This window comes from Novosphingobium clariflavum (genome assembly GCF_026420865.1).
Taxonomy (GTDB): domain Bacteria; phylum Pseudomonadota; class Alphaproteobacteria; order Sphingomonadales; family Sphingomonadaceae; genus Novosphingobium; species Novosphingobium clariflavum.
On record NZ_JAPCWC010000025.1, the window covers coordinates 1 to 53,240 of the forward strand.

Below are 53,240 nucleotides of genomic sequence, written 5' to 3' on the forward strand. Positions count from 1 at the left end.
GCTTAGGGGATGACAGATTTAGGTCAGAAGGGGTTGGAAGAAGAAGAAAAAAGAAGTCCTGGGGCCCTTCGACAAGCTCAGAGAATCCCCCAGACCCGCAGAATGTCTTCGTCACGCCCTGCCCAGCCGTACCGCGCTCCTTGCGGCGCAGCCAATTAGAGTGTTTTCTAATCAGGTGGAAACAACTGATGACTCGGAAAACGCGTAAAACCAAAATCTTAGGCCGCGTGGACAAATTCAGCGGGGAGCGGAGCGACCGAGTGGGGAGGGAAGCGGAAGCGGAAGCGGAAGCGGAAGCGGACGCTGCCCCAACCACCCCGCTCATGCTGAGCTTGTCGAAGCATGGGAGACGCGGTGCCCTGCCTCGCGGGCCTTCGACAAGCTCAGGCTGAGCGGGTGGAGATGTCTGCTTAGGGTGGTTAGCTGCCGCTGTGCTTTACCGGCCAGAACTTGCCTAAAAGCAACAAGGCGACAATCATGCCCCCGGTCCCAGCGATAGTTTGAACCGTAAGATCGTCCAAACGCTCCCAGCCAAGCTCCTGCGCATAATGGTGAACTACCATCCGCAGTATGAACATGACGGCGATAGCTACAATCAATCGCCAATGGCGGCTAAGTATGGTCATGCTAAAAATAATGCATGCTTCTCTCAATGTCCGCAACGGCGCGTAAACGGCCGCTCGAATTTGTCCACGCCGCCTAGAGCAGTTGATCCGATGCAATCGGATCGGCAACTGCTCTAGTCTCCCGACGCAGCAATGGGTGCCGAACGGATAGCGCCAGGCACCACGGAGACGGTAATGGGGGTGCAGGGGGACGAAGTTTATCCCGAGCTTCGCCAAGGGGCTCCCCTGCTTGCTCCCTTGTTCTTCCAAAAGAAAACGGCTCCCCGGCACAAGCCGGAGAGCCGTTTCTCGGTGATCCTTTCGGCCCCGCCTTACTGGCAGGCAAGGCACTCGTCGTAGTCGGTCGTCTCGCCGATCTCGAACTTGGGCGCTTCGGGCGTATTGTCCGCCTCGACGCCGCCCGAGCCTGCGAAGCCCGCGCGCTGCACCGACTTCGAGCGCAGGTAGTAGAGCGACTTGATGCCCTTCTCCCAGGCCTGGAAGTGCAGCATCATGAGGTCCCACTTGTCCACGTCCGCCGGGATGAACAGGTTCAGCGACTGGGCCTGATCGATATAGGGCGTGCGGTCCGCCGCGAATTCGAGCAGCCAGCGCTGGTCGATTTCGAAGCTGGTCTTGAAGATCGCCTTTTCCTCGGGGCTGAGGAAGTCGAGCTGCTGGACCGAGCCGCCGTGTTCGAGGATCGAGTTCCACACGTTGGTGGAATCCTTCGACTTCGAGGCCAGCAGCTTTTCGAGGTAGGGGTTCTTCACCACGAAGCTGCCCGAGAGCGTCTTGTGGGTGTAGATGTTGGCAGGGATCGGCTCGATGCAGGCCGAAGTGCCGCCGCAGATGATCGAGATCGACGCGGTCGGCGCGATCGCCATCTTGCAGCTGAAGCGCTGCATCACGCCCATGTCGGCCGCGTCCGGGCAGGCGCCGCGTTCTTGCGCCAGCAGCAGCGAGGCTTCGTCCGCCTTGGCGGCGATGTGCTGGAACATCTGCATGTTCAGCGCCTTGGCCATCGCGCTCTCGAAGGCGATGCCGCGCTTCTGGAGGTACGAGTGGAAGCCCATGACGCCCATGCCGACCGAGCGTTCGCGCTCGGCGGAGTAGCGGGCGCGGGCCATCTCGTCGGGAGCGCGGTCGATGTAGTCCTGCAGGACGTTGTCGAGGAAGCGCAGCACGTCTTCGATGAAGCGCTTTTCGCCCTTCCACTCTTCCCAGGTCTCGATGTTGAGCGAGGAGAGGCAGCAGACGGCGGTGCGGTCGTTACCAAGGTGGTCGCGGCCGGTCGGCAGGGTGATTTCCGAGCACAGGTTCGAGGTCGAGACCTTGAGACCGAGATCGCGGTGATGCTTGGGCATCGTGCGGTTCACGGTGTCGGAGAACACGAAGTAGGGTTCACCCGTGCGCAGGCGGGTTTCGACCAGCTTCTGGAACAGCGAGCGGGCGTGCACGGTGCCGCGCACCGAACCGTCCTTGGGGCTGCGCAGATCGAAGTCGGTGCCGTCGCGAACGGCTTCCATGAACTCGTCGGTCAGCAGCACGCCGTGGTGCAGGTTGAGCGCCTTGCGGTTGAAGTCGCCCGTGGTGTTGCGGATCTCGAGGAATTCCTCGATCTCGGGGTGCGAGACGTCGAGGTAGCAGGCCGCCGAACCACGGCGCAGCGAGCCCTGCGAGATCGCCAGGGTGAGCGAATCCATCACGCGCACGAAGGGAATGATGCCGCTGGTCTTGCCGTTGAGGCCGACCGGCTCACCGATGCCGCGCACGTTGCCCCAGTACGTGCCGATGCCGCCGCCGCGCGAGGCGAGCCAGACGTTCTCGGTCCAGGTGGCGAGAATGCCGTCGAGGCTGTCGTCCACCGAGTTCAGGTAGCACGAGATGGGCAGGCCCCGGCCGGTGCCGCCGTTCGAGAGAACGGGGGTGGCGGGCATGAACCACAGCTTGGAGATGTAGTCGTAGATGCGCTGGGCGTGCTCCTGGTCGTCCGCATAGGCGTCGGCGACGCGGGCGAACAGGTCCTGGTACTTCTCGCCGGGCAGCAGGTAACGATCGTCGAGCGTTTCCTTGCCGAAATCGGTCAGCAGGTCGTTGCGCGAATCGTCGGTGACGATGGTGAAGCGGCGATCGTGGATCGTCTTGGAATCGCTGACGCGCGGCTTTGCGGCAGCGCCGGCCGAGGCGGCGGCGGCAACAGCCGCCAGGGCATCAACGACCAGTGCGTCCGAAGCGGTATCGGTCTTGTCCATCGCGATTGCCGGGCCCACGCCCGCCTCCTTTTCCTGCTTCGCCCCGGTTGCCTTGGCGGGTGCCTTGGGAGCCTTCGCAGGCGCCTTCGAAGGCTCGGGTCGGTTCAATTCGAAGCCAGGCATCTCGACCTGACCATCCATAACATCGGAGCTGTTCACTTCAGCGTCGCTTCCGTTCCTGAAATCCACATTAGCCCCCGTTGCTGTCTGCGGCGTCATCGAAGCGCCACAAGGCGCCTTCACAACTTGGCGTCGAGGCCGACCGGACCATCCGCGCGAGTCGCCGGGATCGAGGGATCGACCCGGCGGGCACGGACGGCGCAAGAAGAGAACAAAATTCCCTGACCGACCCAGGCACCTTGCTCGAGAAGCCTGACATCCCGCCCGGAATCGTTCCCGCCGTGCCCCCACGAGCCGAAAACGACAATGCCTAGGTTTAGATGCCCCGCGACCGACGCGCCACAACCCATAGTGCCTTTTCTGCTTTCCAACGCAAGTGGGGGTCATCCCCGCGAACGGCAAGCGCAGGGGAGGGGTTTACACGCAGATAGCTGGCGCGACGCGCGGGAACTGCGTCATCGGGCATTTGCGCAAGGGGCAATTTCACCCCCGATCACAAAAATTTTTCCACATAAAACGGCGACGAAGCGAATCGCGTTTGCGGCGAAACGAGTCCCCCCGAGCGGCAGCTTTTGCCGCCTGTCTAGAGACTTGATCGCAGTTTTCCCCGTGCCTGCCATCACCGGCCGCTCGGTTCGTCGCAAAGCCGTGACATTGCGAATCCCAAGCTCCGCGCGCTGCCTTCGCCGAGTCCGGTCCGCGCTTGGCCGAAGCCCCCTTGCAACTTCCATTCAGGCGGACACTTCTACCCTCACCATCCCGCCCGCTATTGCGGCCAAGCTTCAAGGACATTCGATTTCATGATCAACCTGATCGGCGCCATCATCAGCGGTCTCGTCATCGGCGTGCTGGCGCGCTGGCTCTATCCCGGCTTCGTCGACATGAGCTGGGTCGCGACGATCCTGCTCGGCATCGGCGGTTCGTTTGCCGCTGGGCTCATCACCACGCGCGGCGAGGCCGGTTTCCAGCGCGCGGGCTGCCTGGCCTCGGTACTGGGCGCGATGGCGCTGATCTTCATCGGTCGCGCGCTGCATATCGGCATGTGACGCCGCCCCGGGCAGGGTACGATCGAGGGTGCGCATGCCCCTCCCCTGCCCTCCCTGCCTCTTACGCCCCGGGTGGCATCAGGGCACCAGCACGGTGTCCTGCGGCGCCGCTTCGGTCGCCGGATAGTCGAGCGTGAAGTGCAGGCCCCGGCTCTCGTGCCGGTGCAGCGCCGAACGCACGATGAGTTCAGCGGTCTGGAGCAGGTTGCGCAGTTCGATCAGGTCGGTCGAGACGCGGAAGTGGCGGTAATATTCCTCCACTTCCCCGTTCAGCATCTGGATGCGGTGCATCGCGCGTTCCAGCCGCTTGGTGGTGCGCACGATGCCCACGTAGTTCCACATGAAGCGGCGGATCTCGGTCCAGTTCTGCTTGATGACCACTTCCTCGTCGGAATCGGTCACCCGGCTCTCGTCCCACTGGCGCACCGGCGGCGGCGCGTCGAAGGCGTCCCAGTGATCGAGGATATGCGCAGCGCAAGCCTCGCCGAACACGAAGCACTCGAGCAGCGAGTTCGAGGCCAGGCGATTGGCGCCGTGCAGCCCGCTCTCGGTGCACTCGCCCGCCGCATAGAGACCGGGCAGGTCGGTCTTGCCGTCAAGGTCGATGAGGATGCCGCCGCAGGTATAGTGCTGCGCGGGCACCACCGGGATCGGTTCCTTCGTCATGTCGATGCCCAGCCCCAGCAGCTTCTCGTGGATGTTCGGGAAGTGCTCCTTCACGAAGGCCTCGGGCTGGTGGCTGATGTCGAGATGGACATAGTCGAGACCGTAACGCTTGATCTGGTCGTCGATGGCCCGCGCGACGACGTCGCGCGGGGCCAGTTCGGCCCGCTCGTCATAGTCGGGCATGAAGCGGTGTCCGGTTACCGGGTGCCTCAGTTGTCCGCCCTCGCCGCGCACCGCCTCGGTGATGAGGAAATTCTTGACCTCGAGATTGTAGAGGCAGGTCGGGTGGAACTGCATCATCTCCATGTTGGAGACACGCGCGCCGGCACGCCAGGCCATGGCGATGCCGTCGCCGGTCGCCCCGCGCGGCGCGGTCGAGAACTGGTAGACGCGGCCGGCGCCGCCCGTCGCCAGGATCGTCGCACGCGCGGTATGGGCCGTGACCCGGCCGGTCTGCTCGTCGAGCGCGTAGACGCCCCAGACCCGGCCCGAGCCCGAATAACGCTCCTCATGCCGCCCGGTGATGAGGTCGATGCACGACTGGCCCGGCAGCAAGGTGATGTTGGGATTGTCCTCGGCCGCCTTGAGCAGCGCGCTCTGCACCGCCCAGCCGGTGGCATCGGCGACATGGACGATGCGGCGATGCGAATGGCCGCCCTCGCGGGTGAGGTGCAGTTCGTCGCCCTCGGTGTTGAACGGCACCCCCAGTTCGACCAGGCGCTCGATCGCCAGCGGTGCGCGCTCGATCACGAACTCCACGGTCTCGAGCCGGTTGAGCCCGGCCCCGGCGATCATCGTGTCGCTGACATGCTCCTCGAACGTGTCCCCGGCGTCGAGCACCGCGGCAATGCCGCCCTGGGCCCAGGCGGTGGACCCCCCGGTCAGCCCGCCCTTGGCAAGGACCAGCACCTTGAGGTTCTCGGCCAGCGCAAGCGCCGCGGTCAGGCCGGCAGCGCCGGAACCGACCACGATGACGTCAAAAGCGGAAGCGGGGGCAGGATTCGTCGACATCCGGGCTCCATGCCGAGACTATCGCCAAGGCGCAATATTTAGCTTTGCACCTTTGCTTGCCTCGCAATCATGTTGCAGCGCAGCGATCCTTGCGATAAACAACCACCCAATCACAAAGACATAACGCTCCCCATTCCGCCTCACGGTCGCGCCGTACGAAGCACTTCGAAACTGCTTCGGGAATCATTTTAACGGAGCGTGTCGTGATGTCCTCGTTTTCCAGGCAATCCTTCCGGTCGATATTCTGCGCCTTCAACCGGCATGAACCGCGGCGCGGCGCGGTGCGATGGGACGGCGTGAACTATGTCGCGGCCTGCAACGGCTGCGGCAAGGACATCCGCCGTCACGGCCCGAAGCAGTGGCGGGAAGACCCGGCGGAAACCGCCCAGCTGGCGGACTGAAACCTCGAAAGACCTGCGTTCGGCCGGTGCGACGGCCGAATCGCCCATGGTCTCAGAACGACCTCACCCGGCCATCCCGATCAGGCGGCCCGATCAGGCAGAGCGGGTATCGCTCGTCAGGCTGACAAAGACATCCTCCAGATCCGCCTCGCGCGTCGTCACGTCGACGATGGCAAACCCCTGCGCCTGCACCGCCGAGAGAATCTCGCCCGCGTTGGCCCGGTCCTTGTCGTAGGTGATCTGCAGTTCGCGCTCGCCGGACTTTTCGCACTTCACGAAGCCGGGGTGGCTCGGCAACTCGGTCATCTCGCGGTCGAGGGTGAGGACCAGGATCTTCTCGCGCGCCATGCCGACGAGTTCGCGGGTCGGCTTGTTGGCGATCAGTTCGCCGTGGTTGATGATGGCGATGCGGTCGCACAGTTCCTCGGCTTCCTCGAGGTAGTGCGTGGTCAGCACGATCGTCGCGCCTTCGCGGTTGAGTTCGGTGACGAGTTCCCAGAGCTGGCGGCGCAGTTCGACGTCGACGCCCGCGGTCGGCTCGTCCAGCACCAGCACCGGCGGCTGGTGGACCAGCGCCTTGGCGATCAGCAGGCGGCGCTTCATGCCGCCGGACAGCGTACGGGCATAGGCGTCGCGCTTGTCGGAGAGGTGGACGGCGCGCAGCAGGTCCTCGCTGCGGCGCAGGGTCTTGGCGATGCCGTAGAGGCCGGCCTGGTTCTCCAGCACCTCGAAAGGCGTGAAGAACGGGTCGAAGACGATTTCCTGCGGCACGATGCCGATCGAGCGCTTGGCATTGCGCTGGTCGCGGTCGATGTCGAAGCCCCAGATGTCGATCGAGCCGGAGGTCTTGCGGACCAGGCCCGCCATGATGTTGATCAGCGTCGACTTGCCCGCGCCGTTGGGGCCGAGCAGCCCGAAGATGCCGCCTTCCGGCACGTCGAACGACACGCCCTTCAGCGCCAGCTTGCCTTCCCCGCTGCCCGCAGGGGCGTAACGCTTCTTGAGGTCGCGGATCGAGATGGCGGCGCTTGCAGAGCTGGTCATGCGCCGCATGTGGGACAGGATCGCCTGCCAGTAAAGGGCGCGCAGGCCCGTTGCGGCAACATTTGCGCGATCGGTGTCCGCCCCGCCCGCGCCATACGATCCATCATGCTTCACAAATCCAGGCGCGGGCATCGCGCCCATCCGGAACAGGGCCCGGAATAGGGCCCGGAATCAGGAGAGGAATCAGGCCCGCGACCAGACCTCGTCGCCGCGGCTGTCGTAGACCGCCCGGCTCGCCTCGATCGACACGCGGTTGGTGACGGCCCAGGCGCCCAGCGCCTTGACCGGCTCCGCCAGCGAGCGGCCAAGTCCGCTCAGCGCATACTCGACCCGCACCGGAACGCTGGCGTGGACCGTACGCAGCACCAGCCCGTCGCGCTCCAGCGCCCGCAGCGTCCGTGACAGCATCTGCTGCGAAATGCCGTCGATCCCGCGCTTCAACTCGTTGAAATGGCGGTTATCCTCCAGCAGAGTCATGACCACCAGCATCGACCATTTGTCGCCGACCCGCGCCAGAATATCGCCGACCATGCGGCAACTGCGGGCGGAATGGACGACTTCGGCGGCGGGCGCCTGCTCCGGTGCATCAATGCGCTCAAGGGTAGTCATCTTCACGTTACCTGGTCCTGAAAAAATGCGCTCTTGGCGGGCGTCGCAGTGCAACATAGCTATGGGCAGTCATTTTTCTAGACCGGCACTTTTCCAGACCACCTGTTCCCAACTGAAGGCACTCCCCCCATGAAGCTTCTCCACCTCGATTCCAGCATCCTCGGCGAAAACTCGGTGAGCCGCGCCGTTTCCGCCGCCATCGTCGGCAACCTGACCAAGGCCGATCCTTCGCTCGAAGTCAGCTATCACGACCTCGCCGCCGAAGCCCTGCCGCACCTCACGCTCGACGTTCTGGGCAATCCGGACGGTACGCCCGAACTGGCCGAATTCCTCGCCGCCGACGTGATCGTGATCGGCGCGGGCATGTACAACTTCACCATTCCCAGCCAGCTCAAGGCCTGGCTGGACCGCGTGCTGGTGGCCGGCAAGACCTTCCAGTACACCGCCGAAGGTCCGAAGGGCCTGGCCGGCGGCAAGAAGGTCTACGTCGCCCTGTCGCGCGGCGGCTACTACGGTGAAGGCCAGCCCGGCGCCGCCGTCGAGCATGCCGAAAGCTACCTGCGCGCGGTGCTCGGCTTCATCGGCATCACCGATCCGGTCTTCGTGCTGGCCGAAGGCATCGCCATCGGGCCGGAAGTCCGCGAGAAGGCCCTGGCCGACGCGCTTGCCGAAGCCGGCGCGCTGACGGTTCCCGCCTGATATTGCGCGGGACGATACCGGGCGCGCGCATTTCGCCGCGCGCCCGGATCATTTGCCCGCTGGAAATTCTTCCAGAGCCTTGGTAATCGGCGCAACCATGAGCACGCAGCCCGAAACCGTCTACACCGATTCCCACCGCGTTTCCTGCGACGGGGCCACCGACATCCGCTCGAACGGCACCTACAAGGCTGCCGCGCTCGGCCACCCGCGGGTGTGGCTGGAGATCGACGAGAAGGGCTATGTCGACTGCGGTTATTGCGATCGCCACTTCGTCCTCAAGGGCGGCCCGGCCGACCAGCAGGCGGCCTGATCGCCCTCATTCGGTCCTCATCGGCCCGATCATTCTGAAATTCCAGCACCTTTCCGCGCCCGCCGCTTGACGGGCACGGTCGGATTCGTCCACGCCTGCCCGCCTCTTATGCGACAGAGCCGAAAGGGGGCAGGGTGGACAAACGTTCCGATGGGCAAGAGCCTGAAACGGCAGGGCAAAGCGCCAACAGGCGCCGCCTGACTGCCATCGCAATCGCCCTTGGCGTTAGCCTTGCCGTCTACATGCTGGCCCGCGCGACTCGCTCCGATGTCGTGACGTTCTCGTTCCTGCTGGTACTTCCCGCCGCCGTGGGTGCCCTCGCGGCCTATCTCGGCGATCCGCAAGGAACCCGCCCACGGCGCTTCTACTTCACCACCCCGTGCTGGATCATGCTCGGCGTGGTGGTCCTGTCGGTGATCGTGCTGCGCGAAGGCACAATCTGCGTCCTCATGCTGGCCCCGCTCTGGGCGCCGCTGATGCTCGCCGGTTCGCTCCTGACCTATTTCCTGCGCAAGAAGCTGCGCGACAAGGCCCGCCATGGCCGCGCCTACGGCCTTGGCCTGCTCGCCCTGCCGCTGCTGGCGATGCAGATCGAACCGGCCATCCCGCTGCCCATCCAGACAGCGACCGTCACGCGCTCGGCCGTGATCGATGCCAGCCCAGATCACCTCTGGCCACTGCTCAAAGGCATTCCCGACGTGCAACCCGGCGAAGGTCGCTGGAACCTGACGCAAGATCTCGTCGGCGTTCCCCGCCCGCTCGGCGCCCGGCTCGTCGGCCAGGGCCTTGGTGCCACCCGGCTCGCGCGCTGGCAGCATGACGTCGCCTTCCGCGAAGTGATCGACACCTGGCAGCCCGGCCGCCGAATCGGCTGGCGTTTCGTATTCGACGACATGAGCCACTGGCACTACACCGACCGTCACCTGCTACCCGCCAGCACCTACCTGCGCATCGAAAGCGGCGGCTATCGCATCGATCCAATCGCACCGGGCCGCAGCCGGGTGACGCTGCACACCACCTATCGCATGCGCACGCCGGTCAATGGTTATGCCGCCCTTTGGGGCGAACAGTTCCTTGGCGATCTGGAAGAAAACCTGCTGGCACTGATCTCCCAGCGTGCTGGCGAGAAACGATGACCTTCCGCTCGCATCCGGCAAGCCCTATATCCCCGCCATGACCAGCCCCGATCCGCGCTCGCTCCTCTATCGCCAGCTTTCGCCCGAAGAGGCCCAGGCGCTTGCCCGCGAGACCTTGCAGCGCTGCGAGGACGGCGAACTCTACATGCAGTTCATCGCCACCGAGGCCTTCGGCTTCGACGACGGGCGCCTCAAAACCGCCGACTATTCGCGCGATGCCGGTTTCGGCCTGCGCGGCGTGACCGGCGAGATGACCGGCTTTGCCCATGCCAACGAGATTTCCGCCGCCGCCATCCGCCGCGCGGGCGAGACGCTGCAACTGCTCGATCCTGCCACCGGCAGCCGCCCGGCGCCGCCGCTGCGCAGCAACCGCCATCTCTACACCGATGCGTCCCCGCTCGACCTCGTTCCCTTCGAGGACAAGGTACGCCTGCTGGAGCAGATCGACGCTGCCGCCCGCGCCCGCGACCCGCGCGTCTCGCAAGTCAGCGCCAGCCTGACCGGGCAGTGGTCGGTGGTCGAGATCGTCCGCCCCGATGGCTTCATCGCCACCGATGTGCGCCCGCTGGTGCGGCTCTCGGTCTCGATCGTGGCCGAAAGCAACGGACGGCGCGAAACCGGCTCGTTCGGCATGGGTGGGCGCTATCTCTACGACACCCTGTTCGATCCCGCGAACTGGAACCGCGCCATCGATACCGCGCTGGATCAGGCGCTGGTGAACCTCGAAAGCGTCGATGCGCCCGCCGGCGAGTTGGCCGTGCTGCTCGCCCCCGGCTGGCCCGGCGTGATCCTGCACGAGGCGGTGGGCCACGGCCTCGAAGGCGATTTCAACCGCAAGGGCACGTCCGCCTTTTCCGGCCGCATCGGCGAGCGCGTGGCCGCCCCCGGCGTGACCGTGATCGACGACGGTTCGATCAGTGACCGGCGCGGTTCGCTCTCGATCGACGACGAGGGCACGCCGACGCAGGAAACCGTGCTGATCGAGGACGGCGTGCTCAAGGGCTACATGCAGGACCGCATGAACGCGCGGCTGATGGGCGTGCAGTCGACCGGCAACGGCCGGCGCGAGAACTACGCCTATGCCCCGCAGGTCCGCATGACCAACACCTTCATGAAGGCGGGCAACGACGATCCCGCCGAGCTGCTCGCGCGCATGAAGAAGGGCATCTTCGTGAAGTCGATGGGCGGCGGCCAGGTCGATATCGTCTCGGGCAAGTTCGTGTTCTCGTGCAACGAGGCCTACAAGGTCGAGAACGGCAAGCTCGGCGCCCCGATCAAGGGCGCGACGCTGATCGGCGATGGCCCCACCGTGCTGACCCGCGTGACCGGCATCGGCAACGACCTCGAACTCGATCGCGGCGTCGGCGTCTGCGGCAAGGGCGGGCAGAGCGTTCCGGCCGGCGTCGGCCAGCCCACCCTGCTGATCGACGGCATCACGGTGGGCGGCACGGCCTGATCGCGGGAGGGACGACGGAACGCCCCCTGCGCACGATCGCCCGCAATGGTCATTGCCGGTTCAGGCGCTGCGTGGCACTGTAAATGCAGGGCGGGTTTTTGTGGAAGGTAAGACAATGGCGTACAAACATGTCTTCGCTGCCGCGCTCGTCACGGTCAGCCTCATTGCAGCCCCGGCGGCGTTCGCCGCCAAGAAGAAACTGACCGGCGAGGAGCAGCTTGCCAAGCTGCTGGAAGGCCGCGAGGCGGGCAAGCCGGTGACCTGCATCCAGCTCAGCCAGGCCGACAATACCGTGATCGTCGACAAGACCGCGCTGGTCTACCGCGTCGGCGGCACGCTTTACGTCAACCGCCCGACCAACGCCGACCGGCTCGACGACGACGACATCCTCGTCACCAAGACCTTCTCGAGCCAGCTCTGCCGCCTCGATACGGTCCAGCTCCACGACCGCACCAGCCGGATGTGGAGCGGGTTCGTCGGCCTGCAGGACTTCGTGCCCTATACCCGCGTGAAGAAGACCGCGTCGGCCAACTGATCGCTGCCGAGCGGACTGACGGCGGAAACGGCTGGCCCCTAGGCGTCCAGCCGTTTCCCCAGCGTCACCACGTCCTGCCGGGCATAACCCAGGGCCGCGTAGAACCCCAGCGCGGCCTCGTTGTCGCCCCGCACCATGAGCTGGATCTTGGGGCTGCCCTGCGCGACCAGCCAGTCTTCGCCGGCCCCCATCAGCATGCGGGCGATCCCCGTGCCCCGCCGCTCTTCCCTGACGCCGAGATAGTAGACCCAGCCGCGATGGCCGTCGAAACCGACCATCGCGGTTCCGACCACGCCGCCTTCTTCCCGCGCCAGCAGGATCACGCTGTGCCCTCCCCGGCTGGCCCCTCCCCCGCAGGCAAGTTCGAAATCCGCGCGTGGATCGTTCCACGGCCGGGTGAGCCCCACCGCCTGCCAGAGCGCAACGACATCCTCGCGGTCGGCAGCCTCGGCAACGACGATTTGAACAGCCATGCATCCACCTCCGGCAAAACGACAGGCCGGGCAGGTTTGCCGCAAGGTCCGGCAAAATCAATCGAATAGAGCCCTTTCCCAGGCCCCGTCGGGGCACTGGAGCGTTTTCCGATCTGATTGAATCAGATCGGGCTCTCCAGAGTCTTTGTTTTCCGCGTTTTTCCGAGTCACTGCGTGTTCCACTCCGTTCGAAAAACGCTCTAGGCGATCTCCATCTGGCCAAGCCGGACCGTCTCGGCGCCCGCCATCCGCCCCAGGTTCCAGTTGCTGCCGAGGATCATCTCGATGCGGTCGTTCAGCAGCTCGACGACAAGCTGATCGGGCGAGCAGACCAGCGTGCGCCCGCCGACCTCGATGCTGATGGCCGCAGGCAACGGCGAAACGCTCGACATCGGCCGCGATCTCGGCGTTCCGGTAACCGCCTACGCCACCCCGCATGGCACCATCGAAGGCGACGTCGCTCATGTCTCGCTGGACTTCGACTGACAGCGCCGGAACCAGTTCGAGAACGCCAGCCCCAAACAGAAAAAAGCCCGCATCTCTGCGAGCTTAGTTCCGATTTCGTGCTACTGGTTGCCAGTCGGTGCCAGACGCCAAATCATTCCCACTCAATTATCGATCGCATAATCTAACCATTTGAAAAGAGAAGCAAAAAAATATTTTCAAAAACCGTTATACCGTCAGAACCGCCGACGCCAAGCTAGTGCTTATGAAAATATTGGGTTTTTTAGGCTCGATGGCCAGTCGCAAATTTCGCCATCTATCGCCGATGACGGTTGCCGGACCAAATTCGGGTCTGGGGCGGCGAAAGTGCTCGCAACAATCCCATCATACCGATCCGCAACCGAATTTTCCATCGGCATCGAAAGGTTCGGGCTTTGACACCTCTCCATATTGCGTCTCAGAAGCATAGTGCCGCTTCGATACCGATCGTCGGCGGACATCTTCCAAACCAAACTCATCATATCTGACACGTTATCAGTCGCTATCGGTCAAATTTGATTATGCGGCCATCGCAATTTCAGTTTCGGCATTTGCGAAGGCTGGCTCATAGTCACGCGCCAGCGCACCTGACACGCCGACCTGACGCAGAGCCTCGCGCCATCCTTCCGATATGCGGCGAACCGTGTCGCGAACCATCCGTCTTGCCTCCTCGGGAGGAAGTTCGAAAAACTCACAAGCCTCGAGTGCAAGCGATATGGAGCGGTCGTGCGCACCGCCCTCCAAAATCGCCGTCTCAAGATGGGGATTTCGATCTGGAGCTGGGTTCACGTCGAACACCGGAGATAACCGCCATTGCCCGCCTCCCACATAGAGGAAGCCGTGGTTTTTCAGGTGGTCATCCTTGTTGGATACAAGGATCGTGAAAATTAGGCGCAGGAAAAGCTCGCGGAAATCGGCTTTGGGATCGGCGCCATAGGCCCGGATAAAATCGACGATCTCGGTATAAGAGCCCAGCTCCGTCCCGGTCTTCCCAAGGGCCGTGCGCGCCGAGATATAGGGAATCCGGGAACTGCCTCGCCGGTCGAACCGCTGGATCAGCGCGACCGGAAAGGGAGTGTCGGCGAGTTCAAGCCTGGCCGTAGGCGTGCGAATGCCGCAAGCTTGGGCTAGCCGAAGCGTCGCGACCTCGACCCGTTCGATCGGCTGCTGATCGTGAACCGAGGTGAATTTGGCCAACCAGAGCGTATCGCCGTCCTGGACATTGGCCTTGGGCCGGGCGCCGCCTGAACCGCCCGCGCCCGCCAATGCCTGCATCTCTTCGGCAGAGATCTCCTTACCCTGCTCATAGGCGCGGGCAATGGCCGTTATCGCTTCCAGCTCGACGAGGCGGGGCACGGCGTCACCCGCTTTACCGCGGATGATCTCTCCATCGTCGCCTTGAAATCGCAGTGCGCCCTGACGACAGGCGTCGTCGGACAGCGTCAGATACTCAAACTCGCTCAGACCATTGCCATAGGCACGTTCGAGAAGGCGCCGTCCCCAACTGTCCGGCGCGGCATCGGCGAAGACGCCCGCCAGTGCATCACGCATGTTCCCTGGCTGCCCCGACGTATGAAAAGGGCCGCCTTCTAGGGGAAGATCCGGCTGCACGGCAAAGGCGCGGGGATTTTCTATCCAGGCAGCGTCATAGGCAAAGGTCGAGAACTGCCGCGGCCCCGCTGCTGTGAAACGCAGCTGACCGACGGGCGCACGACTGTCGCCAAGAACAACCTGGGCAACGAACTCCGCCATCAGAACGACGCTCCGTCAGGATCGACCACGTCATCGAGCGCGCGCGTCGGCTCCGACTTGGCCTTTTGCTTTCTGACCCTGGTCGCGAAAGACTTGCCTCGTTGCGGCAGGCGCTCGCTAGAAAGCGCAAGCCCCAGATCATCCTTGCGGACATCGATCAGATCGGCCAGCCGTTCGACAAGCCCAAGAACGACCAGCACATCCGCAAGCGTCCCAATAGCAACGCCAGGGTCGCCCTTTTCGAGCCGCGCGATAGAACTGGCCGATGTTCCGGAGCGCAGGGCCAGGTCCGCAACCGCAATACTGCGCCGTAGCCGCGCATTTCGAATGTCCTGGCCAAGCCTTTCGAGGGCTGGTCTGACCTTTGGAGAGCCCATGACAATGCCCCATATCTGATAAATTACGGAGTAATGTTTGTCATATTTGATGAGTTATGTCAAGGATGCGGTGGCCGCGTGGACGCCGAATAACCGGAAACAGGCCTCACTCTTCGCCCAGTAGGAGGCAAAATCTGACTCGTGCCTGGCCAACCTCGGCTGGCCTCAGGATGATGGCGAGGACTATTCCTTCCGCCCCTGCGGGCTTTTTCCGGCATCCAAAAACATCGGAAAGAAGCTGCGCTGGGTCTTCACCTTGATGATGTCATTGACGCCGATCGTATTCGCTTTGCGTCTCTCGCCACCGGCTGGCGTGATCACCTCAAGATCGGGGTTCTCGATGATCGCGGCATGGACGTCATCGGCATGCGCCGGCGTGACGTTGTAGATGCTCTCATAGAACTCCATCACCGACATGGCATCGCCAGCTTCAGTCACGAGACGGGGGACGTCATCAAGAAGCTGGGTCTTGGCCGAGGCACGGCCATTGTCATCGAAGAGATAGAGCATCCCCTCATCATGGCGCGGGTCATAGGACAACATGTTGAGGCCCGATCGGCCGAAATGAGCCTGAAGGCTGGCATTGTCGTGGAGGATATTGTTGTAGACTTGCCGTGCCCGATAAGCGTTGGCGAAGTGGATCAACCAATAGCGCCAACCGCCAGGGTTGTTGATCGAGAACGGACTCACATAGGGCGCGCAAAGCCGGAAAGCGTCGAAGACGATCTTCTCTGCGGTTCCGAGCCAATCCTTCTGGCTCATCAACCCGTCCAGTGCCTGGACATCGCCGCTGGCGAGACCGAGATGATCGAGTTGCGCACGCAGGCGCTCCGGCTGGTCTTTCTGGAGGAACGCCAGCAAGGAACTGATGACGAAGGTGTAGAAGATCTCGGCCGCAGGATACGAGTGCATGATGTCGAGAATCGTATTCCGCTCGACATGGCTGTGGCCGCACTGATCCAGGTTGAAGATCACGCTGCGATAGCGTCCTTGCTCCAGGAAGCGCTTGATCTTGGGATAAGCGGTTTCGAAAAACTCGTTGAGATACTCGACGCGCAGATGGAGCTTCGGGCAGGTCGCGACGATGTCGGCCTGGAGCGGCGCCACATGCGTTTTTAGAAGTTCGATCGCATCACGGCTGGCATCGTTGAAGACCAGCAGGCACTCGACCTCGATCGCGTTCAAGCCCTGTGCCGCGCGATGCGTGTTCACGGCCTCGGTGGCTCGCTTCAACTCTTCGATGAAGATCAACGGAGAACCCGATGTCCCGCACTGGTAGCGGCCGCCCCCGGCGAAGCCATCGACAATGGCCAGCCGAAAACGTTCCTGCTGCGGCAGCTTGCAGCGAACGGTCAGGTAATCGAAGACATATTCACGGAGAATCTTGTGTTTGCGCCGCGAATGCTCCTCAAGCTTTGCGCCGTCAGCCCACTCGTATCGCTTCTCAACCATAGCATCCCCCCAAGCCTATCTGACGATCACGCGGACGCTTGCGCCGCCGTGGGCATTTCATCCCAGGTCTGACCGCGATATTCGCGGCCGTTCGCCTTTTTCGATCGCTTCTTGTTGTCTTTGCCCCAGGTCCCCCACTGCTTGAAGAAGAAGGCTGTGCCAGCCGACAGGCACTGGATATAAATCTCGTCGATCCATTCCTCCCGGATGGGACGGGCGGACTTCCCGCTTTCCCCGCCCACGATAGCCCAATGGATGCCGCGCAGGTCGACGGTCCCCACAGACCCGATCAAAGGTTCGAACGATATGAAACGGATCGCGGCCGGCGCAGCACGAAGGGCATCGATCCGGTCCACCACGTCCCCGTCTTCGATACTCGTGCCGAGCCAGACGTTCGGCAGCACCTCTCCGATCTTGGTGGCGACCAGTTCCGCCATGCGCTCAGGCCGTTTCGTCAGGATCTGATAATTATGGCGTGGCGTCTCACGCATCACCTTCCAGACATCGAGAATGAAGGCGTCCGTGACCTGCTCGTGAAACAGGTCGCTCATCGAATTGACGAAAATCTTGCGCGACTTGCGCCAGCCATAAGGAATCGCAAGCGCATCCCGGTCCTCACGCACAACGCCGTTCCAGACCGTCCTCTGCCCGCTCTTGCGGGTCAGACCGGCATATTTCTGGATGTGCATGGCCTCAAGGCGCTTAGCCATCTCCATGGCATAGCAATGGGTGCAGCCGGCGGTGATGATCGAGCAGCCGGCAACGGGGTTCCATGTGGCGTCAGTCCATTCGATTTGGGTTTCAGCCATTGCGCCCTCCCGAGCGGTCATTGATCTGCTTTGGTATCATTTCGTCATTTCTCTGGTTTCATACGCGACCTTGCCCACGCTCCTGGCAAGCCAGGTAGGCAGCTGCGGCGCAGCGGCGACCAGTTCGCCAAACACGCCGGGCGGCATCTTGCGCTTCAACGCCGTGAGCGCGGCTTCAGCCTTATCAGGGCCGAGCCAGGCCAGCGCCCTCACAACCTCCCCCGCCGGACGGTTGGCCAGGGCCAATTGCCAGCGCGGGGCATGCCGCAATTCCACGACCTGCTTGCCGAGATTCATCTTCCGGCTGCGCCCAGAGGTCAGATAGACCGAACGAACCGGCACCTGCGTTGTCAGGCCAAGCGCGTTTGCGGCCGCCGCACCGTTCGAGACAATGGTCTCGCCACGCTGGCTGGCAAGGGCCTCCACGGCCTGTTCCACCGACGGCGCTCGCGTCCCAAACCGACTGACGACGGGGCGGAGATAGACACCGCGCCCAGCCCGGATGAGTTGTTCGCGCTCGGCCAGACGCGACAAGGCTTGGTCCACCGCTGCGCGATTGCCGAGATGGAGCAGCCCCTTAGCGGACACAGAAGCGCCCTCGGGCAAACCCGCCATATGCGACAGAATCTGTTCGGTCAGCCGTGTCATCGTCATTCTTCTGTCAGTAATATACGCAGTTTTCTGACAGTTCTCAAGGAAACACATCCGGGACGGAAAGCTGGGACAAAGGGGGAAAGCCTTCCCCTGCGGTCGAGCCTTGGGTCTCGCCCGACCGCTTCTGCGGGGATATCCCCCAGGCTGTGCTAAAACCCACGGATCAGGCAAGCCTGTCCGGCGATCCTGAAGCCGTTTCACGGACAAATGGTGTTGGCCGGGAGCGACCAACGCCCGAAATTAGCCGGCCGTCCGTTGAAAACCGGGGTACAGCCGGGAAGCGGAGTGGCGGATCTAAAGCGCCGGCTTTGGAATGGCCGCCGTTTCTGGAGTCGGCTTCCTGCCGTGCATGAACGCCTGAACCATGAACCATGCGAACGCAAAGACACCGAATGCGAACACGATGTCGCCGGGCACCCTTGCCCAGACCAGCGCCTGCATGATCGGGCTATGGATAAACTCCGCCGAGCGCGCATAGGCATAGCCGTGCTCGATGCTGGCGTAGGTCTGCAGGATGCCCTGCGGGAGCAGCGACAGGAACGTCATCATGCCAAGGCCGATATTGAGCGACCAGAAGGAAATCCTGATCCATTTCTGGTTCCACCGCGTGACGTCGGTCAGTCCACGCATGCAATAGAGCGTCAGGCCAAGGCCGAGCATGCCATAGACGCCGAACAGCGCGGCGTGGCCATGGTTGGCCGTCGTGTTCAGCCCCTGCATATAATAGAGCGCGATCGGCGGGTTGATGAGGAAGCCGAACAGCCCGGCGCCGACCAGATTCCAGAACAGGACGGCGGCGAAAAACATGAACGGCCAGTGGTAGATTCGTTCCCACTCGGCCTCATGCTCGACCTTGTGGCGCGTATAGGCCTCGAAGCCGACCACCAGCAACGGCACCACTTCCAGCGCCGAGATCATCGCGCCGACCGCAATCACCGACGTCGGCGTCCCACTGAAATACAGGTGATGGAAGGTCCCGAGCACCCCGCCGAACAGGAAGATGATCGTCGCGAACAGCACCATCACGGTGGCGGTGGAGGTTCGCAGGATCCCCATCTGCACGAACAGCAGCGAGATGATGGCGGTCGCGAAGACCTCGAAAATGCCTTCCACCCACAGGTGCACAACCCACCAGCGCCAATATTCCATGATGGCGATGTTCGTATGCTGGCCCCACATCAGCCCGGCGCCATACAGCAGCCCGATGGCGAGCGCCGACACCAGCACGAGATAGATGAGAGACTTGCCGCCCTCCCGGCGCAGCACGGGCCGGAGTGCGCGCACCACCAATGCCACCCACAGGAACAGGCCGATCAGGAGGTAGATCTGCCAGAAACGGCCTAGGTCGACATACTCATAGCCCTGGTGCCCGAACCAGAAATTCGCCGTCAGGTTGGTGAAGAAGCGATGGACCGCCGCCCATTGCCCGGCGAACGAGCCGATGACGATGACCAGAAGGCTGACGAACAGAAAGTTGACGCCGAGCCGCTGGAATTTGGGGTCGCGTCCCCCGAGCATCGGCGCGACATAGAGCCCGGTCGCCAGCCACGCCGTGGCGATCCACAGCACCGCGAGCTGCGTGTGCCATGTGCGGGTGATCGTGTAGGGAAGATATTCGGCGAAGGGCAGGCCGTAGAGCCCTTGCCCCTCGACCGCATAATGGGCGGTGACGATGCCGAGCAGCACCTGCGTCACGAAGAGCGCGCAGACGACCCAGAAATATTTCGCCGTGGCCCGCATCGACGGCGTGATGACCGCCTGCCCCAGTAGGTCGGAGGTCGCCATGCCATCCTCGGGCAGGATGTCGCCGCGCCAGACGTCAAACTGCTTGGCATAATAAGCGATCAGCGCCCCGGCTGCGGCAAGCAGCAGGATGACAGACGCAAGGCTCCACAACAATGTACCGGTGGTCGGGCTGTTGCCCACCAGGGGTTCGTGCGGCCAGTTGCTGGTATAGGTAATGGTCTGGCCCGGACGGTTCGTGGTCGCGCCCCATGCCGTCCAGAAATAAAAGGCGGCAAGCTGCCGGGCTTCCGCTTCCGACAGCTCGCCATAGACCGGAAAGGCATAGTCGCGGCGGAGCTGGAGCGAGGCGGGGTCGCCGCCATCGTACAGGCTGACGAAGTGCTGCTGCACCTGCCTGATCGCGCGCGCGCGCGCGTCGCTGACCGTTATGACGCCGGATGCGGGGTCATAGGTGTTCCTGCGCATTTCCTCCTGCAGCGCGGCCTTTCGCATCGCCTCCGCTTGCGTCGCGGATACCCCCTCAGGTACCGGCGAAGTCGATAGGGCGAGCAATGCCTCCGCCTCCCGGTGCAGCCAATCGGCGCTCCAGTCGGGCGCCAGATAGCTGCCATGGCCCCAGATCGAGCCCTGTTGCATGCCGCCGATCGACTGCCAGATATTCTGCCCGGCCTCGATGTCGGAGCGCGTGAACAAGGTTTCGCCTGAGGCCGATTTCACCGCTTCGGGAATGGGCGGCGCCTGCTGGTAGATCTGCTGACCGAGCAGCAGCAGGATGCCGAACATGACCACCATGCCGACCGACAGGATGATCCAGAGCCGATTGATGCTGAATGTCGTTTGATAGCTCTTCATGCCCCAAATCCCCTCCGGTCAGAACAGTCCGTGGCTGCCGCCTACCGCGCCGAAAATTGTTATGACGCTGACAACAAGTAATAACTGATGCAGCCGTATCATTCGAGCGAAATCCGCCTCTGGTGACTGTGTATTGGCGAGGCGGCGATGAAGATGCAACGGCTCGATCACGAACAACATCAGCGCAAACACGGTCCAGAGTGCGACCATCAGGTGCATCCACCAGAACCGGGCGTCGAGGAAGCGGCTCCACAAATCGGCGCGCGCCACCAGCCACAGGCCGCTTGCGCCGGCAAGCAACACCCACAGGCGCGCCTGCCAGGCAAAGCGCGCCTCCATCTGCTGAAAACGGCGCAGGCGGTCCTGAGGCAGTTCCGTTGTCCTCAGCGTCGGCATCAGCACCCGGGTGACGAAGCCGACGCCGCCTATCCAGAACAGGACCGCGATGACATGCACCGCGCGAGCAAGGGCGAAGTCATCCACGGCCGGCGTCTTCGCCAAGGAACGGGCGTTCCCGGTAGAACTCGACCTGCATCGTCATGGGGCCGAGCGGAACGACATGATGGGTTGCTTGCGGCGGGATGATCGCGGGCCTGTCGGGCGTCACAAGCTGCTCGCTCGGCGGATCGACGAAAATGAGCCGCACTTCGCCGTCCAGCACCCGCAGCAATCCCCAGGTGCCCGCCTTGGTGCGATGATCGTTGCGTAGGGCATCAGGCAGGCTTTGCTCATCGAAGATCGGCGAGGCGCCATAGGGGGCGGGCGTCATGACGAGGCCCTCGCGGAAATGGCCGCCAGGCCGCCGCGGTCGATCTTGATGCCGGTCAGCAAGCTCTCGCCAATGCGCAGTGCCGCTTCGCGAAACCGATCCGCGACCGCGGCGTTCTGCGCGATCCGGTCAAGCGTCTGGTTCCAGAGCGACTGCCAGCGCGCGAAATGCGCCTCATCGAGCCCGCCGATCGCGATGTGCTTGCGCATCGGATTGCCGCTGAAGCGCCCGGATTCGAGCATGACCGAGGCCCAGAAATCCTTCATCCGCGCCAGATGATGCGGCCAGTCGCCGATCCGTTCCGCAAAGATCGGGCCGAGCATGTCGTCCTGGCGGACGGTGCTGTAGAACCGCTCCACGAGTTGCGAGATGAAAGCATCATCGATTCCGCAGGCGAGCGCGTCCGCCATCTTGCGCGCCCGCGCCTGCTCGGCATGGTTCGACGTCATTGCCTGCCTCGACTCGATTAAGATGTATTCCTATGCATGGTTTACGCGCGTTGGCGGATAAAACCAATATATGATATGCATCTTTTATGAGATTGTCCGTCCAGACCGACTATGCCCTTCGCACACTGATGTTCCTGGCCGTGAAGGACGGCCATCATTCGATCGCCGAGATCGCACACGCTTATGGCATCTCGAAGAACCATCTGATGAAGGTGGCGCAGCGACTGGCTGCGGAAGGATTTGTCGAGGGCGTGCGCGGTCGGAGCGGCGGCCTCAAGCTGGCGCGGCCCGCCAATGCCCTGAACGTTGGTTCGATCATGCGCGCCATGGAAGACACCGGGACCTTCGTGGAATGCTTCGACGCGGCGACCAACAGCTGCGTCGTGACGCCCGCATGCGGCTTGCGCCATGCCTTGGCAGGCGCGCTGGAAGCTTTCGCGCGACACCTCGATCAGTTCACCATCGCCGATCTCGTACCGGATTCCAAAAGCTACGGGTGGCAGCTCGATGCGCAAGCGGCCACTGCTTCGACGTAACGGAGAACCCGGCGATTCTGACCTCATCCTTCTCGGAAGCCCGCAACATCTGTAATGAGTTATTACGCCACCTAGCGCAGATGTTCAAAGCCAAGAACAAGCTTTTACTCATGAACCTGTCAGTGTAGAATCCAATTATCTTCCCATCCTCCACGCCGGGGTGTGCATGAGTTTTATTGAGGGACTCGCACGAGACCAGGTCAGCCTGCTTCCTCCTTGTGTTGATGACTATGTTTCCCCGGACGCATTGGTCCGAGTCGTCGATGCTTTTGTTACCAGCTTGAACTTGGCAGAGCTTGGCTTCGGTCGTGCTATCGCTGCGGTCACCGGCCGCCCTGGATACCATCCAGGCGATATGCTCCGGCTGTACATCTGGGGCTACCTCAACCAGGTACGGTCCTCACGCCAATTGGAACGAGCGTGTGTCCGCGACCTCGAAGCGCTTTGGCTAATGCGCCGGCTCGCCCCGGATTACCGAACGATCGCCTCCTTTCGTCATGACAATCCGGAAGCCATTGTCGGCGCCAGCGCTGCATTCATCCAGTTCTGCCGCGAAACCGGCTTGATCAGCGGTCGATTGGTCGCGCTGGACGGGACGAAGATGCGCGCGGTCGCGAGCCCAAAGAACATCGCTGGCGCCGACCGGCTGGCCCGTGACGTTGCGCACACCGAAAAGGAGATCGCCTACTACCTTGAACGGCTCGACATCATAGATGAGGCAGTGGCCCAGGGGTTCGACGATCAGCCCAAACATCGGGAGGCGTTCACCACTGCGATCGAGACCCTCGGGCGCCGCAAGGACAGGCTCGTGCGCCGGCAGGACATCCTGAAGGATCGCGACGAGACGGCTTTGGTCTTTGGCGAGTCCGACGCGCGGCCGATGGGCTATGGACGTTCTCCCAAGACACCCTGCTACAACATGCAAAGCGTGGTCGATGTAGATAGCGGCCTGATCATACATCACGACGTGACCAACGAGGCAAACGACAGCCAGCTCCTGCATCCAATGTCGATGGCGACGATGGAGGTGCTTGAGGTTAACGAGCTCAAAGTCCTGGCCGACGGCGGTTACTCCAACGCCCAGGCGGTCGCGCAATGCGAGCGCGACCATATTGAGGTCGCGGCGCCGATCAAACGCGGCGCCATGAGCACCGATTTTTTCCGGCCAGCGCAGTTCGTGTATGATGAGGGGACCGACACAATCCGGTGCCCCGCCGGCAAGACGTTGAGACCATCCGGCAAACATACCCGCAACCGTGCGATCCGATATAGAACGTCCGCATGCAAAGACTGTCGGCTGAAGAGCCGATGCACGTGGGGCGCCCAACGGACCATCCATCGGTTGTTCGACCAGGCGGCGCTGGATCGTATGGAGGCCAGAATCTACGCGGATCCGAGCTTGATGGTGACCCGCCGATGTACTGTAGAGCACCCCTTCGGCACGATTAAACGGATGTCCGGCGGCGGAAGGTTCCTCACGCGAGGTCTCAGAGCGGTAAAGGCCGAAGCGGCTCTCTCGATTGTCGCCTTCAACATCCTCCATGCAGTAAATGCCTTCGGTGTCGAGCGACTGACGCCAGCGGGGTGAGACGCGCGTCGCGGTGCTGGTGGCGGCGGATTAGACGAATGAGTTTTTGCACAGCCTGCCCCGCAACGCCCCCCATAGAGTGAGAGTGCGGACGGGTTTCCCGTGACGGGTTGAGGGCTGGAGAGGAGGTCTCCGGCGCCCGTCGCGGAGAACCGCGATGTTTAGGAAAAACCACGGCGCCCGCGCCAATTCAGGCCGGGCGAGCCTTTATGACGACATCACCGACAAGATCATCGCCGAGCTTGAGGCGGGCCGTGCGCCCTGGGTCCAGCCATGGGGATCGGCCGCAGCCAAGGCGCCGCTCGCCATGCCCCGCAACGCTGCGACCGGACGGCACTATTCCGGCATCAACGTGCTCATCCTCTGGGGGGCGGTGATCCAGCACGGCTTCCCCGGCCAGAGTTGGCTCACCTTCCGCCAGGCACTGTCGCTGGGCGGCAATGTCCGCAAGGGTGAGCATGGCACGATCGTCGTCTATGCCGACCGCTTCACGCCGGAGGACGAGAAGCGCCGCGCTCGCGAGACCGGCGAGGATGCCGCTGCAATTCCATTCCTCAAACGCTTCACCGTCTTCAACGCCGCGCAATGCGACGGCCTGCCGGACGACATCGCCGCCATCGCTCCACCGCCGCCGCCTGACCTCATCGAGCCGCGCGTCGAGGCTCTGATCGAAGCGACGGGCATCGATTTCCGCATCGGCGGCGATCGCGCCTTCTATGTGCCGGCGCACGACTATGTGCAGGTGCCGCCGCCGCAGGCCTATTTCGAGCCGATAAACTGGCACCGCACGGCCCTGCACGAACTCGGGCACGCCAGCGGCCACGCCTCCCGGCTCGGCCGCGATCTGACCGGCGGTTTCGGCACGAAGAAATACGCCTTCGAGGAGTTGGTGGCCGAGATCAACGCGGCCTTCTGCTGCGCGTCTCTCGGCATCGTACCGACCGTCCGCCATGCCGACTATATCGGCGCCTGGCTGGAGGTGCTGCGCGAGGACGATCGCGCCATCGTCCGCGCCGCCTCCCAGGCGAGCAAGGCCGCCGATTGGCTGCTCGGCTTCCTGCCCGACGCCGATCTCGGCCCGGACGACACCATGGCCGGCGACGAACGGCAGGCGGCGTGATCGAATATGAATACCGGAAAGGCGGGAAAGCAGGTCTCCGGCTTCACGCCTTTCCGCTTCTGCGGCGCTGCCCTTCTTAGAGTGAGAGGGCGGCGCTTCGCTTCGTGACGGGTTGGAGGTCGAGAGAGAGTCTCCCGGCCGCCCGTCGCGGAGTAACGAACATGGCGAGTGCCATCCAGAAGATCACCCTGTCGTCGGCGCGCGACATCCCCTTCAACAAGCTGGTGCTGAGCCAGTCCAACGTCCGCCGCGTCAAGGCCGGCGTCTCGATCGAGGAAATGGCCGAGTCCATCGCCCGGCGCGGCCTCATCCAGAGCCTCCATGTCCGTCCCGTCCTCGACGCCGATGGCGCGGAGATCGGAATGTTCGAAGTGCCTGCTGGCGGTCGCCGCTATCGCGCACTCGAACTGCTCGTGAAGCAGAAGCGTTTGGCCAAGACGGCGACGGTGCCCTGCGTCATCGGCGACGCCAACAGCGACATCCTCGTCGACGAAGTATCGCTGGTCGAGAACATGGAACGCGCACCGCTCCATCCGCTCGACCAGTTCCGCGCCTTTCAGGCCATGCGCGACAAGGGCATGACCGAGGAGGCCATCGCCGCTGCCTTCTTCGTCAACGTCACCGTGGTGAAGCAGCGCCTGCGCCTCACCTCCGTCTCGCCGACCCTGCTCGAAATCTATGCCGATGACGGCATGACGCTCGAACAGCTCATGGCCTTCACTGTCAGCCCCGACCATGCCCGTCAGGAGCAGGTCTGGGATGCGATCAAGGATAGCTGGCAGAAGGAGCCCTATCAGATCCGGCGGATGCTGACCGAGACCGTGGTACGCGCCTCGGACAAACGGGCCATTTTCGTCGGTGTCGATACCTACGAGGCCTCAGGCGGCATCGTGCTGCGCGATCTCTTCCAGTCCGACGACGGCGGTTGGCTGCAAGACCCCGTCCTGCTCGACCGTATGGTGGCGGAGAAGCTGAAAGCCACCGCCGATCAGATCGCCGAAGAAGGCTGGAAGTGGATCGAGGTCGCGGTGAGCTTCCCCTATGGCCACGACCACGGCTTGCGTGAGCTTTCCGGCACCACGGTCGATCTGACCAACGAGGAGCGTGCGACCCGCGAAGCGCTGCGCGAGGAATATGACCGGATCGAAGCGGAATATTCCGAGGCCGACGAGCTGCCCGACGCGATCGATCAACGTCTCGGCGAGATCGAGCGGACCCTGGAGGCCTTCGAGAACCGTTCGGTCAGCTACGATCAAGCCGACATCGCAATCGCCGGCGCCTTCGTCAGCCTCGACGCCGACGGCTCGCTGTCGATCGACCGCGGTTATGTCCGCGCCGAGGATGAGCCCCAGGCCGAGCCCGATGGCGAGGCTTCCGACGGCGACCAGCCCGATACGCCGGCCGTCCAACGCGCGGTCATCACCATCGGCGGCAAGCCCGTCGAGCCCGAGGATGATGAGGAAGACGGCATCAAGCCGTTGCCCGAGCGTCTCGTGATCGAGCTGACCGCCCATCGCACCCTGGCGCTGCGCAACGCGCTGGCGGAACATCCGCACGTCGCCATGACCATGTTGCTGCACAAGCTTCTGAGCGACATCTTCATCCACACCAACCCGTCCGGTTGCCTCGAGGCCAATGTCCGCCACATCTTCTTCTCGGCCCAGTCCGAGGAATTGAAGGACAGCCCATCGGCGCAGGCGGTCAACGATCGCCACGAACGCTGGGGGGATCACATCCCCGCTGACGATCAGGCGCTCTGGGCCTGGCTGACCGATCTCGATGACGGCACGCGCATGGAGCTTCTGGCGCTTTGCGTCAGCTACGGCGTCAATGCGCTGTTCGAGCGTCCGAACCCCTATTCCGGCTCGGGCGTCAGCCAGCATGGCCTCGACGTGCGTCTGGCGCAGGCCGACCGGCTCGCACGGGCTACGGGCATGAACATGGTGACTGCAGGCTGGAAGCCCACGGTCAGCAACTATCTCGGCCGCGTGACCAAGCCCCGCATTCTCGAGGCCGTCCGCGAAGGCGCCGGCGAGCGGGCCGCGCAGCTCATCGACCACATGAAGAAGGGCGACATGGCCAAGGAAGCCGAACGCCTTCTGACCGACAGCGGCTGGCTGCCCGAACCGCTGCGCCTGGCGTCCATCGATGGCGATCAGGCCGATACCGGCGAAGACACCGCCTTGCCGGACTTCCTCACCGAGGACGGCGAGGACGAAGACACCGATGAGGATGAAGTCCAGCACGCCGTCGCCGCCGAATAGCGCGGATCGCGCGGGGCGGCGCCGTTCGTCCCGCGCATCTCACCCCGATCTTCCACACCGCCCGGTCCCACGGCTGGCAGCCTGAACGGCTGTGCCGCGCGGGCCGGGCATTCTCGTTTCAGGAGCCTGTCATGGCCGACTATTTCACCCATTTCTCGTGCCTGCTCGATGTCGGCACGCCCGAGAACGCCGCCCGCGCGCTCGACCTTTACAACCGCCTCTCCGAGGCTGGCGCATCGGAGGAACCGCCTTCCGAGGGCTTCCTCCTGTCGATCCAGCCCGAGCATGGCGGCACGCAGCTCTGGATGCGCGACGACGTCACTGGCGATCCCGAGCGCCTTATCCAGTTTGTGAAGCGCTGCGCCGCAGAATTCCGCCTGAGCGGCCGCTGGGGTTTCCAATATGCCAACACCTGCTCGAAGCCCCGGCTCGACGGCTTCGGGGGCGGCGCGCATGTTCTCGATCTCGCCAGCGGGGAGACCGTGGACTGGATCTACACCGATGGCTGGCTCGACCAGACCCTCTCCGACGAGGGAGGCCCGCTATGAGCATCCCGTCCTATGCCCAGAGCAATTTTCAGACGCTGCTGCGCGCTGCCGGTGACGGCAACCTTGCGCTCATGGAATGCCTCGATGCCGTGACCGGCGCCCCGCGTTACGTCATCTACGCGGTGGGACGAGACGATGGTGATTTCGTCTTCACGCCCTTCGGCCACCTCGCCGACGGCAATCCCTATGACGCCTACCTGCCGCCCGACCCCGGCGATCCTGGCGGCTTCATCCATCCGGGCATGCCCGGAGAAGCGTCATGATGGACATCGATGCCATCTTCGCCGCCGATTCCGAGCGTCCGCCCGCCGAGCGGTCTCTCCCTTGGCTGGAAACCAGAGACGGGATCACCGTCGTCGTGGAGCCCAAGCCCCATTGGGCCAGCGACATGCGGGCCTTCCGGGCCGGGGCTTGCGAATATTGCGCCTATACCGATTGGACCGCGAACGGCGCGCGCGCCCGGTTCTTCGGGCACATCGACACCAGCGGCGATGACCTGATCCGCAAGGCGCGCAGGCTCGTCGCCCGCGAGATCACCGACGGACACTGGGCCTGACCTCTCAAAGCGCCTCTGCCGTTCGGTCGAGGTGCTTTTTTCATGTCGGCAGCGACGTGTTCGAGAGTGAGAGGGCCGCCGGGACGGGTTTGAGTCCGCGCGGTCGAGAGAGAGCGCCGTCCGGGCTTCCCGTTCCCGCTCTCCCGAGGTTCCGATCCATGAACATCATGTCCCCCGTGGCCGGTCCGGCTGCGCCCGTTGCCCGCGCGTCCGCCATCATCGCCGTCGCCCATCAGCTTCTCACCCTGCTCGAACGCGGCCAGCGGATCGACAACGCCAATCTCCGCATCGCCATGGAAACGGCTTTCGAGGCCTCCGACACGAGTGGCGCTTGGGACTGGAAGACGGCCTACGAAGCCTGTGAAGGCGCGACCGTCCTGTTCCTGCGCAAATACGGACGTGCGCTTTTCCGTAAAGCCGGCACTCCGACTGCACGGCTTTCCGCGCTGTCGAAAATCACCGGCCTTCTGCCGACGCACACCCTTCGCTCCGAGGAAGCCCAGGCGCTTCAGCAATTCTCGACGCCGGTCCCGCTCGGCCTCGCCGCGATCGCGGCCGCCGCGATCACACCGCACGACATTGTGCTGGAGCCGTCGGCAGGCACGGGTCTTCTCGCCATCCTCGCCGAGATCAGCGGCGGCTCGCTGCTCCTCAACGAACTGGCGGAAACCCGCGCCGATCTGCTTGGCCAGCTCTTTCCAGCCCTTGTCGCTACGCGGTTCGACGCCGCCCAGATCGACGACCACCTTCCAGCGTGCGCCGTCCCTTCCGTCATCGTGATGAACCCGCCCTTCTCGGTGATGGCGAACGTCTCCGGTCGGGTCGCCGATGCCGCTGCGCGTCATGTTGCTTCGGCCCTGGCGCGGCTTGCCGATGGCGGGCGTCTGGTGACGATCACCGGCGCAAACTTCGGCCCCGAGCAACCGGCCTGGCGCGACACCTTCGCCCGGCTTCAGGAGCGTAGCCGCGTCGTCTTCACCGCGGCGATCCACGGCTCAGTCTATGCCAAGCATGGCACGAGCATCGAAACGCGGCTCACCGTCATCGACAAGCTGCCGGCCGAAGACACGGCCACGTTCCCTGGGTCCGCCGGCGTTGCGCCCGACGTCGCTACGCTGCTCGCATGGATCGAAGCGCAGATTCCACCGCGCCTGCCGGTCACACTGCCCGACATCGCGCCGCCCGTGTCGGGCTCGGCGCCCCGCACCGTGCGGGGTTATCTCGCACGCACCGCCACTGAGCGTCCGGCCACATGCTCGACCATGGACCCGCAGGGCGTTGAACTCGCCTACGACACGATGGACTGGACGCCGCCGGAAGGCACCCACCTCACGGACGCGATCTATGAAGAATACGGATTGCAGTCGATCCGTATTGCCAGTTCTCAGGCGCACCCCACCAAGCTCGTGCAGTCGGCGGCCATGGCGAGCGTTGCACCGCCCAAGCCCGCCTATCGGCCGATGCTGCCCGCGAACATCACCGATCTCCTGTCGGACGCCCAGCTCGAAACCGTCATCTATGCCGGCGAAGCCCATTCGGACTTCCTCGCCGGCTCCTGGATCGTCGATGCGACCTGCGATCTCGTACAGGCGGCCAAGCCCGATGCCGAAAACGCCGTGCGCTTCCGGCGCGGCTTCATGCTCGGCGACGGCACCGGGGCCGGCAAAGGCCGTCAATCTGCCGGCATCATCCTCGACAACTGGCTGCGCGGTCGCCGCAAGGCGGTCTGGATCTCCAAATCCGACAAGCTGATCGAGGACGCGCAGCGCGATTGGTCCGCGCTCGGCATGGAGCGTCTGCTGGTCACGCCGCTGTCGCGCTTCCCGCAAGGGCGGCCGATCACGCTGTCGGAAGGCGTCCTGTTTGCAACCTATGCCACGCTACGGTCCGACGACCGTGGTGAGAAGGTTTCCCGTGTCCGGCAGATCGTCGAATGGTTGGGCTCCGATTTTGATGGAGTGATCATTTTCGACGAAAGCCACGCCATGGCCAATGCCGCAGGCGGCAAGGGAGAACGCGGCGACGTTGCCGCCTCACAGCAGGGACGCGCGGGACTTCGGCTTCAGCACGCCCTGGCCAACGCGCGCGTCGTCTATGTGTCGGCTACCGGCGCGACCACCGTCCACAATCTCGCCTATGCCCAGCGGCTCGGCTTGTGGGGCGGTGAGGATTTCCCCTTCACCACCCGCGCCGAATTTGTCGAGGCGATCGAGGACGGCGGTGTCGCGGCCATGGAAGTGCTCGCCCGCGACCTGCGTGCGCTGGGCCTCTATACCGCCCGATCGCTCTCCTACGATGGCGTCGAATATGAGCTGATCGAGCACGCCCTGACCGACGAGCAGCGGCGTATCTACGATGCCTACGCCAGCGCCTTCGCCGTCATCCACAATCATCTCGACGCCGCGATGCAGGCGGCCAACATCACCGGCAGCCCAGATAGCGAGGGAGCCACACTGAACCGCCAGGCCAAGTCCGCCGCCCGCTCGGCCTTCGAGTCCGCCAAGCAGCGTTTCTTCGGCCATCTGCTCACGTCGATGAAAACGCCCACGCTGATCCGGTCCATCGAACGTGACCTGAATGACGGCCACGCCGCTGTCGTCCAGATCGTCTCGACCGGCGAAGCGCTGATGGAGCGCCGGCTGGCGGAAGTCCCAACCGAGGAATGGAACGATATTCGCGTCGACATCACGCCGCGCGAATATGTTCTGGACTATCTGGCCCATTCCTTTCCGGTCCAGCTCTACGAGCCGTTCACGGATGGCGAGGGCAATCTGTCCTCGCGCCCGGTCTATCGCGATGGCCACCCTGTCGAGAGCCGCGAAGCTGTCGCACGCCGTGACGAGTTGATCGAACGCCTTGCGTCTTTACCTCCCGTTCCGGGGGCGCTCGATCAGATTGTGCAGCGCTTCGGCACAGATATGGTCTCCGAGGTGACGGGGCGCTCCCGGCGCATCGTCCGCAACGGCGAGCGCTTCGCTGTCGAAAACCGCGCTCCATCCGCCAACCTTGCCGAGACGGCTGCGTTCATGGACGACCTGAAGCGCATTCTCGTGTTCAGCGACGCCGGCGGCACCGGCCGCAGCTATCACGCCGAACTGTCAGCGAAGAACCAGCGTCTGCGCGTGCATTATCTGCTCGAACCCGGGTGGAAGGCGGACGCCGCCATCCAGGGTCTGGGTCGCACCAACCGCACCAACCAGGCGCAGCCGCCGCTGTTCCGCCCGATCGCCACGAACGTCAAAGCCGAGAAACGCTTCCTGTCCACGATCGCACGCCGGCTCGATACGCTGGGCGCGATCACGCGCGGTCAGCGCCAGACCGGCGGCCAGGGCCTGTTCCGGCCCGAGGACAATCTGGAATCCAGCTACGCCCGCGATGCGCTGCGGCAGCTCTATCTCCTGATCGTACGCGGCAAGGTCGAGGGCTGCTCGCTGGGTCGCTTCGAGTCCGCAACCGGCCTGAAATTGACCGATGACAACGGCATCAAGGACGAGTTGCCGCCGATCACCACGTTCCTCAACCGCCTGCTGGCGCTGACCATCGAGCTTCAGGGCATCCTCTTCACCGCCTTCGAGCAATTGCTCGACGCCAAGGTGGCCGGAGCCATCGCCAGCGGCGTTTATGATGTCGGGCTGGAAACACTGACGGCGGAGAGTTTCGTCGTCGCTGAGCGCACGACCATCTACACCCATCCGGCAACGGGCGCGCAGACGCGGCTGCTCACCATCACCGAGCGCCGCCGAAATCAGCCAACCACACTCGATACCGCGCTCGACTGGCTCGACGATCCGCATGCCCGGCTGCTCATCAACGCGCGTTCAGGACGCGCTGCTGTCCAGGTGCCAGCGCCGTCCATCATGCTCGACGACGGCGAGATCGAACGTCGCGTCCGCCTGATCCGGCCGATGGAACAGCACCACGCAAGCCTCGCCATGATGGAAGACAGCCATTGGGAGGAAGCCGCTCGCGACAGCTTTGCAGCGGTCTGGCAACGTGAAGTCGCCGAAGTGCCGGCCTATACCGATGGCGCCATCCACATGGTCAGCGGTTTGCTTTTGCCGGTGTGGAAGCGCCTGCCGAACGAGTCGACGCGCGTCTATCGGCTCCAGACCGACGATGGCGAACGCATCATCGGGCGGCGGGTTTCGCCCGCCTGGGCCATGAATGCCGCCGCGACGGGAACGGCCAACCTCAGCAGCGATGATGCCTACGCCGCTCTGGTGGATGGTCGCACCATCCTCGACCTGGCCAGCGGGCTCCACCTTCGCCGCGCGCGCGTCATGGGCGCGAACCGGATCGAACTGTCCGGCTTCACCGACACCATGCGGGATCGCCTGCGCGCCTATGGCCTCTTCAGCGAGATCATCTCGTGGAAGCTGCGCTTCTTCGTTCCGGTCGATGCCTCTGGTCCCGCCATCATCGGCAAGCTGCTCGCCACCTATCCGGTCGAGCGGATTAGCGAGCGTGAGGCAGCGTGATGGCTCGGCAGGACGCTTCTGAACTGGCACACAGTCTCGGCCGACAGGCCGAGGCGGTCTGCCGCCACTATCTCTCCAACGGCCACCGGCAGGGCAATTACTGGCAGGTTGGCGATGCTCGTAATGCCGCAGGCCGCTCCATGTTCGTGCGCCTGCGCGATACACCGAAGGGACCAGCGGGCAAATGGACGGACGCCGCCACCGGCGAACATGGCGACCTTCTCGACATCATCCGGGAATCGCTCGGCCTCATCGACTTCGCAGACGTTGCTCAAGAGGCGCGCACCTTCCTCAGCCTGCCGCACCCCGAACCGGAGCCGGCATCACGCCGCGGACTGGCACCGGCGCCATCGGGGTCGCCCGAGGCCGCACGTCGCCTCATCGCCATGACGCAGCCGATTACCGGGACCATTGTGCAGACCTATCTGCGCGGACGCGGCATTACGCTTTTGCATGGAACCGGAAACCTGCGGTTCCACCCCCGCTGTTACTACAAGCCCGACGATGGCCCGACCGAGACCTGGCCCGCCATGATCGCCACCGTCACCGACCTCGCTGGCAAGATCACCGGCGCGCACCGCACCTGGCTTGCGCCTGACGGCTCCGACAAAGCCCCCATCGGCACACCGCGCAAGGCGATGGGCGATCTCCTCGGCAATGCCGTCCGCATCGGTGCACCCGGCAGCGTAATGGCGGCAGGCGAAGGTATCGAGACCATGCTGTCGCTCCGGCAGGTCCTGCCCGATATGGCGATGGCGCCGGCGCTCTCGGCAGCACATCTGGCCGCCATCCTGTTCCCGGCGACTTTGCGGCGGCTCTATATCGTCCGAGACGACGATCCGGCCGGTGACGGCGCGCGGGACATACTGATCGAACGGGCGAACGCCGAGGGAATCGAGGCCATTCCATTGTCGCCAGCATTCGGGGACTTCAACGAGGATCTGCGGCGGCTCGGTATCAATGCGCTTCGGGCAGGCGTTCGAGTGCAGCTCGCTCCGGAGGACGTCGCACGCTTCATGGCCCTGGCCGCTTAGCCGGAAGGGGCTGACAGGTGGCGCGCAGCCGCCATGCCCGCAACGATGCGCCAGTGACGGCAAGAGGAACGCGCCTCGGCCTTCGAGAGGGCGATCGGCCATCAGCCGGGCCGGATCGGCAATAGCTGCGGCCGACGATTTTCCGGCGACCCTTCGGGTCTTTCCATCGCGAAACAAAATCGCCGGCCTTCGCCATCCTCCGCTGACGCTTCGGCCCTTCGGCTCACGCTCTCAGGGTGCAGGTCCGTCCCGCCCGACGGCTTCGTCGCCATGAAGGCCGCGATGGTCGCGGTCCTTGCCGACGGAGCATCCCATGAGCGAGCACGACGACTACGAACCGCACCACGAGTCATCCCCGACCGACCATCTGATCCAGGATTTGCAGCTCCACGGCTACCGCCCCTCCGAGGACGAGTTGGACCAGCGCCCGCCACCGCAAGACCGCATCATCGAAGGCGCCGTCGCCGACATCTTCGACGCCCTGGTCGCCACGATCACCGACACCAGCCTCGACTTCGATCTCCCCGATCTCCTCTGGTCTACCGTCAATATGTTCCACCGTGCAGTGGACCGCATCGAACAGAAGCTCGACGACAACGAGCAGGCGCAAAGGCAGCTTCAGCGCGAACAGGATGGCTCCGAGGTGAAGTCCCTTCAGCTCGAGCGCCTCATCGACATCGGCATGAACCTGATCGACCGCCGCGACGGCATGGAAACCTTCCGCGAAGCCGCCGCTGGACGCTACCTCGTCGCCACCGGCTCACCCTGGTCGCAACGCACCGGATCACGGGTCAACCATCGCCAACTCACAGCGTCGCTGATCGACAGCCGGGATTTCCTCGCCGCCAGGAGGCGCGCGGAAACCGAGGTGCTCGTTCCCACCGGGCCGAAGATCGCCTTCTCGGGCGGCGACACCGCCGACCACAAGCAGATCTGGGCCAAGCTCGATCAGATCCGCGCCAAGCACCCCGACATGGTGCTGCTGCACGGCGGCTCGCCGAAAGGCGCCGAAAAGATCGCCTCTCGCTGGGCCGATAGCCGCAAGGTGCCGCAGGTCGCCTTCAAGCCCGACTGGACCAAGCACGCCAAGGCCGCACCGTTCAAACGCAATGACCAGATGCTCAGTATCGTGCCGATCGGGGTCGTGATCTTCCCCGGCACAGGCATTCAGGACAACCTGGCCGACAAGGCCCGCAAGATGGGCATCCCGGTCTATCGCTTCGGCTCGGGCGGCGCGTAGGCGCCGCCGGTATCCTTCACCTTGAAAAACGATAGCAACTTCCATATTATGCTATCATCGCTATCATCGCTATCATCGCTATCAATTTTGCAGGAGACGCTATCATGCCAGCCGTCACGATCCGGAACCTGTCCGACGCGACGCACCGCGCACTCAAGGTGCGCGCCGCGCAGCACGGCCGCAGTGCCGAGGCCGAGATGCGCGACATCCTCGAAGCGGCTGTTCGCCCCGACACCCGCCTGCGGCTTGGCACGGCGCTCGCAGAACGCAGCCGCAGGCTCGGCCTGACCAATGAGGACATCGACGCCCTCGACCAATCACGCGACAAGACGCCCGCCAAGCCGATGAGCTTCGAATGATCCTCCTCGACACCAATGTCATGTCGGAGGGGATGAAGCCCGCGCCCGACGACGCCGTGCGGGCCTGGCTCGACGAGCAGGCGGCGGAAACGCTCTTTCTCTCCAGCGTCACCATCGCCGAGCTGATGTTCGGCATCGGCGCGCTTCCCGACGGCAAGCGCAAGGATCGGCTCGCCGAAGCTCTGGAGGGGGTGATGGAACTGTTCGCACACCGCGTCCTCCCATTCGATGTCGATGCTGCGCGCCGCTACGCGGATCTCGCCGTCAAAGCCCGAGCGGCCGGGAAAGGCTTCCCTACTCCCGACGGCTATATCGCGGCGATCGCAGCCGCCAAGGGTTTTGCCGTCGCCACCCGCGACAGCAGCGCATTCGACGCCGCGAATGTCACGGTCATCGATCCCTGGAAGGCCGGGCGCTGACATCCGGCCACCGGCAGCGCAGGTGAGGCCGGGCGATCCGGCAGCAACAGTCCTCGCGGCAGGCAGACAACCCGGTCTCCTGATCGGACGACCACCCCCGCTTCAAGACGCTGATCCTTGGGTTCAGCCGATGGCCTGACGCCATCAACCCGTAAAGGGTCGGACTACGCATGGCGTGCCGCCGCTCCGGCTTCGCCTGCACGGTGATTGCGGCCACCGGCCGAACTCTTCGGGCGCCTGTCAGCGGGGGATGGACCTCCGCTCAAACAGGAGCCGGGTCGATGTCCTTCCAAACCGCTCACGCCTTCGCCTTCAGCCTCGCTACCACCCTGATGGCCGCCATCATCATCTATCGCGCCGGCGACGGTACGCTCTCCGTCACTCCGGCGTCGGAATATGACGGCGCTGACGACGCCATCGTCGGTGAAATCGACCCCTTCGCCTCATGAGGCGAACCGGGTCGCGCAATCGGTGGACGCTTCACGCTTCGGTTCCCCCGGCGGCTCGAATTCTGCTAATCTCGCATGTGCGCCGTGGTGGTGGTGGTGGCGCGTCCGTCTGACATTCGACGAAAGACACCACCATGATCTTCATCGGCATTCTCCTCAGCATCGCCGCCATCGGCTTCCTCTGCTGGCTCCTTTTCACGCTTGCGGTGTTCGCTCTCCCGTTCATCGCGGGCGTGACTGCCGGCACATGGGCCTATGGCACCGGCGCGGGCTGGCTCGGCGCGATTGTCGTCGGCTTTGTTGCCGCCGGCCTGACCTTCGGCATCGGCCAATTCCTGCTCGCCACCGTCCGTCCGACCTGGCCACGCCTGCTCATCGCCGCAGCGTTCGTCGCCCCGGCCATCGTCGCCGGATTCCATGCCACCCATGGCATCGTGAAACACACCATGCCATCGGAGACATGGCAGACCGTGTTCTCGGTCATCGGAGCGATCGCGGTCGGCATCGTCGCCTTCGTGCGCATCACTGGAATGGCGGCCTCCGACCCATCTGCCGGGCATGTGTCCCACGCCTAAACCCGCAGCGCCCATCGCGGCGGGATCCAGCGGCACATGCCTTTGTCCTCCACGCCATCTGGTCGCCCGATGGGGAAGCGGCGACGCGAAGCACCCGCTGCCCCCACCTGTCACGGAACGATGGAGCGCGTCGGGGCGGCAACGACATCGTGGCCGGCAACCCCTCAGCGTCGAGGCGTTCCGTCAGAGCTGGCGGAATGGCGAAATTCGCAGCGCAGGCCTGTTCGAGGGAGGTCTACGCCTGTGATCGCCGGTCGGCCTTCCCGGGCCAATGCGAAGGTCGCCGCCGTCTCCGCCGTCGATCCGTCCAGCACCCGCGTCAAAACGTCCTCTTCAATGGCCTGATCTGGCCGAAGGACGGCTTTGCCTCGAGCGCCTAAGCCACAACGGCTGGCCCCGACTTTCTTCCCCTGCCGGCTGCGCCGTCATTCCTCGCGAAACAACAAAGTCGCGCCTGCGCCATCCTCCGCTTTGCTGCGGTCGCAAGCGATGTGTCGTCGCTCGCCTTCGTCCGGTCGATCGCCATCGAGGCCGCAATGGTGCGGGCTCGAAACGGAAAACGGAGACTTACAATGGCGACCATCGGCACCTTCAAGAAGACCGGCTCGAACGAATTCGGCGGCGAAATCGTCACCCTCAGCGTCCAGGCCAAAGGCGTGCGCATCGTCCCCGACCTGCGCGCCAGCGGCGAGAACGCCCCCAGCCACCGGGTCCTGGTCGGCCGCGCCGAGATCGGCGCCGCCTGGTCCAAGCGCTCCAACGAGGGCCGCGACTATCTGGGCCTCAAGCTCGACGATCCGAGCTTCAACGCTCCGATCTACGCCAACCTCTTCGATGACGAGGACGGCGAAGGTTACTCGCTGATCTGGTCCCGCCCCAACGGCCGCCGCGCAGACTGAGGCGGCTTCACGAGGCCCCGGCCGAAAGGTCGGGGCCGCCTTCCTGCTCAAATCGCCCCTAATCGCAGATTGCGTGCCCCAAATAGTCGGATCACACCGAAGGCGCGCCCTCCGGCTTTACTGCCGAAATCAGCACGCAGTACCTTCGTTTCACTGACGACAACGGCGCGATTGCCCGAATCACCAAATCGGCGTCAGCGCAACATGGCCCTCCGGCAACGTCTTTGAGCTGGCTGAAGCGGGCTAATACGACTAAAATAGCCGTAGTTCTGGAGCGCGCGCCAGTCGCGATGGGAGGTGATCATGCATGATCACCGCCCGACAATCACGGGCCGCACGCGCGTTGCTGGGTTGGACGCAGGAGACGCTCGCTGACAAGGCCCGCATATCGCTGACCGCGCTCAAGCGCCTCGAATCCGAAAGCGGGCTCGATGTGTACGAGACGACGCGCGATCAGGCACGCAGGGCCTTGGAAGCTGCCGGCATCGTCTTCCTGTCGACCGACCGAGGGCAAGGAGTGCTGCTGGTCGATGATCGCGGAAACAAGCCGAACCGATCTACAGGCTTACGCTGACCTGTGGGCAGCCAGGCTCCACGTCATTCGCACTGTCTCCATTTCGGATCAAACTTGGATCATAGACAGGCACCGCATATTCGCCGAGTCTACACCATGACCGCACCATTCCAGGACCTCGCGCCGTCGGGGCAAGATCTCACCGATTACGACAGGTCGCACGCCAAACTTTACATGCGCTTGCTGGATGCGGCCGCAGACGGCGCGCATTGGGAAGAGGCCGTGCGGGTGCTGTTCGACCTCGATCCCGACCGTGAACCCGAACGCTGCCGACGCATTCATGACAGCCATCTCGAACGCGCCCGCTGGATGACACACACCGGCTATCGGCACCTCCTGCGCCCCGCTCACCGCTGAGAGGTTTACAAACCTGCGTGATGCCGTTTCGACATCACGCAATGCCCTCGTCCGGGCTTCCAAGAGCCTCGTCGCGCCGAGAAAAATCACACGCTCGACTTACGCGCACCACGCGGGAGAGTTGATGCGATGAGGCCCGATACATCGAACTGGCGAGACGACCGCAGCTACGATTTCCTCGATACACTGCCGATCGAAGGTCTCGCGTGGGAATGCCTTCGCAGATACCGACCTTATCAGGACGAATACGCCGGTCTGGTCGAGGTCGGCGCCGAGACGCAGCCGCTGCCTGATGACAGGCAGCGGCGCTGGGGGTTGCGATTTCCCCGCGAGACCAGGTCGTTCTGCCCTACAGCAACAGGTGGTGTGGTCGCCGCAGAGCAATCCCGCCGTCCTCTTTCTGACAGCGCGGCCGAACTTTCTGCCGTCCAGCTCAAACAGCCTAGCCGGCAGGTTCGCTGCGGGACATGATGGCCCCGAAGGAGCATATGCCGGTCTTCCCGAGCATGACCTCCAGCTTCTCTTCCTGCCCGGCACATCCCCACACAACCAGCTTGCGGCGGTCATCCCCATCGATGACGACATCCTCGATCGCATTGATGCGCTGACACGCCTCTCACGCGCCTGGCTCCAACGTCCGCCATTGCGCGACACGCGCATGACCACCGAGCAGCGTCGCCGCTTTCGCCTCAAACTTCGTGCTGCCGACGGTCGCATGAACGGCGCGACCTATCGCGACATCGCCATCGCAATCTATGGCGCGGCGCGGATCGATACAGACCCCTGGAAGACCTCGCCGCTGCGTGATGCCGTGATCGCATTCGCCGAAGCCGGGTCGGCCCTCATCAATGGCGGTTATCTGCACCTGCTTCGGCATCGTCGACGCACCTAGCCCGCGCCAACGACAGGGGTGGGAATTTAGCCATCCCAAGTCCCCCATCCATCCCGCCGAAGGTTCTCCGCCACCGTTGTCGCTGTCAGCCGCTGATCGTCAGCGGCCCCCAGCAACCCCACGGAGGCCCGCCCAATGCGACCCGATACCGCCGCGCTCCCGCCACGCTACCTGCGGACCAAGGAAGCCGCCGAGTTTCTTAGCCTGTCCGCGCGCACCCTGGAAAAACATCGCACCTACGGCACGGGTCCGGCCTATCACAAACTCGGCGGGCGCGTCGTCTATTCGGTCGACGATCTGGAAACCTGGGCCGAGCGCGGCACCGTAACCTCGACGTCCGATCCGCGCGGCTCCGTGCTTCCCGCCAAGCGCCAGACGCTACCGACCGGCCAGATCGCCGGCCGATACGCACGCTGATCGTGGCCGGTCCCTTTCATGGTGGTGCGTCGTCGTGACACTTCGGAGCGTGGGCAGCTCGACCTGTTTCGCGCGCTTCCCGGCGACTTCGCGCCACGAGATGCGCAGGATCTCATGGCCTATCCCTTCTTCTCCCTCTCGAAATCGCACCGCATAGCGCCGATCGACTTTTCGGCGGGCGGCGTCTCCATCCGGGTCGAAGCCGTCCCCGATCATGGCATGGCTACAATCTGGGACGCCGACATCCTGATCTGGGCTGCGAGCCAGATCGTCGAGGCCCGGGACGCGGGCCTGCGCACGTCGCGTCTGATGGCGGCGACACCCTATGAGATCCTCACCTATGTCGGTCGCGGCACATCCATGCGCGATTATCAGCGGCTCAAGGCCGCGCTCGATCGGCTGCAATCGACCACCATCTCGACGTCGATCCGCCAGCCCGCCGAAGGCCGCCGTCACCGCTTCTCGTGGATAAACGAGTGGCAGGAGCGCACGGATCGCCAAGGACGACCGGATGGCATCGAGCTGATCGTCCCCGACTGGTTCTACAAGGCCGTCCTCGATGACGCGCTCATCCTCACCATCGATCCGGCCTATTTCGATCTCACCGGCGGCCTCGATCGCTGGCTCTACCGCATCGTGCGCAAACACGGCGGCCGTCAGCGCGGCGGCTGGCGTTTCGACCTACGCCACCTCCACCTCAAATCCGGCAGCCTGTCGCCGTTCAAGCGCTTCGCCTTCGAACTGCGCGACATCGTGCGGCGCCAACCACTGCCCGGCTACGTCCTGTCGCTCGAAGCGGAAATCGGCGGGCGCACGCTGCTGGCTTTCGAGCCACTGGCCGCCTGTGGGAAACCTGTGGACGGCCTCGTGCTATCGGGAACCCGACCTATCGTGCCATCGGGAACCCGAGGCTCGTGCCATCAGGAACCCAGTCCGGCCTTAACGTCTGGAAATCGTGGGCGGATTCGCGCCCTTAACTTAGAGTCTAACCAAGAATCTAACTTTGAAGAGCGCGCGCGCGATGTGGAAAACCTCATCCGCGCAGCCGCAGCGAGCCTCCGCGCCGCCGGCAGATCACCGCTCAAGGGTGCTCCAGCTGTTCAGACGAGCCGGAAAGAGAGCGAACGGGCTTCCCCCGATCAGCTTCCGCTCCTCGATCGGCCTGGAGGTGCGCGATGATCGTCGCGTTCCTCAACCAGAAAGGCGGTGTCGGCAAGACGACGCTGGCGCTCAACCTTGCCGGCGAACTCGCCGGGCGCGGTCAGCGCGTCACCCTGATCGACGCGGACCCACAGGGCTCGGCTCTCGACTGGTCTGAGCAGCGCAGCCGTGAGGGCCTGCCGCGCCGGTTCGGCGTCGTCGGCCTGGCGCGCGACACGCTCCACCGCGAAGCGCCGGAGCTGGCCCGCGATGTCGACCACGTCGTCATCGACGGCCCGCCGCGTGTCGCAGCCCTCATGCGCTCGGCGCTGCTCGCCGCCGATCTCGTGCTGATCCCGGTACAGCCGTCGCCGCTCGACGGCTGGGCATCGGCCGAGATGTTGGCGCTGCTCCACGAAGCCCGCGTCTATCGCCCGGAACTGGTCGCCCGGTTCGTGCTCAATCGCTGCGGTGCGCGCACCGTCCTGGCCCGCGAGACCGCCGAAACCCTGGCCGATCACGATCCACCGTTGCTCGCCACCACCATCGGCCAACGCATCGCCTTCGCCGCCGCCGCGCAGACCGGCCGCCTGGTCGCCGAACTCGACGATGCGACATCGGCCGCGCGCGAGATCGCGGCGTTCGCCGACGAACTCTTGCGTCTGCGGATCGACGGGGGCGCACAATGAACGAACGATCCCCCCGTCGTGGCTTCGCATCGCGCCCCGCCGATCCCGACCAATGGATCAAGGCTGCGGACAACGCACCACGCGCCGCTGACGTTGCCGCGTTCACCGCCAGGCTCACCATCGATGTGACGCCCGAACTGCGCGGCCGGATCAAGATCGCCGCGTTCGGGCGCGGCGTCACCGTCGCTGACATGCTGCGCGAGCTGCTCGCGCGTGAATTCCCCTCGACACCAGGAGACCCTACATGACCGGCACTGCGGCTCCCCGCATGCGCGGCGGCCCGCTGCCGTCAGCGCTCCCCCATGGCAGCATGACCCACGTCGAACTGACGTGGATCGAGAAGAAGATCGAATACTGGATCAGGTTCGGCCGTGAGGCGCATGAACAGATCCTCGACCGCCGCCGGCGTGTCATCTCCTTCCGCCCGAACACCGTATTCGCATTCGTGCGATGGGCGGCCAACGATTTCGGCACGATCGTCTCGCGCATCGACATCGTGCGCGCGGTCGAGCCCGGAGAGCCCTACCAGACGCTGCCTTTCGTCCGGCCGGGCGGTGAAATCCTGCTCAGGATCGACGGATGGCAGAAGGTCGAAGACGTGCTGCGCCACGTCGATGCCATCGAAGCGATCGGCATCGAGGCGGACACCGTTTCGCCGGAACACTGGCGGCACGTTCACAACCGGATGGCGGCTGGACATCAGCCGCGTACCTATACGCTCGACCAGCATCGCGCCTTCCTCCTGCGCCGGAGGACACAGTCGTGACGCGCGCCGGTCTCTTCCTCGTCATGGCTCTCGCGACCACGGGCATCAGCTATCCGGCGCTCACCCCGATGCCGATCAAGCTCCTGTGGAACGCATCGGCGAGCGCCCCCATCGGCTTCTACACGATCGACGTCGACGGCCCGTTCGACGTCACCGATCTCGTTGCCGTCGATGCGCCCGAGCCGCTCGCGACCTTCATGGCCGAACGCGGCTATCTTCCCAAAGGCGTCCCGCTGCTGAAGCGCATTCTCGGCGTTTCCGGGCAGACCGTTTGCCGCTCGAACCTCTCCGTCACGATCGACGGCCTCGAGATGGGCGATGCGCTGCCGCGTGATCGCGCGGGACGCGACCTGCCGATCTGGCAGGGCTGCCGCCGCATCCCGAGCGGCGCAGTCTTTCTGATGAACTGGCAGGTCCGCGACAGCCTGGACGGTCGCTACTTCGGCCTGACATCCACCGGCCAGATCATCGGCCGCGCCGTCCCCTTGTGGACCGACGAGGACGAAACGGGCCGCTTCGAATGGCGCGCACCGACGCGATGACACCTCGCTGTCGGCGGGAGCGGCGCCCACCGATGGCTTTCCCAACGCCGCCGCAAAGGAAGTCATCATGCCTCAGATTGGTCAATTCACGCACCAGGACACGGGCTTCGCCGGCAAGGTGGAGACATTCACGCTCTTCCGCGATGTCGTCATTGTGCCCGCAGAACCCTCCGATGCCGAGAACGCGCCGGATTACCGCGTTCACGCCAGCGACGATGGTAAAGCCGAAGCCGGTCCGGAAATCGGCGCGGGCTGGAAACGCACCGGCGAGCGCGCGGGCGAATACGTTGCCGTACTGATCGACGACCCTGCGCTGCCGCAGCCGATCCGCGCCAATCTGTTCCGCGACGATGACGCCGGGAATGCCTGGTCGCTGCACTGGTCGCGCCCGCGCGACCGCGCCGGGAAGGACTGACCGATGTCCGGTCCCCGTCCAACGATGAGCCATCGTGATGCGCGCGGGCGGCATCACGTCGTCCAGCGCATGGCCTTCCTTCTCCTTTCCGGCCTGGCCCTCGCAGCAGGCGCAACGGACGCCGCTCCTGCCCAGTCCGTGTCGGCTGCGCGCACGGTCGCTGGCGATCCGCACGCCGCCTTCGTCACCGAAGCCTCGCAGCGGTTCGGCATTCCCGAACACTGGATCGTCGCCGTCAAACGCGCCGAAAGCGCCGGAGATGTGCGCGCCATATCGTCGGCCGGCGCGCTGGGGTTGATGCAGGTCATGCCCGATACCTGGGCCGCGCTTCGGATTCGCTATGGGCTCGGGCGTGACCCCTACGACCCGCGCGACAACATCCTCGCAGGCGCTGCTTACCTGCGCGAAATGTTCGACCGCTATCGCACGATCCCCGCAATGCTCGGCGCCTACAATGCGGGGCCTGGCCGCTACGACGAATACGTCCAGACCGGCCGCGCCCTGCCCGCCGAAACGCGGGCCTACATCGCGCTGCTGGCTCCGCAGCTAGGCGCACCATTGCCGTCGAGCGCGCCATCGGTTGCGCCGCCACCGCCGCCGGATTGGCGGGAAGCGCCGCTCTTCGTCGTGCGTTCCGCCGACGCTCGTTCGGCAACATCGACATCGGAAAGCGCGCGGTCGAACGACAACCGCACCTCCGTCGCGGCGCGCGTTCCCGATACCGCCGAAGACTCGAACGCCCCTATCGTGGTCGCTCGCTCTGACGGTGGAGCGCCCCGATGAGCTGCGGAAGTAGCTTTCGCACTCTGTCGCATTCCGGCGTGACATGGAGGGCACAAGGGGGAGAGGCAGGCACAACAACCGCACGATGGCAGGATAAAAGGCCGCACATTGCGCGTCGGTCGGGCGGTTGTATTTGCAGGATATTTTGGCGCGCTCCGCACATTGCCGTGCCCATCGGCAATGTGCGCCTGACGCCCAACTACCTGTATCAACGCGATTTTTCGCACATTTCGGGCTCGCGTCATGGCCGATGACCACGAGTTTCGTGTTCGCCCTGGGCGCATCCGATCGACCCGCGCGCAGTCAGCTCGGCCCTTCATCGCGCAGGCGCTGGCGGCGGCGAAGAAGGCGGGCGGCGGCGTCTCGCGCTCCGGGCGCGTCGTTGCCGCCAATCGCTCGCGCTTCGGCCGCGGCCAGCGCGCCAGCATCCAGGCGAACCGCCTCATCACCGCGCGCACGCGCGGCGCTGTCATCAAGGCCCGCGTCGTGCGGCACTCCGGCCGCACCGCGCCGCTCGGCACGCATCTCGACTATCTCCGCCGCGACGGCGTGACCCGTGATGGAGAAAAGGCCCGGTTGTTCGGGCCGGGAACGGAGGAAGCTGATGGCCGCGCCTTCGCCGGGCGATGCGAGGACGATCGCCACCATTTCCGCTTCATCGTTTCACCGGACGACGCCGTGGAGATGTCGGACCTCAAGTCCTTCACCCGCGATCTTGTCGGCCAGATGGAAAAGGATCTGGACACGCGGCTCGATTGGGTCGCGGTCGATCACTGGAACACCGAGCATCCTCACGTCCATCTGATCGTGCGCGGCGTCCGCGACGACGGCCAGGACCTCGTGATCTCGCGCGACTACATCAAGGAGGGCATGCGCGATCGCGCGCGTGACCTCATCACACAGGAGCTTGGCCCGCGCACGGATCTCGATATTCGCCGCACGCTCGAACGCCAGATCGGGGCGGAGCGCTGGACGCAGCTTGATCGGCAGCTTGTCCGCGACGCTGGAAAGACCGGCGTCATCGATGTCGCTCCGGAGGTCGGCCGCCAGCCCGACGCCTACGCCGTCGAGAAGGTGGGCCGCCTGCGCAAACTCGCAGCCCTCGGCCTCGCCAGTGAAGTCGGACCGGGCCAGTGGATGATCGACGATCAGGCTGAGGTGACGCTGCGCCAGCTCGGCGAACGCGGCGACATCATCAAGCGCATGCACCGCGCACTCACCGAACGCGGTATCGACCGCGGCTCGGGCAACTACGTACTGGCTGGGGAAAGCCTCGATGTGCCGGTCATCGGCCGTCTGGTCGAGCGCGGCCTCGATGACGAGCTGAAGGGAACGGCCTACGCCGTGGTCGACGGCGTCGATGGCCGGACCCACCACATCCGCTTGCCGCATCTCGATGCGGCGGGGGACAGCGCGCCAGGCTCGATCGTCGAGCTGCGCACCTATGAAGATGCGAGAGGCGAACGCCGCGTCGCGCTCGCCGTCCGCTCCGATCTCGATCTCCAGCATCAGGTGAACGCCTCGGGCGCGACCTGGCTCGACCGGCAGTCCATCGCCCGCGAACCCGTCGCCATGTCCGAGGGCGGCTTCGGCGCCGAGGTGCGGCACGCGATGCGGCAACGGGCGGAGCATCTGGTCCACGAAGGTTTCGCCGAGCAGCAAGGCCGCCGCGTCATCTTCAGCCGCAACCTCATCGAGACGCTTCGTCGCCGCGAGGTGGATGCCGTTGCCGACTGGCTTGCGAAGGAGACAGGCCAGCCGTTCAAAGCGGCCGGTAATGGCGAATATGTCGCCGGCACCTATCGCCAGCGCATGACGCTCGCATCCGGCCGCTTCGCGATGATCGATGACGGCCTCGGCTTCCAGCTCGTGCCCTGGTCGCCGTCCCTCGAGAGCCAGCTCGGCAAGCACGTCTCCGGGGTCGCTCGCGGCGACGGCGGTGTTGACTGGAGCTTCGGCCGCAAGCGGGGGCTCGGCCTCTAATCACCTAAGAAGAAAGGACCGCAGCAATGTCCGCAACCAAAATCCTGTGGGGCCAGATCGCCGTCGTTTTCCTCATCGTGCTGCTCACCACCTGGGCGGCGACGCAATATGTCGCATGGAGTCTCGGCTTTCAGGCGCAGCTCGGCGCGCCCTGGTTTTACCTCTTCGGTCTGCCGATCTACTATCCGCCGGCGTTCTTCTGGTGGTGGTATTTCTACGACGCTTACGCGCCGGAGGTCTTCGCCAAGGGCGGGATGATCTCGGCGTCGGGCGGCTTCATCGCCATAGCCGTCGCCATCGGCATGTCGGTCTGGCGCGCCCGCGAAGCAAAAAGCGCAGCGACCTACGGCTCCGCCCGCTGGGCCGAAAAGGACGAGGTGAAAGCCGCGGGCCTGCTCAGTCCCGACGGTGTCGTGCTCGGCCGCTATGATCGCGACTATCTCCGTCACGACGGCCCCGAGCATGTGCTTTGCTTCGCCCCGACCCGTTCGGGCAAGGGCGTCGGCCTGGTTGTGCCGTCCCTGTTGACCTGGCCGGGCTCGGCCATCGTCCACGACATCAAAGGGGAAAACTGGCAGCTCACCGCCGGCTTTCGCGCCCAGCATGGCCGCGTTCTGCTGTTCGACCCGACCAACCCCAAATCGTCGGCCTACAATCCGCTGCTCGAGGTGCGCCGCGGCGAATGGGAAGTCCGCGACGTCCAGAACATCGCCGACATCCTGGTCGATCCCGAAGGCTCGCTCGAAAAGCGGAACCATTGGGAGAAGACCAGTCATGCCCTGCTGGTCGGCGCCATCCTGCATGTCCTCTACGCCGAAGACGACAAGACATTGTCCGGCGTCGCCGCTTTCCTGTCCGATCCAAAGCGCCCGATCGAGTCGACGCTTGCCGCAATGATGAAGACCAGCCACCTCGGCGAGGCAGGGCCGCACCCCGTCATCGCCAGCGCAGCGCGCGAGCTGCTCAACAAATCGGACAACGAACGCTCGGGCGTGCTCTCCACCGCCATGTCGTTTCTCGGCCTCTACCGCGATCCTGTCGTGGCCGAGGTGACGCGGTGCTGCGACTGGCGGATCAGCGACATGGTGGGCGGCAAGCTCCCGACCACGCTCTACCTCGTCGTGCCGCCGTCCGACATCAACCGCACCAAGCCGCTGATACGCCTGATCCTCAATCAGGTCGGCCGCCGTCTCACCGAGGATTTGCAAGCAAAGGCCGGGCGGCATCGCCTGCTGCTCATGCTCGACGAGTTTCCCGCCCTCGGCCGCCTCGATTTCTTCGAGTCCGCGCTGGCCTTCATGGCGGGCTACGGCCTCAAGAGCTTTCTGATCGCTCAATCGCTGAACCAGATCGAGAAGGCTTACGGCCCGAACAATTCGATCCTCGACAACTGCCATGTGCGCGTTTCCTTTGCGACGAACGACGAAAGGACCGCAAAGCGGGTCAGCGACGCGCTCGGAACCGCGACCGAGATGAAGGCGATGAAGAACTACGCCGGGCATCGGCTCTCGCCCTGGCTCGGCCATTTGATGGTCTCGCGCTCGGAGACCGCGCGACAGCTCCTGACACCAGGCGAGATCATGCAGCTCCCGCCGACCGACGAGATCGTCATGGTCGCCGGGACGCCGCCGATCCGGGCGAAGAAGGCGCGCTACTATGAAGATGCCCGCTTCAAGGAACGCATCATGTCACCGCCGGGGCTGGCGCAGCCTGCCGAGGGTCGGCCCGACGATTGGAGCAAGCTGCCGATCCCCGCGCGCCCGGAGATGACCAAAAGCGCTGCGCCAACGACGAGCGGTGACAACGAAGAGGATTCCACCGAGTCCGAACGTCGCCATCAGCCCGAACTCAACCGGGTGAACCCCATCGAAAAGAAGGCGCCGATCGACAATGAGTTTGAGATCGATTTGCCTGGCGACACAGAGGACGATGCCGCGCGCAACCAGCGGCTGACCCGCGTCATGCGCGGCGTTGCCCGCCAGGTCTCGCTCGATCCCAATGACGGCATGGAGCTGTAGCGCCATGACCGGACGCAAGAAGAAGGTGCCGATTTCCGTCTATCTCGACCCCGACATCATGGCGACCCTATCGCACTATGCAGGCCGTCGCGAACAACCGCTCTCCCTGATCGCCGAGGCCGCCATCGCGTCATTCCTGTCGCCGGACGACGCGGAGCGGCGCGAAGCCGTGGTCGCCAAACGCCTCGACCAGATCGATCGCCGTCTCAACCGCATGGAGCGCGACATCGGGATCTCCGTCGAGACCATGGCCGTATTCATCCGGTTCTGGCTCAACACGACGCCGGCGCTGCCCGAGCCCGCAGCCCAGGCCGCGCGCGCCATGGTCGGGAAGCGCTACGAGGCGTTCATCGCGGCCCTTGGACGGCGCTTGGCCCAGGGACCGAAACTTCGGCAGGAGATCGTTGAAGATGTCGGCGAGTCGCAGCCCAATGCGACAGAGAGCGATCCATAGGCGTCAGCGCGCGTGGATCAATAGCATCGCCCGACCGCCGTTCTCCTGTATTTGCACGCCACGCTGCTACGACGGTCGATACTTGTTGAATCGGCTCAATTCGCGGCTCTTTTAATCACCCCGATCCGGGGATCATCTGTTTTGCCCCGTCAGGAAGCGGGGCAAAAATGACCAATATCAGCCAGAAGCCGGAGACGTTCGCGCGCGGTGCGCGCATGCTTCGCACCGCGCTCGGCTCGACCATCACCCATCTTCTCGAAGACCCGGCCGTCGTCGAAATCATGCTGAACCCGGACGGCCGTCTCTGGGTAGATCGCCTCTCCGAAGGGCTGGCCGATACGGGTGAGACGCTGTCGCCCGCCGATGGCGAACGCATTGTGCGGCTGGTCGCTCACCATGTCGGTGTTGAGGTGCATCCACGCAGCCCGCGAGTCTCCGCCGAGCTTCCTGAGACGGGAGAGCGGTTCGAGGGCTTGCTGCCGCCGGTTGTCGCCGCACCGGCCTTCGCCATCCGCAAGCCCGCCGTCGCAATCTTCACGCTCGACGATTATGTGGCCGCCGGCATTATGGTCGCCGACCAGGCGGCGACGCTGCGCAGTGCCGTGATGGCGCGCGCCAATATCCTTGTCGCGGGCGGCACCTCCACCGGCAAAACCACGCTGACCAATGCGCTTCTGGCCGAGGTCGCCAAGACAGCGGATCGCGTCGTCATCATCGAGGACACCCGCGAGCTTCAGTGCGCCGCGCCCAATCTTGTCGCCATGCGGACCAAGGATGGGGTGGCGACGCTCTCGGAGCTGGTCCGCTCTTCGCTACGCTTGCGCCCCGATCGCATTCCGATCGGCGAGGTGCGCGGTTCCGAGGCTCTCGATCTCCTGAAAGCATGGGGAACCGGCCACCCCGGCGGCATCGGCACGATCCACGCCGGAAACGGCATCGGCGCGCTGCGCCGCCTTGAACAACTCATCCAGGAGGCCGTCGTCACGGTCCCGCGCGCCCTGATCGCCGAGACCATCGATCTCGTTGCCGTCCTCTCCGGCCGCGGCTCCGCGCGCCGGCTCGCCGAACTCGCCCGTGTCGAAGGTCTCGGCCCGGACGGCGACTACGCCATCACCCCCGCAACCCTTGACCGCACAGGAGCGCCAACATGATCCGCACCACGATGCGCGTTCGCCGCTATGCAGCGACGGCCGCCGCCTTCACCTACATCAACCTCGTCCTCGTTCCCGCCGCCCATGCCTCCGGCTCGTCCATGCCGTGGGAAGCACCGCTCCAGAAAATCCTCGAATCCATCGAAGGGCCGGTCGCCAAGATCGTCGCCGTCATCATCATTATCGCCACTGGCCTGGCGCTGGCGTTCGGTGACACGTCCGGCGGCTTCCGGAAGCTGATCCAGATCGTCTTCGGCCTCAGCATCGCGTTTGCGGCGTCGAGCTTCTTCCTGTCGTTCTTCTCATTCGGCGGCGGGGCGCTCGTTTGATGGCGGCGGCGTTCGAACAACTCGACGCGGTGCCGGGTTTCACCGTCCCGGTTCACCGGGCGCTGACCGAGCACATTCTGCTCGGCGGCGCACCGCGCGCGCTCGCCATCCTGAACGGCACGCTGGCCGGAGCCGTGGGCCTCGGCCTGCGCCTCTGGCTCGTGGGTCTGCTGATCTGGGCCGTTGGCCATATCGCAGCCATGTGGGCTGCAAAGCGCGATCCGCTCTTCGTCGAGGTCGGCCGCCGCCACCTTCGCATCCCCGCTCATCTGTCCGTCTGAGGAGGCGCATCGCCATGATGAATCTTGCCGAATATCGCCGCACCGCAACCCGCCTCGCTGACTATCTGCCCTGGGTCGCGCTCGTCGCCGAGGGCGTCGTGCTTAACAAGGATGGCAGCTTTCAGCGCACGGCCCGTTTCCGCGGCCCTGATCTGGACTCCGCGGTCGCTGCCGAACTGGTCGCCGTCGCCGGGCGGCTCAACAACGCTTTCCGCCGTCTCGGATCGGGTTGGGCCATCTTCGTTGAGGCGCAGCGGCACGAGGCGTCGATCTATCCGGCAGACCTGTTTCCCGATGCAGCCGCAGCGCTCCTCGATGCCGAGCGCAAAGCCGATTTCGAGGAGGCCGGCGCGCATTACGTCTCCGGCTACTATCTCACCATCACCTATCTGCCACCGGCCGAGGACGCCGCGCGCACCGAAGCCTGGCTCTATGAGGGCCGCGAACGCGCTGGCATCGATCCGAAGGAAATCCTGAACACCTTTGTCGACCGCACCAATCGCGTGCTGGCGCTGCTCGATGGCTTTATGCCGGAATGCCTGTGGCTCGATAGCAGCGAGACGCTGACCTATCTCCATTCGACCGTCTCGACAAAACGGCACCGCGTCCGCGTGCCCGAAACGCCGGTCTATCTCGACGCGCTGCTCGCCGACCAACCGCTCACCGGCGGCCTGGAGCCGCGTCTCGGAACGGCGCATCTGCGCGTTCTCACCATTGTCGGTTTCCCAACCGCGACCACACCCGGCATCCTCGACGATCTCAATCGGCTCGCCTTCCCCTATCGCTGGTCGACGCGGGCCATCCTGCTCGACAAGACCGACGCGACCAAGCTGCTGACCAAAATCCGCCGCCAATGGTTCGCTAAGCGCAAAGGCATCGCCGCGATCCTGAAAGAGGTGCTGACCAACGAGGCGTCCGCGCTGGTCGATACCGATGCCTCCAACAAGGCGGCGGACGCCGATCTCGCCCTTCAGGAACTCGGCGCTGACTACGCCGGCCAATCCTATGTCACCGCGACGATCGCGGTATGGGACAACGATCCCCGAATTGCCGACGAGAAGCTTCGCCTCGCCGAGAAAGTCATCCAGGGCCGCGACTTCACGGCCATGACTGAAACGATCAATGCCGTCGATGCCTGGCTGGGCTCATTGCCGGGACATGTTTACGCCAACGTGCGCCAGCCCCCGATCTCGACGCTGAATCTCGCCCACATGATCCCGCTCTCGGCGGTGTGGGCGGGGCCGGAACGGGACGAGCATTTCGGAGCGCCCCCCTTGCTGTTCGGCAAGACCGAGGGCTCGACCCCGTTCCGGTTTGCTCTTCATGTCGGCGATGTCGGTCACACGCTCGTCGTTGGCCCGACCGGCGCCGGCAAATCGGTGCTCCTCGCCATCATGGCCTTGCAGTTCCGACGCTACGCCGGTGCCCAGGTCTTCGCCTTCGACTTCGGCGGTTCGATCCGCGCCGCCGCGCTCGCCATGGGCGGTGATTGGCACGATCTCGGCGGCGATCTCACCGAGAGCGTGGACTCTTCTGTCTCGCTGCAACCGCTCGCGCGCATTCACGACACGCCCGAGCGCGCCTGGGCGGCCGACTGGATCGTCGCCATCCTGATCCGCGAGGGCATCGCAATCACCCCCGAGGTGAAGGAGCACCTTTGGTCGGCGCTGACCTCGCTGGCATCGGCGCCGGTCGAGGAACGCACGATCACCGGCCTCACGGCGTTGCTCCAATCGAACGACCTGAAGCAGGCGCTGCGACCGTATTGCGTGGGTGGCCCCTATGGGCGGCTACTCGACGCCGAGGCCGAACATCTCGGCTCGGCATCGGTGCAGGCGTTCGAGATCGAGGGACTGGTCGGGACTGGCGCGGCACCCGCCGTCCTCGCCTATCTCTTCCATCGCATCGGCGACCGTCTCGACGGTTCGCCGACGCTGCTCATCATCGACGAGGGCTGGCTCGCACTCGATGACGATGCCTTCTCCGGGCAATTGCGCGAGTGGCTGAAGACGCTGCGCAAGAAAAACGCCAGCGTCATCTTCGCCACGCAGTCGCTGTCCGACATCGACAACAGCAACATCGCCCCGGCTATCATCGAGAGCTGCCCGACCCGGCTGCTCCTGCCGAACGAACGCGCGATCGAGCCGCAGATCACAGCGATTTATCGGCGCTTCGGTCTCAACGACCGCCAGATCGAAATCCTCGCGCGGGCCACGCCCAAGCGCGACTATTACTGCCAGTCGCGGCGCGGCAATCGCCTGTTCGAGCTGGGCCTCTCCGAAGTCGGCCTCGCGCTCGCCGCCACCTCGTCCAAAACCGACCAGTCCGAGATCGCGCGCACCGTCGCCGAGCATGGCCGCGAGGGCTTTCTCGCCGCCTGGCTGCGCCTGCGCGGCGCCGAGTGGGCCGCGGACCTCATCCCCCACCTCACGAACCTCACCCCCCAGCAGTCTGAGAAGGAGTAATGACCATGAATACGCTTCGTTCACGCCCGCGCGCGCTGTCGCTCGCGGCCTTCATCCTGGCGATACCGCTCGCCGCATCGCCGGTACTGACCGCGCCAGCGCACGCGCAATTCGGCTTCGGCGGCATCGTCTATGACCCTACCAACTACGCCCAGAATGTCCTGACGGCGGCGCGTTCTCTCGAGCAGATCAACAACCAGATCCGCTCGC

General features: G+C 64.4%; 56 protein-coding genes and 2 pseudogenes. 43 read left to right on the forward strand and 15 right to left on the reverse strand.

Annotated features, from left to right (window positions below):
- Nucleotides 1-937 precede the first annotated feature (937 nt).
- Nucleotides 938-2,860, reverse strand: a complete 1,923-nt coding sequence (locus tag OKA11_RS19975) for a ribonucleoside-diphosphate reductase subunit alpha (protein WP_242526376.1) — start codon at nt 2,858-2,860, stop codon at nt 938-940.
- A gap of 920 nt (nt 2,861-3,780) precedes the next feature.
- Here OKA11_RS19975 and OKA11_RS19980 point away from each other — a divergent pair.
- Nucleotides 3,781-4,026 (forward strand): GlsB/YeaQ/YmgE family stress response membrane protein, encoded by a 246-nt coding sequence (locus tag OKA11_RS19980; RefSeq protein ID WP_142635822.1) that lies wholly within the window; start codon nt 3,781-3,783, stop codon nt 4,024-4,026.
- A 78-nt stretch (nt 4,027-4,104) separates the two neighbouring features.
- Here the strand turns inward: OKA11_RS19980 and nadB are convergent, their stop codons facing one another.
- Nucleotides 4,105-5,703: an L-aspartate oxidase gene (nadB, locus tag OKA11_RS19985; protein WP_267223604.1), complete on the reverse strand. Its 1,599-nt coding sequence runs from the start codon at nt 5,701-5,703 to the stop codon at nt 4,105-4,107.
- 206 nt (nt 5,704-5,909) lie between these two features.
- Here nadB and OKA11_RS19990 point away from each other — a divergent pair, with 206 nt between their 5' ends.
- Nucleotides 5,910-6,104 (forward strand): hypothetical protein, encoded by a 195-nt coding sequence (locus OKA11_RS19990; protein ID WP_142635825.1) that lies wholly within the window; start codon nt 5,910-5,912, stop codon nt 6,102-6,104.
- A gap of 93 nt (nt 6,105-6,197) precedes the next feature.
- Here OKA11_RS19990 and OKA11_RS19995 read toward each other — a convergent pair whose 3' ends face one another.
- Both OKA11_RS19995 and OKA11_RS20000 read right to left on the reverse strand, forming a co-directional pair.
- Nucleotides 6,198-7,148, reverse strand: coding sequence for an ABC transporter ATP-binding protein (locus OKA11_RS19995; protein WP_267223607.1), 951 nt, complete (start codon nt 7,146-7,148; stop codon nt 6,198-6,200).
- Nucleotides 7,149-7,331: 183 nt separating this feature from the next.
- Nucleotides 7,332-7,757 carry a winged helix-turn-helix transcriptional regulator gene (locus OKA11_RS20000; protein WP_379489349.1) on the reverse strand — a complete coding sequence of 142 codons (426 nt, stop codon included), beginning with the start codon at nt 7,755-7,757 and terminating at the stop codon, nt 7,332-7,334.
- A 129-nt stretch (nt 7,758-7,886) separates the two neighbouring features.
- On the opposite strand from OKA11_RS20000, the gene OKA11_RS20005 reads away from it, so the two are divergent.
- The 5 genes from OKA11_RS20005 (at nt 7,887) to OKA11_RS20025 (ending at nt 11,893) form a co-directional block, all read left to right on the forward strand.
- Nucleotides 7,887-8,456: an FMN-dependent NADH-azoreductase gene (locus OKA11_RS20005; RefSeq protein WP_267223611.1), complete on the forward strand. Its 570-nt coding sequence runs from the start codon at nt 7,887-7,889 to the stop codon at nt 8,454-8,456.
- Nucleotides 8,457-8,553: 97 nt separating this feature from the next.
- Nucleotides 8,554-8,766, forward strand: a complete 213-nt coding sequence (locus OKA11_RS20010) for a zinc-finger domain-containing protein (RefSeq protein ID WP_142635833.1) — start codon at nt 8,554-8,556, stop codon at nt 8,764-8,766.
- Nucleotides 8,767-8,900: 134 nt separating this feature from the next.
- Nucleotides 8,901-9,902 carry an SRPBCC family protein gene (locus OKA11_RS20015; RefSeq protein WP_267223614.1) on the forward strand — a complete coding sequence of 334 codons (1,002 nt, stop codon included), beginning with the start codon at nt 8,901-8,903 and terminating at the stop codon, nt 9,900-9,902.
- Nucleotides 9,903-9,939: 37 nt separating this feature from the next.
- Entirely contained in the window at nt 9,940-11,358 is a 1,419-nt protein-coding gene (tldD, locus tag OKA11_RS20020) for a metalloprotease TldD (protein ID WP_267223655.1), read from the forward strand.
- Nucleotides 11,359-11,473: 115 nt separating this feature from the next.
- Nucleotides 11,474-11,893: a hypothetical protein gene (locus OKA11_RS20025; RefSeq protein WP_267223616.1), complete on the forward strand. Its 420-nt coding sequence runs from the start codon at nt 11,474-11,476 to the stop codon at nt 11,891-11,893.
- A 38-nt stretch (nt 11,894-11,931) separates the two neighbouring features.
- Here the strand turns inward: OKA11_RS20025 and OKA11_RS20030 are convergent, their stop codons facing one another.
- Together OKA11_RS20030 and OKA11_RS20035 are read right to left on the reverse strand one after the other, a co-directional pair.
- Complete coding sequence (locus OKA11_RS20030) at nt 11,932-12,366, reverse strand: GNAT family acetyltransferase (RefSeq protein ID WP_267223618.1); 435 nt, start codon at nt 12,364-12,366, stop codon at nt 11,932-11,934.
- 200 nt (nt 12,367-12,566) lie between these two features.
- A complete protein-coding gene (locus OKA11_RS20035; protein WP_267223620.1) occupies nt 12,567-12,740 on the reverse strand; it encodes a hypothetical protein in 174 nt (57 codons plus the stop codon).
- Here OKA11_RS20035 and OKA11_RS20040 point away from each other — a divergent pair.
- Nucleotides 12,727-12,852: a hypothetical protein gene (locus OKA11_RS20040; RefSeq protein WP_267223623.1), complete on the forward strand. Its 126-nt coding sequence runs from the start codon at nt 12,727-12,729 to the stop codon at nt 12,850-12,852. The genes OKA11_RS20035 and OKA11_RS20040 overlap by 14 nt on opposite strands.
- Nucleotides 12,853-13,368: 516 nt before the next feature.
- Here the strand turns inward: OKA11_RS20040 and OKA11_RS20045 are convergent.
- The 9 genes from OKA11_RS20045 to OKA11_RS20085 form a co-directional block, all read right to left on the reverse strand.
- A complete protein-coding gene (locus OKA11_RS20045) occupies nt 13,369-14,601 on the reverse strand; it encodes a type II toxin-antitoxin system HipA family toxin (RefSeq protein ID WP_169862662.1) in 1,233 nt (410 codons plus the stop codon).
- Nucleotides 14,601-14,978: a helix-turn-helix domain-containing protein gene (locus OKA11_RS20050; RefSeq protein WP_169862664.1), complete on the reverse strand. Its 378-nt coding sequence runs from the start codon at nt 14,976-14,978 to the stop codon at nt 14,601-14,603. The genes OKA11_RS20045 and OKA11_RS20050 overlap by 1 nt, the downstream gene beginning before the upstream one ends.
- 183 nt (nt 14,979-15,161) lie before the next feature.
- On the reverse strand, nt 15,162-16,430 hold the full coding sequence (locus tag OKA11_RS20055; protein ID WP_169862666.1) for a three-Cys-motif partner protein TcmP: 1,269 nt from the start codon (nt 16,428-16,430) through the stop codon (nt 15,162-15,164).
- Nucleotides 16,431-16,456: 26 nt separating this feature from the next.
- Nucleotides 16,457-17,239 (reverse strand): DUF5131 family protein, encoded by a 783-nt coding sequence (locus OKA11_RS20060; RefSeq protein WP_169863411.1) that lies wholly within the window; start codon nt 17,237-17,239, stop codon nt 16,457-16,459.
- 36 nt (nt 17,240-17,275) lie between these two features.
- Entirely contained in the window at nt 17,276-17,887 is a 612-nt protein-coding gene (locus OKA11_RS20065; RefSeq protein ID WP_169862668.1) for a DUF6088 family protein, read from the reverse strand.
- Nucleotides 17,888-18,187: 300 nt separating this feature from the next.
- Nucleotides 18,188-20,491, reverse strand: a complete 2,304-nt coding sequence (locus OKA11_RS20070) for a nitric-oxide reductase large subunit (protein ID WP_065846910.1) — start codon at nt 20,489-20,491, stop codon at nt 18,188-18,190.
- Between the two features lie 18 nt (nt 20,492-20,509).
- On the reverse strand, nt 20,510-20,974 hold the full coding sequence (locus OKA11_RS20075) for a membrane protein (protein ID WP_010335700.1): 465 nt from the start codon (nt 20,972-20,974) through the stop codon (nt 20,510-20,512).
- Nucleotides 20,967-21,260 (reverse strand): DUF1971 domain-containing protein, encoded by a 294-nt coding sequence (locus tag OKA11_RS20080; RefSeq protein ID WP_010335699.1) that lies wholly within the window; start codon nt 21,258-21,260, stop codon nt 20,967-20,969. The genes OKA11_RS20075 and OKA11_RS20080 overlap by 8 nt, the downstream gene beginning before the upstream one ends.
- Nucleotides 21,257-21,709 carry a group III truncated hemoglobin gene (locus OKA11_RS20085; RefSeq protein ID WP_169862670.1) on the reverse strand — a complete coding sequence of 151 codons (453 nt, stop codon included), beginning with the start codon at nt 21,707-21,709 and terminating at the stop codon, nt 21,257-21,259. The genes OKA11_RS20080 and OKA11_RS20085 overlap by 4 nt, the downstream gene beginning before the upstream one ends.
- A gap of 86 nt (nt 21,710-21,795) precedes the next feature.
- Between OKA11_RS20085 and OKA11_RS20090 the strand changes: the two genes are divergently transcribed.
- The 35 genes and pseudogenes from OKA11_RS20090 to OKA11_RS20255 form a co-directional block, all read left to right on the forward strand.
- On the forward strand, nt 21,796-22,245 hold the full coding sequence (locus OKA11_RS20090) for an RrF2 family transcriptional regulator (RefSeq protein ID WP_065846908.1): 450 nt from the start codon (nt 21,796-21,798) through the stop codon (nt 22,243-22,245).
- A 166-nt stretch (nt 22,246-22,411) separates the two neighbouring features.
- Nucleotides 22,412-23,833, forward strand: coding sequence for an IS1182 family transposase (locus OKA11_RS20095; protein ID WP_169862671.1), 1,422 nt, complete (start codon nt 22,412-22,414; stop codon nt 23,831-23,833).
- Nucleotides 23,834-23,990: 157 nt separating this feature from the next.
- Entirely contained in the window at nt 23,991-24,953 is a 963-nt protein-coding gene (locus OKA11_RS20100) for an ArdC family protein (RefSeq protein WP_169862673.1), read from the forward strand.
- 161 nt (nt 24,954-25,114) lie between these two features.
- Nucleotides 25,115-27,217 carry a ParB/RepB/Spo0J family partition protein gene (locus tag OKA11_RS20105; protein ID WP_267223638.1) on the forward strand — a complete coding sequence of 701 codons (2,103 nt, stop codon included), beginning with the start codon at nt 25,115-25,117 and terminating at the stop codon, nt 27,215-27,217.
- Nucleotides 27,218-27,348: 131 nt separating this feature from the next.
- The gene (locus tag OKA11_RS20110; RefSeq protein ID WP_169862677.1) at nt 27,349-27,765 is read left to right on the forward strand and encodes a hypothetical protein; all 417 of its coding nucleotides are present in this window, start codon (nt 27,349-27,351) and stop codon (nt 27,763-27,765) included.
- Complete coding sequence (locus tag OKA11_RS20115) at nt 27,762-28,028, forward strand: DUF6117 family protein (RefSeq protein WP_169862679.1); 267 nt, start codon at nt 27,762-27,764, stop codon at nt 28,026-28,028. The genes OKA11_RS20110 and OKA11_RS20115 overlap by 4 nt, the downstream gene beginning before the upstream one ends.
- Complete coding sequence (locus OKA11_RS20120) at nt 28,025-28,321, forward strand: hypothetical protein (protein WP_169862681.1); 297 nt, start codon at nt 28,025-28,027, stop codon at nt 28,319-28,321. Before OKA11_RS20115 ends, OKA11_RS20120 begins: the two co-directional genes overlap by 4 nt.
- Nucleotides 28,322-28,479: 158 nt before the next feature.
- Entirely contained in the window at nt 28,480-32,799 is a 4,320-nt protein-coding gene (locus tag OKA11_RS20125) for a strawberry notch family protein (RefSeq protein ID WP_267223641.1), read from the forward strand.
- Nucleotides 32,799-33,833, forward strand: a complete 1,035-nt coding sequence (locus OKA11_RS20130) for a DUF7146 domain-containing protein (protein ID WP_169862683.1) — start codon at nt 32,799-32,801, stop codon at nt 33,831-33,833. The genes OKA11_RS20125 and OKA11_RS20130 overlap by 1 nt, the downstream gene beginning before the upstream one ends.
- A 313-nt stretch (nt 33,834-34,146) precedes the next feature.
- Nucleotides 34,147-35,073 carry a DUF2493 domain-containing protein gene (locus tag OKA11_RS20135; protein WP_169862685.1) on the forward strand — a complete coding sequence of 309 codons (927 nt, stop codon included), beginning with the start codon at nt 34,147-34,149 and terminating at the stop codon, nt 35,071-35,073.
- 104 nt (nt 35,074-35,177) lie between these two features.
- Entirely contained in the window at nt 35,178-35,432 is a 255-nt protein-coding gene (locus tag OKA11_RS20140; protein WP_169862687.1) for a FitA-like ribbon-helix-helix domain-containing protein, read from the forward strand.
- Nucleotides 35,429-35,851 carry a type II toxin-antitoxin system VapC family toxin gene (locus tag OKA11_RS20145; protein WP_169862708.1) on the forward strand — a complete coding sequence of 141 codons (423 nt, stop codon included), beginning with the start codon at nt 35,429-35,431 and terminating at the stop codon, nt 35,849-35,851. The genes OKA11_RS20140 and OKA11_RS20145 overlap by 4 nt, the downstream gene beginning before the upstream one ends.
- A gap of 281 nt (nt 35,852-36,132) precedes the next feature.
- The gene (locus tag OKA11_RS20150; RefSeq protein WP_169862710.1) at nt 36,133-36,300 is read left to right on the forward strand and encodes a hypothetical protein; all 168 of its coding nucleotides are present in this window, start codon (nt 36,133-36,135) and stop codon (nt 36,298-36,300) included.
- Nucleotides 36,301-36,434: 134 nt separating this feature from the next.
- Nucleotides 36,435-36,875 (forward strand): hypothetical protein, encoded by a 441-nt coding sequence (locus tag OKA11_RS20155; protein ID WP_169862711.1) that lies wholly within the window; start codon nt 36,435-36,437, stop codon nt 36,873-36,875.
- Between the two features lie 572 nt (nt 36,876-37,447).
- Complete coding sequence (locus OKA11_RS20160; protein ID WP_041535876.1) at nt 37,448-37,774, forward strand: DUF736 domain-containing protein; 327 nt, start codon at nt 37,448-37,450, stop codon at nt 37,772-37,774.
- A 307-nt stretch (nt 37,775-38,081) separates the two neighbouring features.
- Nucleotides 38,082-38,348 carry a helix-turn-helix domain-containing protein gene (locus OKA11_RS20165; RefSeq protein WP_128779061.1) on the forward strand — a complete coding sequence of 89 codons (267 nt, stop codon included), beginning with the start codon at nt 38,082-38,084 and terminating at the stop codon, nt 38,346-38,348.
- Nucleotides 38,349-38,444: 96 nt separating this feature from the next.
- Entirely contained in the window at nt 38,445-38,705 is a 261-nt protein-coding gene (locus OKA11_RS20170; RefSeq protein ID WP_169862713.1) for a DNA -binding domain-containing protein, read from the forward strand.
- Between the two features lie 129 nt (nt 38,706-38,834).
- Entirely contained in the window at nt 38,835-39,176 is a 342-nt protein-coding gene (locus tag OKA11_RS24705) for a transcriptional regulator domain-containing protein (protein WP_353936231.1), read from the forward strand.
- Nucleotides 39,070-39,597 carry a DUF2285 domain-containing protein gene (locus OKA11_RS20175; RefSeq protein WP_267223648.1) on the forward strand — a complete coding sequence of 176 codons (528 nt, stop codon included), beginning with the start codon at nt 39,070-39,072 and terminating at the stop codon, nt 39,595-39,597. The genes OKA11_RS24705 and OKA11_RS20175 overlap by 107 nt, the downstream gene beginning before the upstream one ends.
- Nucleotides 39,598-39,732: 135 nt before the next feature.
- Nucleotides 39,733-40,014, forward strand: coding sequence for a helix-turn-helix transcriptional regulator (locus OKA11_RS20180; RefSeq protein WP_169862717.1), 282 nt, complete (start codon nt 39,733-39,735; stop codon nt 40,012-40,014).
- A gap of 18 nt (nt 40,015-40,032) precedes the next feature.
- Nucleotides 40,033-40,875 (forward strand): annotated as a pseudogene (locus OKA11_RS20185) (replication initiator protein A); the annotation flags it as partial.
- Nucleotides 40,876-41,189: 314 nt separating this feature from the next.
- The gene (parA, locus tag OKA11_RS20190; RefSeq protein WP_169862721.1) at nt 41,190-41,843 is read left to right on the forward strand and encodes a ParA family partition ATPase; all 654 of its coding nucleotides are present in this window, start codon (nt 41,190-41,192) and stop codon (nt 41,841-41,843) included.
- On the forward strand, nt 41,840-42,091 hold the full coding sequence (locus OKA11_RS20195) for a hypothetical protein (protein WP_047820995.1): 252 nt from the start codon (nt 41,840-41,842) through the stop codon (nt 42,089-42,091). The genes parA and OKA11_RS20195 overlap by 4 nt, the downstream gene beginning before the upstream one ends.
- Nucleotides 42,088-42,609, forward strand: coding sequence for a DUF2840 domain-containing protein (locus OKA11_RS20200; RefSeq protein WP_267223650.1), 522 nt, complete (start codon nt 42,088-42,090; stop codon nt 42,607-42,609). The genes OKA11_RS20195 and OKA11_RS20200 overlap by 4 nt, the downstream gene beginning before the upstream one ends.
- Nucleotides 42,606-43,151 carry a S26 family signal peptidase gene (locus OKA11_RS20205; RefSeq protein ID WP_169862725.1) on the forward strand — a complete coding sequence of 182 codons (546 nt, stop codon included), beginning with the start codon at nt 42,606-42,608 and terminating at the stop codon, nt 43,149-43,151. The genes OKA11_RS20200 and OKA11_RS20205 overlap by 4 nt, the downstream gene beginning before the upstream one ends.
- A gap of 67 nt (nt 43,152-43,218) precedes the next feature.
- Nucleotides 43,219-43,566, forward strand: a complete 348-nt coding sequence (locus OKA11_RS20210) for a DUF736 domain-containing protein (protein ID WP_169862726.1) — start codon at nt 43,219-43,221, stop codon at nt 43,564-43,566.
- 3 nt (nt 43,567-43,569) lie between these two features.
- Nucleotides 43,570-44,349 carry a lytic transglycosylase domain-containing protein gene (locus tag OKA11_RS20215; RefSeq protein WP_169862728.1) on the forward strand — a complete coding sequence of 260 codons (780 nt, stop codon included), beginning with the start codon at nt 43,570-43,572 and terminating at the stop codon, nt 44,347-44,349.
- 243 nt (nt 44,350-44,592) lie between these two features.
- A complete protein-coding gene (locus OKA11_RS20220; protein ID WP_169862730.1) occupies nt 44,593-46,332 on the forward strand; it encodes a relaxase/mobilization nuclease domain-containing protein in 1,740 nt (579 codons plus the stop codon).
- A gap of 26 nt (nt 46,333-46,358) precedes the next feature.
- Nucleotides 46,359-48,350, forward strand: coding sequence for a conjugal transfer protein TraG (locus OKA11_RS20225; RefSeq protein WP_267223651.1), 1,992 nt, complete (start codon nt 46,359-46,361; stop codon nt 48,348-48,350).
- Nucleotides 48,351-48,354: 4 nt separating this feature from the next.
- Nucleotides 48,355-48,804 carry a CopG family transcriptional regulator gene (locus OKA11_RS20230; protein WP_267223652.1) on the forward strand — a complete coding sequence of 150 codons (450 nt, stop codon included), beginning with the start codon at nt 48,355-48,357 and terminating at the stop codon, nt 48,802-48,804.
- 167 nt (nt 48,805-48,971) lie between these two features.
- Complete coding sequence (gene trbB, locus OKA11_RS20235) at nt 48,972-49,955, forward strand: P-type conjugative transfer ATPase TrbB (protein WP_267223653.1); 984 nt, start codon at nt 48,972-48,974, stop codon at nt 49,953-49,955.
- The gene (locus OKA11_RS20240) at nt 49,952-50,284 is read left to right on the forward strand and encodes a TrbC/VirB2 family protein (protein WP_047167732.1); all 333 of its coding nucleotides are present in this window, start codon (nt 49,952-49,954) and stop codon (nt 50,282-50,284) included. Before trbB ends, OKA11_RS20240 begins: the two co-directional genes overlap by 4 nt.
- Entirely contained in the window at nt 50,284-50,565 is a 282-nt protein-coding gene (locus OKA11_RS20245; protein WP_267223654.1) for a VirB3 family type IV secretion system protein, read from the forward strand. Before OKA11_RS20240 ends, OKA11_RS20245 begins: the two co-directional genes overlap by 1 nt.
- A gap of 14 nt (nt 50,566-50,579) precedes the next feature.
- Complete coding sequence (trbE, locus tag OKA11_RS20250) at nt 50,580-53,030, forward strand: conjugal transfer protein TrbE (RefSeq protein WP_267223656.1); 2,451 nt, start codon at nt 50,580-50,582, stop codon at nt 53,028-53,030.
- Nucleotides 53,030-53,240: pseudogene (locus OKA11_RS20255) on the forward strand (P-type conjugative transfer protein TrbJ); the annotation flags it as partial. The gene trbE and the pseudogene OKA11_RS20255, both read left to right, overlap by 1 nt.

Bases quoted from the DNA above. Each gene is read 5' to 3' on its own strand.
- OKA11_RS19975 (WP_242526376.1), bottom strand. From the start codon at position 2,860: ATGGACAAGACCGATACCGCTTCGGACGCACTGGTCGTTGATGCCCTG.
- OKA11_RS19980 (WP_142635822.1), top strand. From the start codon at position 3,781: ATGATCAACCTGATCGGCGCCATCATCAGCGGTCTCGTCATCGGCGTG.
- nadB (WP_267223604.1), bottom strand. From the start codon at position 5,703: ATGTCGACGAATCCTGCCCCCGCTTCCGCTTTTGACGTCATCGTGGTC.
- OKA11_RS19990 (WP_142635825.1), top strand. From the start codon at position 5,910: ATGTCCTCGTTTTCCAGGCAATCCTTCCGGTCGATATTCTGCGCCTTC.
- OKA11_RS19995 (WP_267223607.1), bottom strand. From the start codon at position 7,148: ATGACCAGCTCTGCAAGCGCCGCCATCTCGATCCGCGACCTCAAGAAG.
- OKA11_RS20000 (WP_379489349.1), bottom strand. From the start codon at position 7,757: ATGACTACCCTTGAGCGCATTGATGCACCGGAGCAGGCGCCCGCCGCC.
- OKA11_RS20005 (WP_267223611.1), top strand. From the start codon at position 7,887: ATGAAGCTTCTCCACCTCGATTCCAGCATCCTCGGCGAAAACTCGGTG.
- OKA11_RS20010 (WP_142635833.1), top strand. From the start codon at position 8,554: ATGAGCACGCAGCCCGAAACCGTCTACACCGATTCCCACCGCGTTTCC.
- tldD (WP_267223655.1), top strand. From the start codon at position 9,940: ATGACCAGCCCCGATCCGCGCTCGCTCCTCTATCGCCAGCTTTCGCCC.
- OKA11_RS20025 (WP_267223616.1), top strand. From the start codon at position 11,474: ATGGCGTACAAACATGTCTTCGCTGCCGCGCTCGTCACGGTCAGCCTC.
- OKA11_RS20030 (WP_267223618.1), bottom strand. From the start codon at position 12,366: ATGGCTGTTCAAATCGTCGTTGCCGAGGCTGCCGACCGCGAGGATGTC.
- OKA11_RS20040 (WP_267223623.1), top strand. From the start codon at position 12,727: ATGGCCGCAGGCAACGGCGAAACGCTCGACATCGGCCGCGATCTCGGC.
- OKA11_RS20045 (WP_169862662.1), bottom strand. From the start codon at position 14,601: ATGGCGGAGTTCGTTGCCCAGGTTGTTCTTGGCGACAGTCGTGCGCCC.
- OKA11_RS20050 (WP_169862664.1), bottom strand. From the start codon at position 14,978: ATGGGCTCTCCAAAGGTCAGACCAGCCCTCGAAAGGCTTGGCCAGGAC.
- OKA11_RS20055 (WP_169862666.1), bottom strand. From the start codon at position 16,430: ATGGTTGAGAAGCGATACGAGTGGGCTGACGGCGCAAAGCTTGAGGAG.
- OKA11_RS20060 (WP_169863411.1), bottom strand. From the start codon at position 17,239: ATGGCTGAAACCCAAATCGAATGGACTGACGCCACATGGAACCCCGTT.
- OKA11_RS20065 (WP_169862668.1), bottom strand. From the start codon at position 17,887: ATGACACGGCTGACCGAACAGATTCTGTCGCATATGGCGGGTTTGCCC.
- OKA11_RS20070 (WP_065846910.1), bottom strand. From the start codon at position 20,491: ATGAAGAGCTATCAAACGACATTCAGCATCAATCGGCTCTGGATCATC.
- OKA11_RS20080 (WP_010335699.1), bottom strand. From the start codon at position 21,260: ATGACGCCCGCCCCCTATGGCGCCTCGCCGATCTTCGATGAGCAAAGC.
- OKA11_RS20085 (WP_169862670.1), bottom strand. From the start codon at position 21,709: ATGACGTCGAACCATGCCGAGCAGGCGCGGGCGCGCAAGATGGCGGAC.
- OKA11_RS20090 (WP_065846908.1), top strand. From the start codon at position 21,796: ATGAGATTGTCCGTCCAGACCGACTATGCCCTTCGCACACTGATGTTC.
- OKA11_RS20095 (WP_169862671.1), top strand. From the start codon at position 22,412: ATGAGTTTTATTGAGGGACTCGCACGAGACCAGGTCAGCCTGCTTCCT.
- OKA11_RS20100 (WP_169862673.1), top strand. From the start codon at position 23,991: ATGTTTAGGAAAAACCACGGCGCCCGCGCCAATTCAGGCCGGGCGAGC.
- OKA11_RS20105 (WP_267223638.1), top strand. From the start codon at position 25,115: ATGGCGAGTGCCATCCAGAAGATCACCCTGTCGTCGGCGCGCGACATC.
- OKA11_RS20110 (WP_169862677.1), top strand. From the start codon at position 27,349: ATGGCCGACTATTTCACCCATTTCTCGTGCCTGCTCGATGTCGGCACG.
- OKA11_RS20115 (WP_169862679.1), top strand. From the start codon at position 27,762: ATGAGCATCCCGTCCTATGCCCAGAGCAATTTTCAGACGCTGCTGCGC.
- OKA11_RS20120 (WP_169862681.1), top strand. From the start codon at position 28,025: ATGATGGACATCGATGCCATCTTCGCCGCCGATTCCGAGCGTCCGCCC.
- OKA11_RS20125 (WP_267223641.1), top strand. From the start codon at position 28,480: ATGAACATCATGTCCCCCGTGGCCGGTCCGGCTGCGCCCGTTGCCCGC.
- OKA11_RS20130 (WP_169862683.1), top strand. From the start codon at position 32,799: ATGGCTCGGCAGGACGCTTCTGAACTGGCACACAGTCTCGGCCGACAG.
- OKA11_RS20135 (WP_169862685.1), top strand. From the start codon at position 34,147: ATGAGCGAGCACGACGACTACGAACCGCACCACGAGTCATCCCCGACC.
- OKA11_RS20140 (WP_169862687.1), top strand. From the start codon at position 35,178: ATGCCAGCCGTCACGATCCGGAACCTGTCCGACGCGACGCACCGCGCA.
- OKA11_RS20145 (WP_169862708.1), top strand. From the start codon at position 35,429: ATGATCCTCCTCGACACCAATGTCATGTCGGAGGGGATGAAGCCCGCG.
- OKA11_RS20150 (WP_169862710.1), top strand. From the start codon at position 36,133: ATGTCCTTCCAAACCGCTCACGCCTTCGCCTTCAGCCTCGCTACCACC.
- OKA11_RS20155 (WP_169862711.1), top strand. From the start codon at position 36,435: ATGATCTTCATCGGCATTCTCCTCAGCATCGCCGCCATCGGCTTCCTC.
- OKA11_RS20160 (WP_041535876.1), top strand. From the start codon at position 37,448: ATGGCGACCATCGGCACCTTCAAGAAGACCGGCTCGAACGAATTCGGC.
- OKA11_RS20165 (WP_128779061.1), top strand. From the start codon at position 38,082: ATGATCACCGCCCGACAATCACGGGCCGCACGCGCGTTGCTGGGTTGG.
- OKA11_RS20170 (WP_169862713.1), top strand. From the start codon at position 38,445: ATGACCGCACCATTCCAGGACCTCGCGCCGTCGGGGCAAGATCTCACC.
- OKA11_RS24705 (WP_353936231.1), top strand. From the start codon at position 38,835: ATGAGGCCCGATACATCGAACTGGCGAGACGACCGCAGCTACGATTTC.
- OKA11_RS20180 (WP_169862717.1), top strand. From the start codon at position 39,733: ATGCGACCCGATACCGCCGCGCTCCCGCCACGCTACCTGCGGACCAAG.
- parA (WP_169862721.1), top strand. From the start codon at position 41,190: ATGATCGTCGCGTTCCTCAACCAGAAAGGCGGTGTCGGCAAGACGACG.
- OKA11_RS20195 (WP_047820995.1), top strand. From the start codon at position 41,840: ATGAACGAACGATCCCCCCGTCGTGGCTTCGCATCGCGCCCCGCCGAT.
- OKA11_RS20200 (WP_267223650.1), top strand. From the start codon at position 42,088: ATGACCGGCACTGCGGCTCCCCGCATGCGCGGCGGCCCGCTGCCGTCA.
- OKA11_RS20210 (WP_169862726.1), top strand. From the start codon at position 43,219: ATGCCTCAGATTGGTCAATTCACGCACCAGGACACGGGCTTCGCCGGC.
- OKA11_RS20215 (WP_169862728.1), top strand. From the start codon at position 43,570: ATGTCCGGTCCCCGTCCAACGATGAGCCATCGTGATGCGCGCGGGCGG.
- OKA11_RS20220 (WP_169862730.1), top strand. From the start codon at position 44,593: ATGGCCGATGACCACGAGTTTCGTGTTCGCCCTGGGCGCATCCGATCG.
- OKA11_RS20225 (WP_267223651.1), top strand. From the start codon at position 46,359: ATGTCCGCAACCAAAATCCTGTGGGGCCAGATCGCCGTCGTTTTCCTC.
- OKA11_RS20230 (WP_267223652.1), top strand. From the start codon at position 48,355: ATGACCGGACGCAAGAAGAAGGTGCCGATTTCCGTCTATCTCGACCCC.
- trbB (WP_267223653.1), top strand. From the start codon at position 48,972: ATGACCAATATCAGCCAGAAGCCGGAGACGTTCGCGCGCGGTGCGCGC.
- OKA11_RS20240 (WP_047167732.1), top strand. From the start codon at position 49,952: ATGATCCGCACCACGATGCGCGTTCGCCGCTATGCAGCGACGGCCGCC.
- OKA11_RS20245 (WP_267223654.1), top strand. From the start codon at position 50,284: ATGGCGGCGGCGTTCGAACAACTCGACGCGGTGCCGGGTTTCACCGTC.
- trbE (WP_267223656.1), top strand. From the start codon at position 50,580: ATGATGAATCTTGCCGAATATCGCCGCACCGCAACCCGCCTCGCTGAC.